The 53,785-nt window shown below is 57.2% G+C and carries 46 protein-coding genes and 1 pseudogene; 24 read left to right on the top strand and 23 right to left on the bottom strand.

What is annotated here, in order from left to right; translation table 11 throughout:
• Positions 1 to 664 precede the first annotated feature (664 nt).
• The 4 genes from ABLV30_RS24090 to yjgA all read right to left on the bottom strand — a co-directional run bounded on the left by ABLV30_RS24090 (position 665) and on the right by yjgA (position 6,237).
• On the bottom strand, positions 665 to 1,873 hold the full coding sequence (locus ABLV30_RS24090; RefSeq protein ID WP_025107443.1) for an aldose 1-epimerase family protein: 1,209 nt from the start codon (positions 1,871 to 1,873) through the stop codon (positions 665 to 667).
• Positions 1,874 to 2,199: 326 nt separating this feature from the next.
• Complete coding sequence (locus tag ABLV30_RS24085; RefSeq protein WP_014837210.1) at positions 2,200 to 3,342, bottom strand: iron-containing alcohol dehydrogenase; 1,143 nt, start codon at positions 3,340 to 3,342, stop codon at positions 2,200 to 2,202.
• Positions 3,343 to 3,536: 194 nt separating this feature from the next.
• Positions 3,537 to 5,048, bottom strand: coding sequence for a CoA-acylating methylmalonate-semialdehyde dehydrogenase (locus tag ABLV30_RS24080; RefSeq protein ID WP_004098061.1), 1,512 nt, complete (start codon positions 5,046 to 5,048; stop codon positions 3,537 to 3,539).
• Between the two features lie 637 nt (positions 5,049 to 5,685).
• Complete coding sequence (gene yjgA / locus ABLV30_RS24075; protein ID WP_004098062.1) at positions 5,686 to 6,237, bottom strand: ribosome biogenesis factor YjgA; 552 nt, start codon at positions 6,235 to 6,237, stop codon at positions 5,686 to 5,688.
• A gap of 94 nt (positions 6,238 to 6,331) precedes the next feature.
• Here yjgA and pmbA point away from each other — a divergent pair, with 94 nt between their 5' ends.
• The 13 genes and pseudogenes from pmbA to ABLV30_RS24010 form a co-directional block, all read left to right on the top strand.
• Positions 6,332 to 7,684: a metalloprotease PmbA gene (gene pmbA, locus ABLV30_RS24070; protein WP_004098067.1), complete on the top strand. Its 1,353-nt coding sequence runs from the start codon at positions 6,332 to 6,334 to the stop codon at positions 7,682 to 7,684.
• 36 nt (positions 7,685 to 7,720) lie between these two features.
• Entirely contained in the window at positions 7,721 to 8,107 is a 387-nt protein-coding gene (gene cybC, locus ABLV30_RS24065) for a cytochrome b562 (protein ID WP_009652340.1), read from the top strand.
• Between the two features lie 291 nt (positions 8,108 to 8,398).
• On the top strand, positions 8,399 to 8,737 hold the full coding sequence (locus ABLV30_RS24060; protein WP_004098070.1) for a PRD domain-containing protein: 339 nt from the start codon (positions 8,399 to 8,401) through the stop codon (positions 8,735 to 8,737).
• An 11-nt stretch (positions 8,738 to 8,748) separates the two neighbouring features.
• Positions 8,749 to 9,111: an SFCGS family glycine-rich protein gene (locus ABLV30_RS24055; RefSeq protein WP_004098072.1), complete on the top strand. Its 363-nt coding sequence runs from the start codon at positions 8,749 to 8,751 to the stop codon at positions 9,109 to 9,111.
• Positions 9,112 to 9,113: 2 nt separating this feature from the next.
• Positions 9,114 to 9,413, top strand: coding sequence for a DUF4312 family protein (locus tag ABLV30_RS24050; protein WP_004098073.1), 300 nt, complete (start codon positions 9,114 to 9,116; stop codon positions 9,411 to 9,413).
• A gap of 21 nt (positions 9,414 to 9,434) precedes the next feature.
• The gene (locus tag ABLV30_RS24045; RefSeq protein ID WP_004098075.1) at positions 9,435 to 10,211 is read left to right on the top strand and encodes a DUF4311 domain-containing protein; all 777 of its coding nucleotides are present in this window, start codon (positions 9,435 to 9,437) and stop codon (positions 10,209 to 10,211) included.
• A 12-nt stretch (positions 10,212 to 10,223) separates the two neighbouring features.
• On the top strand, positions 10,224 to 10,868 hold the full coding sequence (locus tag ABLV30_RS24040) for a DUF4310 family protein (protein WP_004098076.1): 645 nt from the start codon (positions 10,224 to 10,226) through the stop codon (positions 10,866 to 10,868).
• A gap of 42 nt (positions 10,869 to 10,910) precedes the next feature.
• On the top strand, positions 10,911 to 12,044 hold the full coding sequence (locus ABLV30_RS24035) for an amidohydrolase/deacetylase family metallohydrolase (protein ID WP_064375407.1): 1,134 nt from the start codon (positions 10,911 to 10,913) through the stop codon (positions 12,042 to 12,044).
• A complete protein-coding gene (locus ABLV30_RS24030) occupies positions 12,028 to 13,146 on the top strand; it encodes a DgaE family pyridoxal phosphate-dependent ammonia lyase (RefSeq protein ID WP_032695166.1) in 1,119 nt (372 codons plus the stop codon). The genes ABLV30_RS24035 and ABLV30_RS24030 overlap by 17 nt, the downstream gene beginning before the upstream one ends.
• Entirely contained in the window at positions 13,143 to 13,883 is a 741-nt protein-coding gene (locus ABLV30_RS24025) for a KDGP aldolase family protein (protein WP_265800856.1), read from the top strand. The genes ABLV30_RS24030 and ABLV30_RS24025 overlap by 4 nt, the downstream gene beginning before the upstream one ends.
• 86 nt (positions 13,884 to 13,969) lie before the next feature.
• Positions 13,970 to 15,121: a lactonase family protein gene (locus tag ABLV30_RS24020; protein ID WP_148850037.1), complete on the top strand. Its 1,152-nt coding sequence runs from the start codon at positions 13,970 to 13,972 to the stop codon at positions 15,119 to 15,121.
• Positions 15,122 to 15,143: 22 nt separating this feature from the next.
• Complete coding sequence (locus ABLV30_RS24015; RefSeq protein ID WP_265800859.1) at positions 15,144 to 17,054, top strand: PRD domain-containing protein; 1,911 nt, start codon at positions 15,144 to 15,146, stop codon at positions 17,052 to 17,054.
• 11 nt (positions 17,055 to 17,065) lie between these two features.
• Positions 17,066 to 17,200: pseudogene (locus tag ABLV30_RS24010) on the top strand (hypothetical protein); the annotation flags it as partial.
• 7 nt (positions 17,201 to 17,207) lie between these two features.
• Here ABLV30_RS24010 and nrdG read toward each other — a convergent pair.
• The 3 genes from nrdG to ABLV30_RS23995 all read right to left on the bottom strand — a co-directional run bounded on the left by nrdG (position 17,208) and on the right by ABLV30_RS23995 (position 21,245).
• On the bottom strand, positions 17,208 to 17,672 hold the full coding sequence (nrdG, locus tag ABLV30_RS24005; RefSeq protein ID WP_032718943.1) for an anaerobic ribonucleoside-triphosphate reductase-activating protein: 465 nt from the start codon (positions 17,670 to 17,672) through the stop codon (positions 17,208 to 17,210).
• Between the two features lie 320 nt (positions 17,673 to 17,992).
• Positions 17,993 to 20,131 carry an anaerobic ribonucleoside-triphosphate reductase gene (nrdD, locus tag ABLV30_RS24000; RefSeq protein ID WP_122116685.1) on the bottom strand — a complete coding sequence of 713 codons (2,139 nt, stop codon included), beginning with the start codon at positions 20,129 to 20,131 and terminating at the stop codon, positions 17,993 to 17,995.
• A 370-nt stretch (positions 20,132 to 20,501) separates the two neighbouring features.
• Positions 20,502 to 21,245 carry a MurR/RpiR family transcriptional regulator gene (locus ABLV30_RS23995; RefSeq protein WP_128696639.1) on the bottom strand — a complete coding sequence of 248 codons (744 nt, stop codon included), beginning with the start codon at positions 21,243 to 21,245 and terminating at the stop codon, positions 20,502 to 20,504.
• A 259-nt stretch (positions 21,246 to 21,504) separates the two neighbouring features.
• Here ABLV30_RS23995 and ABLV30_RS23990 point away from each other — a divergent pair, with 259 nt between their 5' ends.
• The 3 genes from ABLV30_RS23990 to celB all read left to right on the top strand — a co-directional run bounded on the left by ABLV30_RS23990 (position 21,505) and on the right by celB (position 24,582).
• Positions 21,505 to 21,813, top strand: a complete 309-nt coding sequence (locus ABLV30_RS23990; RefSeq protein ID WP_014227662.1) for a PTS sugar transporter subunit IIB — start codon at positions 21,505 to 21,507, stop codon at positions 21,811 to 21,813.
• A gap of 79 nt (positions 21,814 to 21,892) precedes the next feature.
• The gene (locus tag ABLV30_RS23985; protein WP_014227663.1) at positions 21,893 to 23,200 is read left to right on the top strand and encodes a 6-phospho-beta-glucosidase; all 1,308 of its coding nucleotides are present in this window, start codon (positions 21,893 to 21,895) and stop codon (positions 23,198 to 23,200) included.
• A gap of 26 nt (positions 23,201 to 23,226) precedes the next feature.
• Positions 23,227 to 24,582 carry a PTS cellobiose transporter subunit IIC gene (celB, locus tag ABLV30_RS23980; protein WP_014227664.1) on the top strand — a complete coding sequence of 452 codons (1,356 nt, stop codon included), beginning with the start codon at positions 23,227 to 23,229 and terminating at the stop codon, positions 24,580 to 24,582.
• Positions 24,583 to 24,705: 123 nt separating this feature from the next.
• Here the strand turns inward: celB and treC are convergent, their stop codons facing one another.
• From treC to treR, 3 genes are all read right to left on the bottom strand, one after another.
• The gene (treC, locus tag ABLV30_RS23975) at positions 24,706 to 26,361 is read right to left on the bottom strand and encodes an alpha,alpha-phosphotrehalase (protein WP_265800861.1); all 1,656 of its coding nucleotides are present in this window, start codon (positions 26,359 to 26,361) and stop codon (positions 24,706 to 24,708) included.
• Positions 26,362 to 26,415: 54 nt separating this feature from the next.
• Positions 26,416 to 27,834: a PTS trehalose transporter subunit IIBC gene (gene treB, locus ABLV30_RS23970; RefSeq protein ID WP_014227666.1), complete on the bottom strand. Its 1,419-nt coding sequence runs from the start codon at positions 27,832 to 27,834 to the stop codon at positions 26,416 to 26,418.
• A gap of 128 nt (positions 27,835 to 27,962) precedes the next feature.
• Entirely contained in the window at positions 27,963 to 28,910 is a 948-nt protein-coding gene (gene treR, locus ABLV30_RS23965) for a trehalose operon repressor TreR (protein ID WP_014227667.1), read from the bottom strand.
• 378 nt (positions 28,911 to 29,288) lie between these two features.
• Between treR and mgtA the strand changes: the two genes are divergently transcribed.
• On the top strand, positions 29,289 to 31,997 hold the full coding sequence (mgtA, locus tag ABLV30_RS23960; RefSeq protein WP_265800862.1) for a magnesium-translocating P-type ATPase: 2,709 nt from the start codon (positions 29,289 to 29,291) through the stop codon (positions 31,995 to 31,997).
• Positions 31,998 to 32,064: 67 nt separating this feature from the next.
• Here the strand turns inward: mgtA and ridA are convergent, their stop codons facing one another.
• The 5 genes from ridA to ABLV30_RS23935 all read right to left on the bottom strand — a co-directional run bounded on the left by ridA (position 32,065) and on the right by ABLV30_RS23935 (position 35,878).
• Positions 32,065 to 32,451, bottom strand: coding sequence for a 2-iminobutanoate/2-iminopropanoate deaminase (ridA, locus tag ABLV30_RS23955; protein WP_009652347.1), 387 nt, complete (start codon positions 32,449 to 32,451; stop codon positions 32,065 to 32,067).
• 154 nt (positions 32,452 to 32,605) lie between these two features.
• Positions 32,606 to 34,069: an N-acetylglucosamine-binding protein GbpA gene (gene gbpA, locus ABLV30_RS23950; protein ID WP_163586426.1), complete on the bottom strand. Its 1,464-nt coding sequence runs from the start codon at positions 34,067 to 34,069 to the stop codon at positions 32,606 to 32,608.
• Positions 34,070 to 34,328: 259 nt separating this feature from the next.
• Positions 34,329 to 34,790 carry an aspartate carbamoyltransferase regulatory subunit gene (gene pyrI, locus ABLV30_RS23945; protein WP_004098115.1) on the bottom strand — a complete coding sequence of 154 codons (462 nt, stop codon included), beginning with the start codon at positions 34,788 to 34,790 and terminating at the stop codon, positions 34,329 to 34,331.
• A gap of 11 nt (positions 34,791 to 34,801) precedes the next feature.
• A complete protein-coding gene (gene pyrB / locus ABLV30_RS23940; protein WP_014227670.1) occupies positions 34,802 to 35,737 on the bottom strand; it encodes an aspartate carbamoyltransferase in 936 nt (311 codons plus the stop codon).
• 36 nt (positions 35,738 to 35,773) lie between these two features.
• Complete coding sequence (locus tag ABLV30_RS23935) at positions 35,774 to 35,878, bottom strand: pyrBI operon leader peptide (RefSeq protein WP_072351778.1); 105 nt, start codon at positions 35,876 to 35,878, stop codon at positions 35,774 to 35,776.
• Positions 35,879 to 36,070: 192 nt separating this feature from the next.
• On the opposite strand from ABLV30_RS23935, the gene ABLV30_RS23930 reads away from it, so the two are divergent.
• Positions 36,071 to 36,523 carry a YhcH/YjgK/YiaL family protein gene (locus tag ABLV30_RS23930; RefSeq protein ID WP_014227671.1) on the top strand — a complete coding sequence of 151 codons (453 nt, stop codon included), beginning with the start codon at positions 36,071 to 36,073 and terminating at the stop codon, positions 36,521 to 36,523.
• A 111-nt stretch (positions 36,524 to 36,634) separates the two neighbouring features.
• Here the strand turns inward: ABLV30_RS23930 and argF are convergent, their stop codons facing one another.
• Entirely contained in the window at positions 36,635 to 37,639 is a 1,005-nt protein-coding gene (argF, locus tag ABLV30_RS23925) for an ornithine carbamoyltransferase (protein WP_014227672.1), read from the bottom strand.
• A 164-nt stretch (positions 37,640 to 37,803) separates the two neighbouring features.
• Between argF and rraB the strand changes: the two genes are divergently transcribed.
• Both rraB and miaE read left to right on the top strand, forming a co-directional pair.
• Complete coding sequence (gene rraB, locus ABLV30_RS23920; RefSeq protein ID WP_004098122.1) at positions 37,804 to 38,229, top strand: ribonuclease E inhibitor RraB; 426 nt, start codon at positions 37,804 to 37,806, stop codon at positions 38,227 to 38,229.
• A gap of 52 nt (positions 38,230 to 38,281) precedes the next feature.
• Positions 38,282 to 39,040 carry a tRNA isopentenyl-2-thiomethyl-A-37 hydroxylase MiaE gene (miaE, locus tag ABLV30_RS23915; protein ID WP_014227673.1) on the top strand — a complete coding sequence of 253 codons (759 nt, stop codon included), beginning with the start codon at positions 38,282 to 38,284 and terminating at the stop codon, positions 39,038 to 39,040.
• 40 nt (positions 39,041 to 39,080) lie between these two features.
• Here miaE and ABLV30_RS23910 read toward each other — a convergent pair whose 3' ends face one another.
• The 5 genes from ABLV30_RS23910 to pepA all read right to left on the bottom strand — a co-directional run bounded on the left by ABLV30_RS23910 (position 39,081) and on the right by pepA (position 45,814).
• Positions 39,081 to 40,103: an alpha/beta hydrolase gene (locus tag ABLV30_RS23910; protein ID WP_025107460.1), complete on the bottom strand. Its 1,023-nt coding sequence runs from the start codon at positions 40,101 to 40,103 to the stop codon at positions 39,081 to 39,083.
• 152 nt (positions 40,104 to 40,255) lie between these two features.
• On the bottom strand, positions 40,256 to 40,759 hold the full coding sequence (locus ABLV30_RS23905; RefSeq protein WP_004098126.1) for a GNAT family N-acetyltransferase: 504 nt from the start codon (positions 40,757 to 40,759) through the stop codon (positions 40,256 to 40,258).
• Between the two features lie 122 nt (positions 40,760 to 40,881).
• Positions 40,882 to 43,737, bottom strand: coding sequence for a valine--tRNA ligase (locus tag ABLV30_RS23900; protein ID WP_004098127.1), 2,856 nt, complete (start codon positions 43,735 to 43,737; stop codon positions 40,882 to 40,884).
• Positions 43,737 to 44,180, bottom strand: a complete 444-nt coding sequence (gene holC / locus ABLV30_RS23895) for a DNA polymerase III subunit chi (RefSeq protein WP_004098129.1) — start codon at positions 44,178 to 44,180, stop codon at positions 43,737 to 43,739. Before holC ends, ABLV30_RS23900 begins: the two co-directional genes overlap by 1 nt.
• A gap of 122 nt (positions 44,181 to 44,302) precedes the next feature.
• On the bottom strand, positions 44,303 to 45,814 hold the full coding sequence (pepA, locus tag ABLV30_RS23890; RefSeq protein WP_064405948.1) for a leucyl aminopeptidase: 1,512 nt from the start codon (positions 45,812 to 45,814) through the stop codon (positions 44,303 to 44,305).
• A 393-nt stretch (positions 45,815 to 46,207) separates the two neighbouring features.
• On the opposite strand from pepA, the gene lptF reads away from it, so the two are divergent.
• Positions 46,208 to 47,305: an LPS export ABC transporter permease LptF gene (gene lptF / locus ABLV30_RS23885; protein WP_004098132.1), complete on the top strand. Its 1,098-nt coding sequence runs from the start codon at positions 46,208 to 46,210 to the stop codon at positions 47,303 to 47,305.
• On the top strand, positions 47,305 to 48,387 hold the full coding sequence (lptG, locus tag ABLV30_RS23880) for an LPS export ABC transporter permease LptG (protein ID WP_014227676.1): 1,083 nt from the start codon (positions 47,305 to 47,307) through the stop codon (positions 48,385 to 48,387). Before lptF ends, lptG begins: the two co-directional genes overlap by 1 nt.
• A gap of 42 nt (positions 48,388 to 48,429) precedes the next feature.
• Here the strand turns inward: lptG and ABLV30_RS23875 are convergent, their stop codons facing one another.
• The gene (locus tag ABLV30_RS23875) at positions 48,430 to 49,932 is read right to left on the bottom strand and encodes a helicase HerA-like C-terminal domain-containing protein (protein WP_265800863.1); all 1,503 of its coding nucleotides are present in this window, start codon (positions 49,930 to 49,932) and stop codon (positions 48,430 to 48,432) included.
• 86 nt (positions 49,933 to 50,018) lie between these two features.
• Positions 50,019 to 50,840, bottom strand: a complete 822-nt coding sequence (locus tag ABLV30_RS23870) for a TIM barrel protein (RefSeq protein WP_064377798.1) — start codon at positions 50,838 to 50,840, stop codon at positions 50,019 to 50,021.
• A 361-nt stretch (positions 50,841 to 51,201) separates the two neighbouring features.
• Between ABLV30_RS23870 and ABLV30_RS23865 the strand changes: the two genes are divergently transcribed.
• Positions 51,202 to 52,707: a CoA-acylating methylmalonate-semialdehyde dehydrogenase gene (locus ABLV30_RS23865; RefSeq protein WP_046878196.1), complete on the top strand. Its 1,506-nt coding sequence runs from the start codon at positions 51,202 to 51,204 to the stop codon at positions 52,705 to 52,707.
• A gap of 18 nt (positions 52,708 to 52,725) precedes the next feature.
• Positions 52,726 to 53,535, top strand: coding sequence for a 5-deoxy-glucuronate isomerase (iolB, locus tag ABLV30_RS23860; protein WP_047724750.1), 810 nt, complete (start codon positions 52,726 to 52,728; stop codon positions 53,533 to 53,535).
• Positions 53,536 to 53,785: the final 250 nt, after the last annotated feature.

The raw sequence follows: 53,785 nt of genomic DNA, 5'->3' as shown, positions 1-53,785 counted from the left end.
CGGTAGCCCGGACAAGGCGCGTCAAGCGCCGCCTCCGGGAAGCAGCGCGCAATGTCATCTCCGCTTTTTTCCCGGCTCGCGCTGCGCTTAGCCGGGCTACGGGTTTACCGTCGTCTGCGGGACGGTAGCCCGGACAAGGCGCGTCAAGCGCCGCCTCCGGGAAGCAGCGCGCAATGTCATCTCCGCTTTTTTCCCGGCTCGCGCTGCGCTTAGCCGGGCTACGGGTTCAGCGCCGTCTGCGGGCCGGTAGTCCGGACAAGGCGCGTCAAGCGCCGCCTCCGGGAAGCAGCGCGCAATGTCATCTCCGCTTTTTTCCCGGCTCGCGCTGCGCTTAGCCGGGCTACGGGTTCAGCGCCGTCTGCGGGCCGGTAGTCCGGACAAGGCGCGTCAAGCGCCGCCTCCGGGAAGCAGCGCGCAATGTCATCTCCGCTTTTCTCCCGGCTCGCGCTGTGCTTAGCCGGGCTACGGGTTTACCGCCGTCTGCGGTCCGGTAGCCCGGACAAGGCGCGTCAAGCGCCGCCTCCGGGAAGCAGCGCGCAATGTCATCTCCGCTTTTTTCCCGGCTCGCGCTGCGCTTAGCCGGGCTACGGGTTCAGCGCCGTCTGCGGGCCGGTAGCCCGGGTTAGGCGTTACGCCGCAACCCGGGATGGGCTCAAAGCTTACGCTACTCCTTCGCGATAGGCGTTTCGTTTTCCGCCACTTTGGTATCGCCCTGAATGGCCGCGATTTTCTTCTCCACGTCGGCAACCTGCTCGCTGCTGTGCAGCAGCGTATAGGTCAGATCAAACTGGGTGCTTGCCCCGGGCTGAAGCTGCTTAACGCGTTTTTGCTCGCGCTCGATGGTTACCGGATAGGCGTAGCTGGTACCCGGCTCAATACCGGTCACGTAACCCTGTTTCTCGGTATCGGTGTTTTTCCACAGCGTCAGCACCGGCAGCTGGCGGGTATCAAACTGAATCGATGCCCCTTTGTCGCCGGCTTTGTTGACCACGGCGGCCAGCGTTTGATGATTTTCGTCCGCCAGCGGCTGCATGTTAAACACCATTTCATCGAAATCTTTGGTTGGACCGGCGTAGGTTTGCCAGGTTTTTAAGCCGGCTTTGGCGTAGTCATTGAACGGGCTGATGCTGGCGATCGGCGCCATAAAGCGGGCCCCCTCTTCGAGGATCGGCTTGCCAAAGTTGCTGTGATAGATAATCTGATAGTCATGCGGATAGTCAGCATGGTTGGTTAAGACATCGTGCAGGCTGAAGCTGTTGCTGCCGGGTACATAGCGCAGCTCGGTCATGGTCTGCAGATCCGCTTTCTTAAACGTGCTCTCCTTCACCAGCCCGCGAACGCGAATTTCATACGGCGCGGTGTCCGCGACTTCCACTTCCACCTGTGAAGCCGGCGTGTTGCCGACTTTACCGTGCAGGGTATAAATCTGCCCGTCTGCGGTTACCGGGTGGCCGGTCCATTCATAGCCGCAGCGCACCATCATTTCATTGAAGCCTTCCAGCCAGCCCAGCCCGTTGCGGCTTTCGAGGTTAATAAAGGCCGGGTTGACCACCTCTTTTACCGGTGAGTCCCAGCCCATCCGTGAACCAAAACCTTCGATTTTCAGTAGATTCATGCCGCGAGTCGGGCTCAGGGTAATCGTCAGGCCGTCTTTGCTGTGGATCACGAGGATTTTGCTGCCTTCCTGTTTCCCGCCGTGAAGGACTTTTTGCTCAATGCTGAAGTTATGATCTTTTATCTTCAGCTGGTCGCTGGTTATCTGCCAGTTTCCTTTATCCATACCGCTTTCAGCGCTTGTCAGCACCCATGTTTTCGCGACTACAGGCCCAGAAACAAGCATGGCAATTGCTGTTAAAGCTAATGTTTTTTTCATTTTTTAACCCTTTTGCTGAATCGATTGTGTTGCTGATGCAGGGAATTTAGTTGTAAGTGGATTATGAAAATGTGAAGTGTCTCACCTGGTGAGAAAATGGCCGTTTTTATATTTTTAAATGAGATTTAAATCGCTTTTTTTAAGTAATTATAAAAGTTGTTGCTAAAAAAATGTGAATCAAGATGATTTTAGCTTTAACGATTCAGCTATTACTGGCTACGGCTATGATGAAGCCTTTAGAAACGACAGGGCCGCCGGGCTTTGGTGGCCCAGGCGGCCCTGGTTGAAGCGGTTTTACCGTGTAAAAAAACGCAGCGGGGAGGTTATCAAGCGCCGTAGAACGCTTTGGTATAGAGCCCTTTGACATCCTGAACGGACGGATAGTTAGGATTCGTTAATGTGCAGGGATCGTCAACGGCATGGTGACTCATTCTGTCGAGGACGTTCACAAAGGTGATTTCATTGATTTCAACTTCGCCGCACTGGCTTAGCGTTTTCGGCACGCCCAGACGTTGATTCAGCGCGTTGATCGCTTCAATCAGGTTTTTGATGCCTAACGCCGCTTCCAGCTGACGATATTTTTTGGTGAACTTCGCATTATATTGAATGATATAAGGCAGCATAATCGCGTTTGCCAGACCGTGGGTAATACCAAACTCGCCGCCAATCTTGTGCGCCATTGAATGAACTAACCCCAGCGAGGCGTTGGTGAAGGCGATTCCCGCCAGCGCAGAAGCATTGTGCATATGCATGCGGGCGTTTAAATCATCAGGTGAGCGCCAGGCGATTTCCAGATACGTAAACACCAGCCGAATCGCTTCTACCGCATAGGGGTCAGTAAACGAGTTGGCCGCGGTGGACACATAGGCTTCAATGGCGTGGGTCAGAACGTCCATTCCGGTATGAACGGTAACGTGCGGCGGCATTTTTGCCGGAATGGTGGGGTCGAGAATGGCGATATCCGGTACCAGATCGGCGGCAACAATCGGGTATTTGATATGATTTGCCGTGTCGGTGATCACCGAAAATGCGGTGATCTCAGAGGCGCTGCCGCTGGTGGAAGGGATCGCCACAAATCGGGCTTTATTGCGTAGCGCCGGCATGGAACCGACCGGGAGAATATCCTCGAACTTCAGCTGCGGATGCTCGTAGAAACACCACATTACTTTTGCGGCATCAAGCGCGGAGCCGCCGCCAATCGCCACTATCCAGTCCGGTTCAAAAGCCTGCATCGCTTTTGCGCCGCGCCAGACGGTTTTAATGGACGGATTGGGTTCGACATTATCGATAATAATGCACTCCATACCTGCTTTATTGAGTTCGCTGACGGCTTTATCCAGAAAGCCAAAACGCTTCATGGAACTTCCGCCAGTGACTAACGCGGCTTTTTTGCCGCTCAGGGTGGAAAGATGTTCTAAAGCATTTTCGCCATAAATAATACTGCGAGGAATTGAGAAGGCCTGGGTCATAGGAAACTCCATTTAATATTAAGGATTTTTTTAGTGTGCATTCGTCATTTACGATTCAGCGACACGTGCAGAGTAAAAAAATCGAATTAATGCTCCAGATATTGCTGAAGCAATATCTGGAGGGAGTTGACCGTCATACTTCGAGCGGCTGGTGCGTTGACTGCAACTTGAATTATTTGGGGTATTAGCGGCGTTTAAATCGTACCGTCCCAGGAGTCGACTTTTTCGCGTTTCGCTTCCTCTTCATCAAACCAGCGCGAGGTCACGCATTTTGATTCGGTGTAGAAACGGACGCCGTCTTTGCCCAGGCAGTGCAGGTCGCCGAAGAAGGACTGCTTATGGCCTGAGAACGGGAATACGCCGACCGGCACCGGGATACCGACGTTGATACCGACCATGCCGCCGTGGGTGCGTTTCTGGAATTCGCGGGCGTAGTAGCCGCTTTGGGTGAAAATAACCGAGCCGTTGGCAAACGGGTTATTGTTCATAAGTTGCAGACCTTCTTCGAAGGTTTTGACCCGCTTAAAGCACAGCACCGGCCCGAAAATTTCCTGCGTGCCGACGCTCATCTCTTCGGTTACGCGATCCAGGATGGTTGGCCCGACGTAGAAGCCATTTTCCTGGCCCGGCACCTGAATAGCGCGACCATCGAGCACCAGCTTTGCCCCCTCCTCAATGCCTTTATTAATCCAGTTGATGACCGATTGCTTATGATCTTTAGAAATCACCGGACCCATATCGGTGTCGCGCAGATAGCCGGGGCCGATTTTCAGCTGTTTGGCTTTCTCGACGACGGCGGCAATCAGCTTATCAGCGATCTCTTCCTGCACCACGACAACCGGCAGCGCCATGCAGCGTTCGCCCGCGCAGCCAAACGCGGCGTTGATAATCCCCGCTGCGGTACGGTTAATTGGCGCATCGGCCAGCACCAGGGCATGGTTTTTCGCTTCGCACAGCGCCTGAACGCGCTTGCCGTGAGCGGCGGCTTTGGAGTAAACGTGCAGACCCACGGAGGTTGAGCCGACGAAGGAGACGCCGTTGACGTCCGGGTGGGTCAGCAAGATATCGGCTTCATTGCGTGAGCAGGTCACGACGTTGATCACCCCATCCGGCACTCCTGCTTCCTGATAGAGTTTGGTGATTTCCATACAGGTCATCGGCGTCATACTGGCCGCTTTAATCACCATGGTATTACCGGAGGCGACGCATAATGGCGCCATCCATCCCATCGGGATCATTGCCGGGAAGTTAAACGGCACAATACCGGCGAACACGCCGATTGGCTCACGATAAAGGTTGGTGTCGATCCCGGCAGAGGCGTCCATCAGGTTTTCACCGGCCATGAGAGTGGGAATCGAGCAGGCAAGCTCGGTACCTTCTTTCGCTTTTAATACATCGCCCTGGGCGTCGCCCCAGGCTTTACCGTTTTCTTTTGCCACCAGCTCGGTTAAGCGGTCCTGATGCTGGATTAATAATTCGCGAACGCGGAACATAATTTGCGAGCGTTTAATGGCCGGCGTATCTGACCACGCCGGAAAGGCTTTGCGTGCCGCGGCAACGGCATCCAGCACTTCTTGCTCGGTGCAGCAGGGGGCCTGAGCCATGACTTCCCCGGTACTTGGGTTATAGACGTCCATATAGCGTTCGGTCTGCGATACGCGCCATTGACCATCAACGAAATATTTCAGCCTTGGTACAGTAGTCATATTTTTCTCCATGATGATAGCTGTCGACTCTCTAAAATCTGGCTCCGGTCGGCGGCAAAGAACTGACCGCCGGGTTAGCCCCTCTCGTGAAAAGTGAATTCCTGCTTCTTGCCGGACGATGGCCTCCGCTGGGCGATTCACCTGCGGCGGTGCGGATGATTTTGTCGACTTTCTGTTGAGGAAAGCCTGCAGACGCCAGGTTTTAATGAACAGAACTCACTGGCCAAAAATACGCGCACGCACCGTTTCGGTTCTTGTACTTTAATGAAATTTATTTTTCATTATTATAATGTATGAAATAACAAAACCGTTTTGAGAGGTGGATCAAAGATAAGCAAACTGCTGATAAAGTCAGCGCCCTAAAGGCAGGGTTATATTGTTTTATTTAATAAAGTTAACAGGTTGTGTTGATGGCATTGGCGTTGATGGCGAGGGGAGATTGCCAGCCGGATTGCAATGGAACGGCTTTCTTGTGAAATAAAAGTTAAATATAAGCGCGAAATCGAATGAAAATGAAAAATTAAAACCGATTTAAATGCAGGGAAAATTCGAATTGACCATTGTCCATGGCATTGCGTTCGAGGGAGTGGGTCGCCCGGATCGGGCAACAGCCGTAATCCGGGGGAGTCATACAGAATTAGCCTTCGCTTTCGGCCAGTTCACGCAGGTACTGGAAGATAAGACGCGCGGACTTCGGCGGCTTGTTGCCTTCTTTCTCTTTTTTGGCGTTGCGGATCAACGAACGCAGCTGCTGACGATCGGCATCTGGCCACAGGTTCAGCACTTCAGCCACGGCATCATCACCATTATCAATCAGACGATCGCGGATCTGCTCAAGCTTATGGAACAGCGCAACCTGCTGGTTGTGGCGGTTCTTCAGCTTGTCCAGCGCCTGACGAATCGGCTCGACGTCGCGGCTGCGCAGCATTTTACCAATCAGCTGCATCTGGCGGCGGCGGCCTTCTTTCTTGATACGCTGGGCGAGTTCAATCGCGTCGCGCAGGTCGGTATCCAGCGGGATTTTATCGAGCGCGTTTTTACCCAGCTCGACCATTTCCGCGCCAAGACGCTTCAGTTCTTCGGCGTCACGCTTAATTTCACTTTTACTGACCCAGATAATTTCATCGTCTTCATCTTCGACGTCATCACCAGGGACGTCGTCGAGCCAGTCTTCGGGCTGCTTTGTCATCTCAGGCTCCTTAAAAAAGAGACTAATGTTACCAGTTAAGGCGCGCACTGAAAAACGGTTCTCTGTTAGACTTCAGTTAACTCCTTCTTACATTATGGCATTAGCGATGAAAGTCATCTCTCAAGTTGCACAACAGCGTAAGACGCTGGAAGAGGCCGTGACCACGGCGCTGGAACTGGCGGCAGGCAAATCCGACGGCGCGGAAGTCTCCGTCAGTAAAACTACCGGTATCGGCGTGAGCACCCGCTACGGCGAAGTGGAGAACGTAGAATTCAACAGCGATGGTGCTCTCGGCATCACCGTTTATCACCAGAATCGCAAAGGCAGCGCGTCTTCGACCGATCTCAGCCCGCAGGCTATTGCCCGCACGGTGCAGGCGGCGCTGGATATCGCCCGCTATACCTCGCCGGACCCGTGCGCGGGCGTGGCGGATAAAGAACTGCTGGCTTTTGAAGCCCCGGATCTTGACCTGTTCCACCCGGCGGAAGTTTCCCCGGATGAAGCCATCGAGCTGGCCTCCCGCGCTGAACAGGCGGCGCTAAAAGCCGATAAACGCATTAGCAATACCGAAGGCGGCAGCTTTAACAGCCACTACGGCATTAAAGTGTTCGGCAACAGCCACGGCATGCTGCAGAGCTACTGCTCTACCCGCCACTCGCTCTCCAGCTGCGTGATTGCCGAAGAGAATGGCGATATGGAGCGCGATTACGCTTACACCATCGGACGGGCGATAGACGACCTGCAATCGCCGGAGTGGGTTGGCGAAGAGTGCGCCCGCCGCACCCTGTCGCGCCTGGCCCCGCGTAAGCTATCGACGATGAAAGCGCCGGTGATTTTCGCCAACGAAGTCGCTACCGGTCTGTTTGGCCATCTGGTCGGGGCGATCGCCGGCGGTTCGGTTTACCGTAAATCCACCTTCCTGCTTGATGCGCTGGGTAGCCAGATCCTGCCGGACTGGCTGACCATTGAAGAGCATCCGCACCTGCTGAAAGGTCTGGCTTCGACGCCGTTTGATAGCGAAGGCGTCCGTACGGAACGCCGGGATATCATTAAAGACGGCGTACTGACCCAGTGGCTGCTGACCAACTACTCGGCGCGTAAGCTGGGGCTGAAGAGCACCGGCCACGCCGGTGGTATTCACAACTGGCGGATCAACGGCCGCGGCCTGAGTTTTGCAAAGTTGCTTAAAGAGATGGGAACCGGCCTTGTCGTAACGGAACTGATGGGGCAGGGTGTAAGCGGCGTCACCGGCGACTACTCACGCGGCGCATCCGGCTTCTGGGTAGAAAACGGCGAAATTCAGTATCCGGTCAGTGAGATAACCATTGCAGGAAATCTGAAAGATATGTGGCGTAATATCGTGACCATCGGCGACGATATCGAAACGCGCAGCAACATTCAGTGCGGTTCCGTACTGCTGCCGGAGATGAAGATCGCCGGGCAATAACACTTGTGTGCTTAATAATAAAAAAGGAAGTGAGCAATGCGTAAAAAACTGTTAGCGATGCTGGCCGTATCGGCTTTTGCGCTTGGTTCGGCATCGGCTTTCGCCGATCTGGGCGAAGACATGGATACCCTTGCTGAGAACCTGCAAGTGGTGCAGAAAACTTCAGATGCCGGCGAGCTGAAAGCGGCGCTGAATAAGATGCGCACAGCGGCGGTTGACGCCCAGAAAGAGACGCCGCCGAAGCTGGAAGGTAAAGCGGCGGACAGCGCGGAAATGAAAGACTATCGTCACGGTTTCGATGTGCTGATCGGCCAGATTGACGGCGCGCTGAAGCTGGCTGATGAAGGCAAAGTCAAAGAAGCCCAGGCCGCAGCGGAAGAGTTTAAAACCACCCGCAATACATACCATAAGAAGTACCGTTAATTTCTCTTTGTGGGGAGGCGTCAGCCGATGCCTCCCACATTCTGTTAATTCAAAACTCCATCACCGTCACATTTTTCGCTTTTCCTGCATGCCGGTTTTCGCCACCATGACACCGATGATCTTGTGATGTTCATCACGAGAATTGGTTGGGGCGAATACATCCACAATAACTATGTGAAATAGATCACGCCTGCCTTCTTCCTTTCCACTTCGAAGTGGAAAACAACTCGCTACAAACTCTTTGCCCCCGGCATTAGTGTTATCCCCAGAGACATCAACGGGGTAATTCAAGTGAATAACGGAGCGGTAACACACGTCCCAGAGGAGCAGGCCACGCTAACCGAACAGCTGGCCGACAAGATGCTGCAGCAGGTTTTCGCACTATTAAGCCGCCGCAACATCGTCCCCAACGACGTTCAGGAGCAAATGCTGACTTCCCACGTTCGGGCGATGGCCCATCGGTCAATCAGCGGCGAGCCGCTGCCGGAAGTGGATGCCAGCCTGTTCGAAGAGATCTCAGAAGATTCAATGATGCTGGCCCGCGAAGTGGTCGCGCAGTTCGGCAATCTGCCAGATGAAGAAGCCTGGCTGCTGTCCGTCCACTTCGAAGTCGCGAAAGATAACCTGTAAGGAGCACACAAATGGAACAAATCACCGTTGTTATTGGCGATCGCCTGGGTAAAGGACAAAAAGTTGCCGCAGGTGCGGAAAAAGCCGGCGCTCGCGCCGTGGTCGTGCCGGGCGTTGCCGCGGATATGAAGCTGGGCGACATGATGAAGGCGGAAAACGCCACCTTCGGTATCTCTTTCTGCGGCAGCGGCGGCGCAGGGGCTATCACCGCGCAGAATAAGCACGGCTACAAGGCGAAATATGGCATGCGTTCCGTTGATGAAGGCGTCACCGCGATCAACGAAGGCTACAACGTACTGGGCTTCGGCTTTATGGATAAAGAAGAGCTGGGTGAACGCCTGGTTGAGGCCTGGAAGAAGAAGTACGGCGCGTGAGCATGAAAGAGCAATTCACCACCACGGTGAGCGTAACCGGCAAAGGCGAGAGCAAAACGCGCGCTTTTGCCGATGCTCTGAACCATGTCCAGGCGGCGGTGATGAAAACGTCGCCGCACATCTTACTGCGTATTGAACCACAGGACGTGGAGGTTGTTCATGCGCGTGAAGCGGTACGGAAAGAGGCCTTTTTATTCTTCTTTTTGCGCCGTGAGCGACGAACCTACAGCGTGGAGCTGAAGGTCACCGTCACCGTGACCGCCATTAATCTCGATAAAGTGGATTTCGTCACGCAAACCTGATTTTCACCAAAGGGTCAGACTATGTTCCTGATAATTTTAATAAAATCGCTCATCATCGGCGGCCTGGTTGGCGTCGGCGTAGGCGCCGGAGCGGCACGCATGTTTCATGCGCCCACCACGCAGGGGATGGGGGCGTTTCGTACCTTGGGCGAGCTGAATTCATGTGAAGGCGATCCGGCTTCCCACTTCTCATTTGGCCTGGGCTTCTTCTTCAACGCCTGGGCCTCTTCCGTCGCGGCAGGCTCCTTCACTCAGGACGTTGACCACCGCATTATCCCCAACTGGGGGGCGGCAGCGCTGATGATTAAAAACCGCAACGTCGGCGAGACGCTGCACGATCCGAAAAAGATGGCCATCGCCTGCGGCATTATCGGCATGATCGTGGTCGCTTTCCTCAACCTCACCGCCTCTTCTGTACCGGAAGCGCTGCAGGTGACGGCGGTTAAAGTGCTGGTTCCGGCGGCAAACCTGCTGGTGAATACGGTGATGCCGGTCATCTTCTGGCTGGCGGCGATTGATGCCGGTAAAAAATCGGGCTTCTGGGCGACGATTTTCGGCGGCGCGGCGCAGCTGATTATGGGTAACGCCGTTCCGGGCCTGGTGCTGGGCATCCTGATCGGGAAAGGCGTTGAAGAGAGCGGCTGGCACCGCGTCACCAAGGTGATGATGGTGGCGATCGTCGCGCTGTTCGTTCTGAGCGGCTTCTTCCGCGGTTTCGACATGAAGATGATTGAATCCTTCCATCTGACCGTGCCGAACTGGCTGGAACTGATCCACAACTCGCTCAGCGGTAAATAACAGGAGCCTCTCATGGAACAAAATAAAGGTTTTTGGTATGCCGACTGGTCGTTCCCGATCTTTGTTGGCCTGCTCTCCGCCGGCGTCTTTGCCGGGACGCATATGTACTACCTCTACGGCATCGGCGCGTTTAACGAAGTCGCCTTCGTGGCGATGCTGAAAGCGGGAATTGATACCGGGGCCTACGGCGCGGTAGCGGCGTTCGGCGCCAGCTTCCTGTTCGCGCGTATTATCGAAGGCTCGCTGGTGGGGATTCTGGATATCGGCGGGGCGATTCAGACCGGCGTCGGCTTAGGCGTTCCGGCGCTGCTGCTCGGCGCGGGCTTTGTTTTCCCGGTCGCCAACTTTGCCGCCTCGCTGGTCACCGGCCTGGTGCTGGGCCTCGCGATTGGCTACATCATCATCCTGGCGCGTAAATTTACCATCAACCAGAGCGATTCCACCTACGGTGCGGACGTCATGATGGGGGCCGGTAACGCCTCAGGCCGTTTCCTCGGACCGTTGATTATCCTCAGCGCCATGACCGCTTCTATTCCTATCGGCATCGGTTCCCTGGCGGGCGCGCTGCTGTTCTACATCTGGCAGAAGCCTATCACCGGCGGCGCGATCCTTGGCGCCATGCTTCTTGGGTCAATCTTCCCGGTGGCGATTAGTTAAGTCCTGCGGGCGCCTCGGCGCCCGCGTTAACAGGAGAGAGATATGTTTGATTTACTCCTGCGCCGTGCGCGCCTCGTCGACGATACCCTGACTGATATCGCCATCCGGGACGGTAAAATCGCGGCGCTTGGCGAGATTAGCGCGCCTGCGCGCAAAACCCTTGAGCTGGACGGTCGCTATTACGTCAGCGCAGGCTGGATTGACTCTCACGTTCACTGCTATCCGAACTCGCCGATTTACCATGATGAGCCGGACAGCGTGGGGGTTGCTACCGGCGTGACCACCGTGATTGACGCGGGCAGCACCGGCGCGGACGACGTGGATGATTTCTACCAGCTGACCCGCAAAGCCGCGACCGAAGTTTACGCCCTGCTTAACATCTCCCGCGTCGGGCTGATTGCCCAGAATGAACTGGCCAATATGGCGAATATCGACGCAGAGGCGGTGAAGCAGGTGGTCAATCGCTACCCGAACTTTATCGTCGGCCTGAAGGCGCGGATGAGCAGCAGCGTGGTGGGGGAAAACGGCATTACGCCGCTGGCGCGCGCAAAGGCGATTCAGCAGGAAAACGGCGGCCTGCCGCTGATGGTGCATATCGGCAACAATCCGCCCGACCTGGATGAGATCGCCGACCTGCTGACCTCCGGCGACATCATTACCCACTGCTACAACGGTAAACCCAATCGTATCCTGACGCCGTCCGGCGAGCTGAAAAGCTCGATTTCCCGTGCGCTACAGCGCGGCGTGCGCCTTGATATCGGCCACGGCACCGCCAGCTTCAGCTTCGAGGTGGCGCGGCGGGCGATTGCTATGGGCATTCTGCCGCACACCATCAGCTCCGATATTTACTGCCGCAACCGTATCGACGGCCCGGTGCGATCGCTGGCGCTGGTGATGTCGAAATTCCTCGCCATTGGCATGTCGCTGCCGCAGGTCATTGACTGCGTGACCGCCAACGCCGCTGAAGGCCTGCGTCTTAGCCACAAAGGGCGGCTGGAAGTGGGTTACGACGCCGACCTAACGCTGTTTACCCTCGCGCAGACGCCAACGGTGCTGGTGGATGCGGAAAAAGAGAGCCTTCAGACCGACAAGATTCTGCTGCCGCTTGCCGCCGTTCGCGCGGGCAAGGGCTATCTGACCGAACAAGGGAGCGCGGAAAATGCCTTCGATTTTTGAGAAATATGATTTAAAACAGGTGATTAATACCTCCGGTCGTATGACCATTCTCGGCGTCTCCACGCCGCGGCCGGAAGTGGTGGATGCCGCGATGGCGGGGATGAACCAGTACTTCGAGATGAAAGATCTGGTCAATAAAACCGGCGCGTATATTGCGAAGCTGCTGGAGGTGGAAGGGGCGACCGTCGTCTCCTGCGCCTCGGCGGGCATCGCCCAGTCGGTGGCGGCGGTGCTGGTAAAAGACAGCGACTGGCTGCTGGAAAACCTGCACGTGACGCCGATTGAAAACAACGAAATCGTGCTGCCTAAGGGTCATAACGTCAATTTTGGCGCGCCGGTGGGCACCATGGTGGCGCTGGGCGGCGGCAGGCTGGTGGAAGCGGGCTACGCCAATGAATGTTCCGCCGGGCAGCTGGCGGCGGCCATTACCCCGCGCACCGCGGCCATTCTGTATATCAAATCCCACCACTGCGTGCAGAAAAGCATGCTCAACGTGGCGCAGGCGGCAGCGGTGGCGCAGAGCCATAATCTGCCGCTGATTGTCGACGCGGCGGCGGAGGAAGACCTCCAGGCCTACTATCGCGCCGGCGCGGATCTGGTGATTTATAGCGGCGCGAAGGCGATCGAAGGGCCGACCAGCGGGCTGGTGATTGGCAAAACCCAATACGTTGAGTGGGTTAAACGTCAGTCGAACGGCATTGGCCGGGCGATGAAGGTGGGCAAAGAGGGGATCCTCGGCCTGACCTGCGCCATTGAGCACTATCTGACGGCGCGCAAAGAGAGCGGTGAAGAGATGGTGGCGAAGATGACGCCGTTTATTCAGCAGCTCAATACGCTCGATGGCGTCACCGCGCGCGTGGTCTGGGACAGCGCCGGCCGCGATATCGCGCGGGCGGAGATCAAGTTTGATGAAGCGGTGACCGGCGTCGATACCGGCGATCTGGTCAATGCGCTGAAGCAGGGCGAATACGCCATCTACTTCCGTGGCTATAAAGCAAATGAAGGCATTATTGAAGCCGATGTCCGCAGCGTGAACGCGCAGCAGCTGGAGATTGTCTCCCGTCGCATCGCAGAAGTTTTGAACAAGGAGAAAAACGCATGAAACTGACCCCTAATTTTTATCGTGACCGCGTCTGCCTGAACGTGCTGGCGGGGAGCAAAGAGAACGCCAGCGAGATTTATGAGGCGGCGGAAGGTCATGTACTGGTGGGCGTGCTCTCCAAAAATTACCCGGACGTCGCCAGCGCGGTTGCCGATATGCGTGAATACGCGCAGCGGATTGATAACGCGCTCTCCGTGGGACTGGGCGCGGGCGACCCGAACCAGTCGGCGATGGTCAGCGAAATTTCGCGTCAGGTGCAGCCGCAGCACGTCAACCAGGTATTTACCGGCGTGGCGACCAGCCGCGCGCTGCTGGGGCAGAACGAAACCGTGGTTAACGGCCTGGTGTCGCCAACCGGTACGCCGGGAATGGTGAAGATCTCCACCGGTCCGCTCAGCAGCGGCGCGCCGGACGGCATCGTACCGCTGGAAACCGCGATTGCGCTGCTGAAAGATATGGGCGGCAGTTCGATTAAATATTTCCCGATGGGCGGGCTGAAGCATCGCGACGAGTTTATGGCGGTGGCCGAGGCCTGCGCCCATCATGATTTCTGGCTGGAGCCCACCGGCGGGATCGATCTGGAAAACTACGGTGAGATCCTGCAGATCGCGCTGGACGCAGGGGTGAGTAAAATTATCCCGCATATCTACAGTTCGATTATTGATAAAGCCAGCGGTCACACCCGCCCGGCGGACGTGCGTCAGCTGCTTTCGATCACCAAACAGTTAGTAAAATAGCGCCGATTGCCCCTCCCCCGGCCTCTCCCCAACGGGGAGAGGGTTAGGGCGAAGGGAAACCGCCACCGAACCATCAAGGAGTCACCATGCCAACCGCTCGTCACCTGCTTGTTGCTTCACTCTCTCTGCTCGCCGCCGGCGCCGCTGCGCAAACCCAGTACGCCTGGGTCGGCACCTACAACCCCAATGGCGAAGGGCTGTATCGCTTTACCGTCGATAGCCAGACCGGGGCGCTGCGTGATAAAACGCTGGTCGGGACGCTGCCTGACCTGGCCCAGCTTACCGTCTCGGCGGATGGCAAAACCCTGTACGGCGCCAGCGAAGTGGAAAAGGGGGTGGTGCAGGCGTGGCGCATCGGCAGCAACGGTGAACTGAGCGAGCTGAATCAGGTCGCTTCCGGCGGCGCCGGGCCGGTTTATCTCTCCCTGACCCCCGATGGACGTCATCTGCTGGTGGCAAACTACGTCAGCGGCAGTATCGCCGTGCTGCCGGTGAAAGAAGATGGTAACCTGGGCGAGGCGGTGGATGTGCGTCAGGATCAAGGACCTGCGGGCGCGGAACGCCCGGCGGCAGCCGTCGAAGGTAGTTTTGCCATTAGCGATCATAACGGCCCCCACGCCCATATGATCGCCGCCGATCCCAGCGGTAAATTCGTTTACTCCACCGATCTCGGCCTGGACCGGATCTATCAGTACCGGCTGGATAGCGCCACAGGGAAGCTGACGCCGAACGATCCGCCGTTTATCGCGGCCTCATCTCCCGGCGCCGGACCGCGCCACTTTGTGTTTACGCCGCAGGGCGACGGACTATGGTTGATTAACGAAGAGGCGTCGACGCTCACTTTTTATCATCTCAATAAGCAAAGCGGCCTGCTGCGCGAGGGGAAAACGGTCTCGGCGCTGCCTGCAGAGTATAAGGGCACCAGCTTTGCCGCCGGCCTGGTCCTGAGCCGCGACGGCAAGCAGCTGTACGTCGCCAACCGACTGCATAACAGTATCGCCCACTTTACGGTGCTGGCTGACGGCAGCCTGAGCCACCAGGACGATATCTGGACCCGCGGCGACTATCCGCGCACGCTGACGCTGGACAGTCAGGGGCAGTGGCTGTACGTCATGAACCAGCGTAGCGACAACATCACCCGCTTTCGCGTCGCGCCGAAGGATGGCAGGCTGACGTTCTCTCCGGACTACACCCCGGTTGGCAGCCCGTCGCAGATGGTGATATCCGCTCAACCCTGAGCCGTAAGAAAAAGGAACTGACATGCGATTTCCCCATCAACGTTTAGCGCAGCTGTTTACTCTGTTGCAAAACGAAACGCTGCCGCAGGAGGAGCTGGCGCAGCGGCTGTCGGTTTCTACTCGCACGGTACGCGCGGACATCACCGCGCTGAACGCGCTGCTGCTGCACTACGGCGCGCAGTTTATCCTCACCCGCGGCAGCGGCTATCAGCTGGTGATTCACGATCCGACGCGCTATCAGACGCTGGAAGAGAGCGCGCCGAAAGCGCAGCATATCCCGCGAACCGCGGCGGATCGCATCCACTTTTTGCTGGTGCGCTTTTTAACTTCCGCGTTTTCTATCAAGCTGGAGGATCTGGCCGATGCGTGGTTCGTCAGCCGCGCCACCTTACAGGGCGATATGGTTGACGTACGCGAGCGTTTTCAGCGTTATCAGCTCACCCTCGAGACCCGGCCGCGCCACGGCATGAAGCTGTTCGGCAGCGAGGTCTCCATTCGCGCCTGCCTGACCGATCTGCTGTGGGAGCTGAGCCAGCAGGGGCCGCTGAACCCGCTTATTGGCGAAGAGGCGTTTGACGCCAGCGTACCGACGCTGCTGGCCGGCGTGCTGCAGGAGACGTTAACCCGCCATCACGTGCGGCTGACGGACGCCGGAGAGCGCTTTATCTGCCTGTACGGCGCGGTTGCCGTGCGCCGCGTGAGCGAAGGGTATCCGCTGGCCGATTTTAGCGCCGAAGATGTGGCGCAAAACGTACGCGACGCCGCACGCGAGCTGGCAAACACGATGCAGCAGCTGGCGGGCAAACTGCTTGCTCCGGCGGAAGAGGAGTGGCTGTGCGTCCACCTTGCCGCCCGCCAGGTGCAGGACGTCGATCCGGGCACCATCAGCGCCGACGACGACGAAGCGCTGGTGAACTACATCCTGCGCTATATCAATCAGCAATATAACTACAATCTGCTGGACGATGCCCAGCTGCGTGCGGATTTACTGACCCATATTAAGACCATGATCACCCGCGTGCGCTACCAGATAATGATCCCCAACCCGCTTCTGGAAAATATCAAACAGCACTACCCCATGGCGTGGGACATGACCCTGGCGGCGGTATCGAGCTGGGGGAAATATACTCCCTACGCCATCAGCGAAAACGAGATCGGCTTTCTGGTGCTGCATATCGGCGTCGGGCTGGAGCGCCATTACAATATCGGCTATCAGCGTCAGCCGCAGGTGCTGCTGGTCTGCGATACCAGCAACGCGATGGTGCGGATGATTGAAGCCATCCTGCAGCGTAAGTATCCGCAGCTGGAAATTGCCGCCACCCTTTCGCAACGCGAATATGAACAGCGGGAAGAGATCGCGGAAGATTTTGTCATTTCCACCGTGCGTATCAGCGAGAAAGAGAAGCCGGTGGTCACCATTGCGCCGTTTCCTACCGACTACCAGCTCGACCAAATCGGCAAGCTGGTGCTGGTGGACCGCACGCGTCCCTGGATGCTGAATAAGTATTTTGATGAGGCCCACTTCCAGGTGATAGATACCCCGATGGATCAGCAGGCGCTGTTTGCCGCGCTGTGCCAGCAGCTGCAGCAGGAGGGGTTTGTCGGAGCGGAGTTTCATGGGTCGGTGGTGGAGCGTGAGGCTATCGTCAGCACCATGCTCGGCGACGGGATCGCGCTGCCTCACGCCCTCGGCCTGCTGGCGAAAAAGACCGTGGTCTATACGGTCATCGCCCCGCACGGTATCGCATGGGGCGATGAAACCGCGCATATCATCTTCCTGCTCGCCATCAGCAAAAGCGAGTATGAAGAGGCGATGGCGATCTACGATATTTTCGTCACCTTCCTGCGTGAACGGGCAATGGCCCGCCTTGCCGCCACCCGCAGTTTTGCTGAGTTTAAAGCGGTGGCCATGGAGTGCGTCAGCCGGTTTTGAGATGCGCAGCCAGAGTTCGAGCCGCGCGCGCTTCGGGATACCGACGGGTATATCAGGTTCGGGATGAGGTGGTGAGGGTTTATGTTATTGCTGTGGGAAAACGAGAGAAATTAGCCGTCTATCGGAACGTCCATAAACGGCTGTAGCGGGAGGCTATCTCAGGTGATGTACAACCTGGTTGCTGCTGCCGCGCCAGATCAGCGCCGGGTCTTTTAAGTCCTGCACAAATTTGCCATCAACCAGCACGTTGATGAGATCCACCACCTGCATCTGCGCGGCGTTAAGTTCGTCCAGCTTGTAGCCGGTCCACACCCAGATATCTTTGCCGGGGCACTCGGCGCGAACGCGCTGCACCAGCTTAAGGATCTCCGGGACGTTCTGCGGGTGCAGCGGGTCGCCGCCGGAAAGCGTGATCCCCTGGCGCTTAACGCGGGTATCGTTGAGGTCAGCAATAATGCGGTCGGCTATCTCGGCGGTGAACGGCATGCCGGAGTTTAGCCGCCAGGTGCTCTTGTTATAGCAGCCGGGGCACTCGTGAACGCAGCCGGAAACGAACAGGGTGCAGCGAGTGCCCGGACCGTTAACGATATCTACCGGGTAGTACTGATGGTAATTCATTTTTCGCTTCTCAATTAACGCCATAGCCGCGTTGGCTGCGCTCGCTCACCCCAGTCACGTACTTAATGTACGCTCCCGGGGATTCCCTCGTTTGCCGCCTTGCTCTGACGCGAATTGCTTTGCGAAAACGGAGGGGCTTTGCATTTGTAAAGGGAACGACTCCCGGCGTTGCTGCGCTCGGCCGGGCTACGAAGAGCCGCATACGCGGTTGTAGCCCGGATAAGGCGCTTTGCGCCGCGATCCGGGAACGGCTCGAGTGGCCGGCCGGTCCCCTCTCCCGGCAGGGGAGAGGATTAGGGGAGGGGCAAAACCACCTGGAATTAACCGATCTGCCCGTTGCCCAGGTGCTTAACCCGGCGCTTCACTTCTTCCTGCTTGCCGGCGTTGAACGGACGGGCGTCCGGGCTCCCGAGATAGCCGCACACGCGGCGGGTTACCGACACGCGGGAGGCATCGTGGTTGCCGCATTTCGGGCAGGTGAAGCCTTTGCTGGTGCATTCGAACTCACCGGTAAAGCCGCACTCGTAGCATTCGTCGATCGGCGTATTGGTCCCGTAATAGGGCACGTGCTGATAGCTGTAATCCCACACGTCTTCCAGCGCTCTCAGGTTGTGCTGAATATTCGGGTACTCGCCGTAGCAAATAAAGCCCCCGTTAGCCAGCGGCGGATAAGGCGCTTCAAAATCGATTTTATCGTACGGGTTTACCTTCTTCTCTACGTCAAGGTGGAAGCTGTTGGTGTAATACCCTTTATCGGTTACGCCTTCGATCACGCCGAACTCAGCGGTATCCAGACGGCAGAAGCGGTCGCAGAGGTTTTCGCTCGGCGTGCTGTACAGGCTAAAGCCGTAGCCCGTCTCGTCTTTCCACTGGTCTACCGCTTCGCGCAGGCGCTGAACGATGGCGACGCCTTTCTCACGCAGCGCTGCGCTATCGTACATATGCTTGCTGCCGAACAGCGCGTTGATGGTTTCATGAATGCCGATATAGCCCAGCGAAATCGACGCGCGGCCGTTTTTGAAAATCTCAGAGACGTCGTCGTCCGCTTTCAGACGCACGCCGCAGGCGCCTTCCATATACAGAATCGGCGCCACGCGAGCCTTCACCCCTTCCAGACGGGCGATGCGGGTCATCAGCGCTTTACGCGCCAGCTGCAGGCGTTCGTCGAGAAGTTTCCAGAACTCAGTCTCGTCGCCACGGGCTTCCAGCGCGATGCGCGGCAGGTTGAGGCTGATAACGCCGAGGTTGTTGCGGCCATCGTGCACCTGTTCGCCGTCCTCGTTTTCCCACACGCCGAGGAAGCTGCGGCAGCCCATCGGGGTTTTGAACGAGCCGGTCACCTTCACGACCTGATCGTAGTTGAGGATATCCGGATACATGCGCTTGCTCGCGCACTCCAGCGCCAGCTGCTTAATATCGTAGTTCGCATCGCCAAACTTGTGGTTCAGGCCGTCGCGAATGGCGAAGACCAGCTTCGGGAATACCGCCGTTTTACGGTTTTTACCGAGTCCCGCAATGCGGTTGCGCAGAATGGACTGCTGAATCAGACGCGATTCCCAACTGGTGCCGAGGCCGAAACCGAAGGTCACGAACGGCGTTTGACCGTTAGCGGTATGCAGGGTGTTCACTTCATATTCCAGCGACTGGAAGGCGTCGTAGCACTCTTTCTCGGTGCGGGAACGGGCGTAGCCTTCGGCGTCGGGGATGTGCCACTCTTCGGCAATTTTACGGTGCTTATTGAAGCTTTCGGTAACAAACGGCGCCAGCACTTCGTCGATGCGGTTGATGGTCGTACCGCCATAAATATGGCTGGCGACCTGAGCGATAATCTGCGCCGTCACCGCGGTAGCGGTAGAGATCGACTTCGGCGGCTCAATCTCGGCGTTGCCCATTTTAAATCCCTGGGTCAGCATGCCTTTAAGATCGATCAGCATACAGTTGAACATCGGGAAGAACGGGGAGTAGTCGAGATCGTGATAGTGGATCACGCCGCGCTCGTGGGCCATGACCACGTCATGCGGCAGCAGGTGCTGGCGCGCGTAGTGCTTGGCGACGATGCCCGCTAGCAGATCGCGCTGGGTAGGGATGACTTTACTGTCTTTGTTGGCGTTCTCGTTGAGTAACGCCGAGTTGGTCTGCTCAACCAGGCCGCGAATTTCCTGGTTCAGACGACCGCGCTTTTCACGTTGGCTATCGCGGTCGTGGCGATATTCAATGTAGGCGCGCGCCAGCTGCTTGTAGGGACCGGACATCAGCTGGTTCTCAACGGCGGTCTGGATCTCGCTGATATCCACCTGGGCGCGGCCCTGCATTTGCTGGCTAACGACTTCTGCGACGGTGGCGCAATAGTCTGCGTCATCGACTCCCGCTGCTTTAGCTGCACGTAGAATTGCTTCATTAATGCGCTCTGACTTGAACGGCACTTTACAGCCATCGCGTTTCATCACATGCGGTGTCATGATCACTCCATAATTTTTTACAGAACAGGTTATCCACAGAGGCGGAAGGTCAACCGAAGTCCCGGGGCGCTGTAGCTGCCGCCGTTTCCCTCCGATCCCGGCCCTTTTTATCCACATCCCATCACCGCCTGAGTACGATGGGTGTGGTGACATAATAGACTATTAATACAATATGTGGGGCCGGGACGCATTTTAAGTTCTATATGTAGTGCTTTGCATCAAAGATGTTTGCAATTTTATTGATGCAGAACAAAGTAAAAAGAGGAGAGCAGGAATGATGGGCGCTTGCGCTTAATGTAAATTTATCCGCTTATAAAATAAGCAAAAATGGGGCCTGAACGCAGGAAATTCAGGCCCGAAAGGAATAACGTCAGGCGAGCAGCGCGTCGTTAAGCAGGTCAACCAGCAGCAGCAGGGCGTAACGCGCGGCCTGCGCATTCTCAGGCAGGGGCAGCAGCGCGGAGGCCATATTGCTCAACGCGTGGTTGACGGGGGTGAGGGCGAAAATTGTCGCTTCCTGTACCCGGGCCAGCAGGGTCGCGCCCTGCAAAATCGCGTCGGCCTCGCCGGTTGCCAGCACCAGCAGGAGATGATCGTCGCTGAGGGTACTGGCGATCATCCGCATCAGGGCGCTGTCCTGGCAGAGATTCATCACGATCCCGATGGAAAGCAGCTGGTGCTGAAGCAGGGTCGCCAGCGCGATGTCCTGTGCGCCGAGGGCGAAACAGTGTACGGCGCGGGCATTTTGCAGGCGCGTGCGCAGCTTTTGCAGCGTTGATTCGGGCGTGCTCACCAGCTGCTGCTCAAGATGTGTGCTAATCAGGCTTAATTTGTCGCGCCACGCGGCGGGCAGCGCGGCGCTCTCCTCGTTAAGCCAGCTGGTACGACGTTCGCAAGCCTGCGCCAGCTGCTTTCGCAAATCACGAATATCCTCGCAGCCGACGGAGCGGGCAAAGCGGGTAATTGTGGCTGCGCTCACGCCAGCGCGCACCGCCAGTTCATCAATCGAAGCGCTGGCGGTAAAACTTAAATTCTGCAGAATAAATGCCGCGACTCTTGATTCCTGAGCGCTAAAGCGAGTCATGCCTTCCTGTAACTGTCCTACGATATCCATGCTTTCAGCCTCTTTCTCCGCCACCGCCTGATTGAAAATATTTTTCAAGTATGAGGGCTTTTTATACCACGCAATCACGCACGATGCCTGAGATTATTGCCGCTTTCGCTTTTATGCCGGAGTAAAGAGGTGAAAAATAACGCTCCGATCACGTACGTGAAAAAAATTTTCATATAGCCTTCACCCATACCGGCACCTCGTCTTATAGTCGATGGTGTCTGTTTAGCGCTCGCTTACGCCAAATCCATTGGGAGGAATTATGCCACGTATCGTCCTGTGCTGCGCCGCCGGAATGTCCACCAGCATGCTGGTTAACAAAATGAAGGCCGAGGCGCAGCAGCGCGCTCTGGGGCTGGAGATTTACGCCGTACCCGTCGCCGAGTTTGAGCGCGAGTTGCCCAATGCCGACGTGATCTTACTGGGGCCTCAGGTGAAGTATGAAGCGGCCCGATTGACGGAGCTTGCTGCACCGCACGGGAAAGCCGTGGCGGTGATCGACATGGCGGATTACGGCATGATGCGCGGGGCCGCCGTCCTCGATAAAGCGCTCGCTCTGCTGAACTCCTAACCCTTTCCCATCAACGCGTTCATTTCGCAACGCCGCTGCGGCCTTGCGCGGGGATCTGTACGCCAAAAATGAGGCCACTATGCAAACATTGAAAATTGCCGTCATCGGCGGCGGCAGCAGCTATACGCCGGAACTTATCGAAGGCATTATCCTTCGCCATCAGCAGATTCCGGTCACGGAACTGGCGCTGGTGGATGTCGAAGCCGGGCGCGAGAAAGTGGCGATTATCGCCGCGCTGACCCAGCGTATGCTAAAGCGCCATGGCCTTGAACAGGTGAAGGTCAGCGTGCATTTCGGCCTCGATGAGGCCATTCGCGGCGCTCAATTCGTGCTGACCCAGCTGCGGGTTGGGCAGTTGGCGGCGCGGGCGGCGGATGAGCGGTTGGGGCTGAAGTACCATCTGCTGGGTCAGGAAACCACCGGCGTCGGCGGCTTTGCCAAAGCGCTGCGCACGATTCCGGTGATTTTACAGGTTGCCCGCAAGGTGGAAGCGCTGGCGCCCGACGCCTTTATCCTTAATTTTACCAATCCGGCAGGGATCGTGACGGAGGCGGTGAGCCGCTACAGCAGCGCGAAAATCATCGGCCTGTGCAACGTGCCCATCAATATGCAGCACATGATTGCCGGAATGCTGGACGCAAAAGAAGAGGAGGTCCGGCTGAGCTTCGCCGGGCTGAATCATATGGTCTGGGTACACAAGGTGATGCAGGGGCGGGAAGAGGTGACCAGTAAGGTCATCGACATGCTGTGTGACGGTCAATCGCTCTCGATGAACAATATTCAATCGCTGCCGTGGCCGGCGGAGTTTCTGCGGGCCCTGAAGGCCATCCCCTGTCCCTATCATCGCTATTTCTGGCTGACGCCGGCGATGCTGGCGGAAGAGATTGAGGCGGCCAAAACCAAAGGCACCCGCGCGGAACAGGTGATGAAGGTGGAACAGGAGCTGTTTGATATCTATGCCCGGCCCGAGCTGGATGAAAAGCCCGAACAGCTGAGCTTCCGCGGCGGGGCGTACTACTCCGAAGTGGCGGTGGAGCTGATTAACGCCATCTACAACAATCTTGGCAAAGAGATGGTCGTCAACACCCGCAACAACGGCGCGATTCAAGGCTTCGATGATGATGCGGTGGTGGAAATTAACAGCATTATTGACGCGCAGGGCGCACGACCGCTGGCCTTTGGCGCGCTGCCGCCGATCATGAACGGTCTGACGCAACAGGTGAAAGCCTTCGAGCGCTTGACGATTGAGGCCGCGGTCCACGGCTGCCGGGATAGCGCGCTGCTGGCGCTGGTGAGTAACCCGCTGGTCGGGAATGTGACCGATGCCCGGGCGCTGCTTGATGAGGTGTTAACCATCAACCGCCCCTGGTTAACGCAGTTTAACTAAACTTTTCCGCCTTCGGGGATACCACTATGTCTCGTACTTCATTTATTGAACGCTATGTCATGCCCGCCGCGCTGAAAATCGGCGGTCAGAAGCATGTCCTTTCGGTACGCGACGGCATTATTCTCAATATGCCGTTTATGCTGATTGGCTCGTTTTTCCTGATATTCGCCTACCTGCCGATTCCCGGCTACGGTGAGATGATGACCAGCGTGTTTGGCGATGCCTGGCGCGATAAGATGCTGTACCCGGTCAAAGCGACCTATGACATCATGGCGCTGCTCTCCGCGTTCGGCATTGCCTACCGGCTGGCGGAAAAATATCGCACCCTGGACCCGCTCAGCGCCGGGGCGATGTCGCTGGTGGCGTTTGTGATGACGATCCCCCAGGTGACGCTCTTTACGCCGGCAGACGGTTCGGCGGCGCAGCTTGTCAAAGGCGTGCTGCCGGTGGGGATGATTGGCAGCCAGGGGCTGTTTGTGGCGATTGTGATTTCGCTGCTTTCCACGGAGATCTACCGCCTGGTGGCCAGCCGTAATCTGGTGATCCGCATGCCGGAGGGCGTACCGCCCGCGGTGGCGAAATCTTTTCTCGCCCTGATCCCCGGCTTCTGCGTGCTGGCCGTGGTGCTGGCGCTGCGCCTGATCGTTGAAGCTTCGCCGTTCGGCGATATCAATAGCATGATTACCACCCTTATCGGTATTCCCATGTCGCACGTCGGCGGTTCGCTGCCGGGGATGATTATCTCGGTGATCCTGATTGGTATCCTGTGGACCCTGGGGCTGCACGGCGACACCATTGTGCTGGTGTTTATTCGCCCGGTCTGGCTGTCGAATATGTCGGAAAACCTGGAAGCGTTTCAGAATGGGCTGCCGATCCCGCATATCATCACCCAGCAGTTTTATGACCTGTGGATTGCGCCCGGCGGTACCGGGGCGCTGTTAGGGCTGGTGATTTTTATGCTGCTGCGCAGCCGTAGCCAGCAGATGAAACAGCTGGGGAAAATTGCCGCGCCGGGAGCGCTGTTCAATATCAGCGAGCCGATGGTATTCGGCATTCCGCTGGTGATGAACCCGTACTTCTTCCTGCCGTTTATTTTGACGCCGGTCCTGCTGGTGATTGTCTCGTATACCGCGATGGCCACCGGGCTGGTGATGAAGCCGGCGGGGATTGCGCTGCCGTTTACCACGCCTATTTTTATGAGCGGCTATCTGGCGACGGGAGGGCACATTTCCGGCGCGGTGCTGCAGGTGGTGAACCTGGCGATCTCGCTGGTGATCTACTATCCGTTCTTCCGGGCATGGGATCGCCTGAAGGCGAAAGAAGAGCAGGCGTCCGCGCAGCCGGAAGCCAGCGCGACGCTGTCTGCGGCCGATCGTATTTAAAGCATATTCCCGGAGGCGGCGCTTGACGCGCCTGTCCGGGCTACCGGCTCGCAGAAGAGGGTGAACCTGTAGCCCGGGTCAGCGCAGCGCGACCCGGGACTCTCAGCGCAAGTCGGGTAGGGGTTACTCCTGCAGCCACCATACCGCTTCAAACGGACGCAGGGTCATATCGGCAGGGCGGTTCGCCGCCTCCGCGTAGTTGCTCATCAGCATCCGCCAGTCGCCGCTCATCGCTTCCGGCTGCCAGCGCTGGAACTCGCGGCTCAGGTTCGCCACGACCACCAGGGTTTGCCCCTGCCACTGACGGCGATAGCACCACAGCGACGGATGTTCCGGCAGCAGATCCTGATAGTCGCCCCAGGTCAGCACCGGCGTGCTCTTGCGCAGCGCAATCAGCTGCTGATAGGCATAAAACACCGACTCCGGGTCCGCCAGCGCCGCCTCGGCGTTAATCTCGCGATAGTTGTCGCACAGCGCAATCCACGGCTCGCCTGCGGTGAATCCGCCATTTTCACCGCGGTTCCACTGCATGGGCGTGCGGCTGTTATCGCGCGATTTACTGGCCAGAATCGCCAACAGTTCATCCGCGTCCCGGCCCTGAGCCGCGCGTTCGATATACATGTTGTGGCTCTCAACGTCGCGATAATCGGTGATGCGCGTAAAGTGCGGATTAGTCATGCCAATCTCTTCGCCCTGATAAATATAGGGCGTGCCCTGCATGCCGTGCAGCACCATCGCCAGCATTTTCGCCGCCGGGACGCGGTACTCCCCCTCGTCGCCGAAGCGGGAGACGATGCGCGGCTGGTCGTGATTACACCAGAACAGCGCGTTCCACGCGCGATTGTGCATCCCCTGCTGCCAGTGCCTGAACAGCGATTTCAAGGCCACAAAATCCGGGCGCGCCAGCGTCCACTTCTCGCCGCCGGGATAGTCCACCTTCAGATGGTGGAAGTTAAAGGTCATCGATAGCTCGCTGCCGTCGAGCGCCGCGTACTTCTGGCAATGCTCAAGCGTGGTGGAGGACATTTCGCCCACCGTCATCAGGTTGCGCGGGGTAAAGACATCGCGGCTCATCTCCTGCAAAAATTCGTGCGCTCGCGGACCATCGGTATAGAAGCGCCGGCCGTCGCCCGCGGTATCGGACGGGAAGGTCTGGTCTTTGGAGATAACATTGATCACGTCGAGGCGCAGGCCGTCGACGCCGCGATCGGCCCAGAATTCGCAGACTTTTTTCAGCTCCGCGCACACCGCCGGATTTTCCCAGTTCAGATCCGCCTGCTCGACGGCGTACAGATGCAGATAGTACTGCTCGCTTTCGGCGTGCCACTGCCAGGCGTTGCCGCCAAACTTAGATTGCCAGTTGTTCGGCGGTGTGGTCGGTTCGCCGTCGCGCCAGATATAGAACTGACGATACGGGCTCTCTTTGTTGAGCGCTTCGCGGAACCAGGCGTGCTCGGTCGACGTGTGGTTCAGCACCATATCCAGCACGATACGAATTCCTCGCGCCTTCGCCTGGGCCACCAGCTCGTCGAAATCGTCGAGCGTGCCGTAGGCGGGATCGATAGCGGTATAGTTGGCCACATCGTAGCCGTTATCCACCTGCGGCGAGACGTAAAACGGCGTCAGCCAGATAGCGTCAACGCCGAGCTTTTGCAGATAGTCGAGGCGGGAGGTCACGCCGCGCAAATCGCCGGTGCCGGTCCCGGTGGTGTCCTGGAAACTCTTTGGATAGATTTGATAAATAACGCCGTTTTGCCACCAGAGGGGAAGGGTATTCATATTGCGTTCCTGCTACAAAAAAGGGGGGCGGCAGCGCGCCCCGAAAATAAGACGTCAGACAATCTGTAAGGTGCCCTGGCGGAATTTGCGCTGGTAAACAACCGTTGTCAGGACAATCGGCACGACCACGGCGATAGCCATCGCCAGCGCGTAAACCTGCCAGTAGGTTGGCTGAATGGAGAGGATACCCGGCAGGCCGCCGACGCCGATGCCGTTGGCCATCACGCCGTTCAGTCCGCACAGCAGCCCGGCAAGACCGGAGCCGACCATCGCGCAGAGCATCGGGAAGCGGTATTTCAGGTTGATGCCGTACATGGCCGGTTCCGTCACGCCGAGGTAGGCGGAAATGGCCGCCGGAACGGAGATTTCGCGTTCGTTCTGCTTGCGGCTGGCGATGATGATTCCCACCACCGCCGATGCCTGGGCGATGTTGGACAGCGCGATCAGCGGCCAGACCGGCGTACCGCCCATGCTTTGAATCATCTGCATATCGATGGCGAGCGTGGTCTGATGGACCCCGGTAATCACCAGCGGCGCGTACAGGAAGCCGAACAGCGCGGCGCCAATCGGCGCGAAGCTGCCGGTTAACAGATGACGCACGGCCCAGGCCACGCCGTCGCCAATCATGCGGCCAACCGGGCCGATAAAGGCGTGAGCGAGAAAGACCGCCAGGATCAGCGAACAGACCGGCACGATCACCAGATAGAGGTAGTCAGGCACGATGCGTTTCAGCCGCGTTTCGATAAAGCCGAGCGCCAGCCCCGCCATCAAGGCCGGGATCACCTGCGCCTGGTAGCCGACTTTCTCAATGGTGAACAGGCCGAAGTTCCATACTTCCGGCACCTGCTGGCCCAGCAGGTAGGCATTCATCAGCTGCGGAGAAACTAACGTAACGCCCAGCACGATACCGAGGATTGGCGTGCCGCCCATTTTCTTTACCGCGGACCAGCAGATACCCACCGGCAGGTAGAAGAAGATCGCCTCGCCAATCAGCCACAGGAAGTCATAAAGAGTTTTCAGCGACGGGTGCATCTGCGCCAGCGTCTGGCCGTTGCTCATCGGCAGATCGCCGATCACGTTGCGGAAGCCTAAGATCAGACCGCCGCTGATCAGCGCAGGCAGCAGCGGGAAGAAGATCTCCGCGAAGTGTGAAATGAGCTGTTCATGCCACTTCATATTCTGCCGCGCGGCTTTCTTGGCTTGTTCTTTATCGGCGCTGGCCTGGCCGGTGGTCGCCAGCAGCGCTTTATAGTAGTCGCCAACCTCGGTACCGATCACCACCTGGAACTGACCGGCGTTGGTAAAGCAGCCCTTCACCATGCGGAGCTGTTCAATTTCTTTCGGTTTGGCAATGGCTGGATTATTCAGCACAAAGCGCAGACGGGTAATACAGTGGCTGACGGTGGCGATATTGTCGCGCCCGCCCACCAGTTCGATAAGTTTATCGATGTCCTGCTGATTCACTTTACTCATGATGAGGCCTCATGACCGAGGGGAGAGGTTGCATTTAACTTGCATTGGATCCTACTCGCTCCGCTTGAATTGCAAAATGGGAACGTTCCCGAAACCCGGCGAAGATCACATAAATCGTTAAGACAGGCTTAATTCAGTACGGCGGGAATCACGATTTGACGGGGTTCACGGTTTCCGGCGATCTGCTCGATCAGCTGCTGCGCCGCCTGGCGTCCGGACTCGGCGTAGCCGGGATCGACCGTCAGGATCTCCGGGTGGAGAAACTTCATCAGCGGCGTGCTGCCGACGCTGGCGAGCTGGAGACGATCGATTCCCTGCTGCTGGAGATATTTGCTGGCTCCCAGCGCGAGGGTATCGGTGGCGCAGACCAGCGCGCTGGTTTCAGCCGACAGCACGCCGGCGACGTTTTCGTAGCCCTGCTTCATGCCCAGGCCCGGCAGCGCGGCGAGGGGCGTGAGGTGTTTTTTCTGGCAGAAATCGAGGTAGGCCTGGTGGCGGCGCTGCCCGGTGGTGATGTCGCTGTGCGGCACGCCGAGGAAACTGATGTGGCGATGCCCGCGATCGTACAGGCGCTGCATCAACATCCTGATCGATCCTTCATCGTCATAGCAGACGGAGGCGATGCCCGGCGCGTCGCGGGCCAGCAGCACCAGCGTCTCTCGCCACGGGGTGAGCATCTCTTCATGGATGCCGGTGAAACCAAACAGCACCACGCCGTCGATATTGCGCCGGGCGAGCATGCCGAGATGCTCCTCGACCAGCGCCGGGGAGAACTGGCTCTCCATCATAATCGGATCGTAGCCCTGAGCGTAAAAGGCGGGAAGCATGGTCTGTACGGCGAGGTTTTCCGACAGCGAATCCAGACGGGTGACGATGATTGCCACCACTTTATCGCTCTGGCCGCGCATCGCCCTGGCGGAACGTGAGGGCGAAAACCCGTGCTGCTGCATCACCGCTTCAACGCGCTCACGCGTGCGTTCGCTGACGCCGCTTTCGTTGTTAAGCACGCGCGATACCGTCGATTTCCCGACGCCGCTTAAGCGTGCGATATCTTTGATGGTCAGCCGGTTTTGCATGCAGAGTTCTCGTTGTGGTCCGCTTAAAGTGAGCCTAATGCTACTCAACGAAACCACAATGAGCAAAGTCTGGTTTACGTCTGGTTTAGTTGCCCGGGGGTATTATCGCCATAATAGCCACAAATAGATTATCGGCGACGGTATAATTCGCGCCGTTTGTATTCATTTACCGGAGATTTTATGGACCCCGATCCCACTCCTCATCCTCGATGGAGCCCCCTTTTTTTCCGGTAAATCTGCGTAGCGCTGCTTTACCGGAAGCGTAAAGCAGCGATGTCTTTGACGTCCCTGCCATAAAAATAACATGCCTGACAGGTAAGGTTGACTCGCGCCTGTCGGTAGCCTGCGTTCGCTCGCGCGAGCGCGGAGGGACTGTTTATGTTTAAAAATTTTACCCGCCAGCTGTTTGCCCAGCTTGGTCGTCATTTACCGCGTCGTTTAGTACAACGCGGTCCGCTACCCGATGCCCGCAATCTGGCGAGCGCGCCGATCCCGGACTCCCTCGGCAAGCAGTGCCTGGACGTGGCGGCAATGGATGGGAATGAAATCTGGCGCGCCTTCGCCAGCCATCCGGAAGGGCTCAATGCGGGCGAAGTGGCGCAGAAAATCGCGCAGTATGGCGAAAATCAGATCCCGGCGCAGAAGCCGTCGCCGTGGTGGGTGCATCTTTGGAGCTGCTACCGCAACCCCTTCAACCTGCTGCTGACCGTTCTGGGTATCGTCTCCTACTCAACGGAAGATCTGTTTGCCGCCGCGGTTATCGCCCTGATGGTGGGGATCTCCACGCTGCTGAACTTTATTCAGGAAGCCCGTTCAACTAAAGCGGCGGACGCCCTGAAGGCGATGGTCAGCAACACCGCGACGGTCCTGCGGGTGGTGAACGAACAGGGCGAGAGCCGCTGGTGCGAGCTGCCCATCGACCAGCTGGTGCCGGGGGATATCGTCAAGCTATCGGCGGGAGACATGATCCCGGCAGACCTGCGCGTCATTCAGGCGCGCGACCTGTTTGTCGCTCAGGCCTCGCTGACCGGTGAATCGCTGCCGGTGGAAAAAGTGGCCCGCACCCGCGACCCGCTGCAGGCAAACCCGCTGGAGTGCGACACCCTGTGCTTTATGGGCACCAACGTGGTCAGCGGTTCGGCGCAGGCGATTGTTTTCGCTACCGGCGGCGGCACCTGGTTTGGCCAGCTGGCTGGCCGCGTCAGCGAGCAGGAAAGCGAGCCGAACGCCTTTCAGAAAGGCATCAGCCGGGTCAGCATGCTGCTGATCCGCTTTATGCTGGTGATGACCCCGATCGTGCTGCTGATTAACGGCTACACCAAAGGCGACTGGTGGGAGGCGGCGCTGTTCGCGCTCTCCGTCGCGGTGGGCCTGACCCCGGAAATGCTGCCGATGATCGTCACCTCGACCCTGGCGCGCGGGGCGGTGAAGCTGTCGAAACAGAAAGTGATCGTCAAGCACCTCGACGCGATACAGAACTTTGGCGCGATGGACATCCTGTGCACCGATAAAACCGGCACCCTGACGCAGGATAAAATCGTGCTGGAGAACCACACCGATGTCTCCGGCAAGGTGAGCGAACGCGTGCTGCATACGGCCTGGCTGAACAGCCACTATCAGACCGGGCTAAAGAATCTGCTCGATACCGCGGTGCTGGAGGGCGTCGAGCTGGAGTCAGCGCGCGGGCTGGCGGAACGCTGGCAGAAAGTCGATGAGATCCCGTTCGATTTCGAGCGTCGCCGTATGTCGGTGGTGGTGCAGGAGCAGGACAATGTTCACCAGCTGATCTGCAAAGGCGCTTTGCAGGAGATCCTCAACGTCTCGACCCAAGTGCGCTATAACGGCGACATCGTACCGCTGGACGACACCATGCTGCGGCGCATCCGTCGCGTAACCGACACCCTCAACCGTCAGGGACTGCGCGTGGTGGCGGTGGCGACGAAGTACCTGCCCGCCCGCGAAGGCGACTATCAGCGCGCGGATGAGTCAGACCTGATCCTCGAAGGCTATATCGCCTTCCTCGATCCGCCGAAAGAGACCACCGCCCCGGCGCTGAAGGCGCTGAAGGCCAGCGGTATTACGGTCAAAATCCTGACCGGCGACAGCGAGCTGGTGGCGGCGAAAGTCTGCCATGAAGTGGGGCTGGACGCGGGTGACGTGGTTATCGGCAGCCAGGTTGAAGCGCTGAATGATGATGAGCTGGGCGAGCTGGCAAAACGTACCACCCTGTTTGCTCGCCTGGCGCCGCTGCACAAAGAGCGTATCGTGACCCTGCTGAAACGCGAAGGACACGTGGTGGGTTTTATGGGCGACGGCATTAACGACGCTCCGGCGCTGCGCGCGGCGGATATCGGTATTTCCGTCGACGGCGCGGTGGATATCGCCCGCGAGGCGGCGGATATCATCCTGCTGGAGAAGAGCCTGATGGTGCTGGAAGAGGGGGTTATTGAAGGCCGCCGGACCTTCGCCAATATGCTCAAGTACATCAAAATGACCGCCAGCTCCAACTTCGGTAACGTCTTCAGCGTGCTGGTCGCCAGCGCCTTCCTGCCGTTCCTGCCGATGCTGCCGCTGCATCTGCTGATCCAGAACCTGCTGTACGATGTCTCCCAGGTCGCCATTCCGTTTGATAACGTGGACGATGAGCAGATCCGTAAACCGCAGCGCTGGAACCCGGCGGATCTCGGCCGCTTTATGGTCTTCTTTGGGCCGATCAGCTCCATATTCGATATTCTGACGTTCTGCCTGATGTGGGGGGTGTTCCACGCCAACACGCCGGAACATCAGACCCTGTTCCAGTCCGGCTGGTTCGTGGTTGGCCTGCTGTCGCAGACGCTGATTGTGCATATGATCCGTACGCGGCGGATCCCGTTTATCCAGAGCCGCGCGGCCTGGCCGCTGATCGTGATGACGCTGCTGGTGATGGTGGTGGGGATTGCGCTGCCGTTCTCGCCGCTGGCGGGCTACCTGCAGCTTCAGGCGCTGCCGCTCAGCTACTTCCCATGGCTGATAGCGATCCTTGCGGGCTATATGACGCTAACCCAGATGGTCAAAGGCTTCTACAGCCGCCGCTACGGCTGGCAGTGAGCGAGGCGCTTTACCTGCAGAAACAACAAAGGCAGCCACGGGCTGCCTTTGTTCATACTGTCTACGATTAGCGACGAATGGCGATCGCTTCGATCTCAATTTTTACGTCTTTCGGCAGACGCGCCACTTCCACGCAGGAGCGCGCCGGGAAGGTAGCGTTGTGCTCGGTGAAGAAGGCTTCATAGGTGGCGTTAACGGTGGCGAAATCGTTGAGGTCTTTGACGAAAACGGTGGTTTTAACGATATCGCCCACTTTCAGGCCCGCGGCTTCGACGATAGCTTTCACGTTCTCCAGAGACTGACGCGCCTGAGCGGCGACATCTTCCGGCACGCTACCGGTTTTCGGGTCTACCGGGATCTGGCCGGAAGTGATGATCATGTTACCCAGATCAACGCCCTGAACGTACGGGCCGATGGCTGCTGGCGCATTTTCCGTCGCGATAGTTTTAGACATGAGTTCTCCTGAAATATGTGAATGTAATCTGACTGGCGTGGGTCATTATAAAGAGTGCTGGCTGCTTTATCATTAAGCAGGCCGCATTTTGCGAAGGAGAAAAGCGGATAACGCAGCGCGCTATCCGCATAAGGCGTGAGCCTGAAGGATGAAGTTAGTGGGTGACTTCCGTCCATGCCATGGTCCAGTCAGAACCTGTACCCGGTTCGAACTGAGTGGCGTACTGGCTCCACTGCACGCAGTAGCCGCTGTAGGGGAACGGGCGACATTGGTACACTTTGCCGTTTTTAGGCTGCATGACTTTCGTTCCCGCCTTATAGCTTTTCAGGTTATCCGGGAAGGTATAGTCGTAGTTCCCCGCAGGCGCAGGCGTCGGATCCGGCTGAACCGTACTCTCTTCCAGCATCAGGTCAATGACCCCCTGGCTGAGGGTGGCGCCCTGCGCATTGCTGGCTGAGTAGCGCAGCATATGATGACCTGCCTGAACGTTGGTCAGCGGAATAGATACCGTCAGGGAGCGATTATCTATCGTCTGCTGAATGCTCCCTTTCTGCGTGCCCGCATGGTCGTTGACGGTGGCGGTGAGATGCATTTTGCCGCTGGCCGTGGCGTTGAACGTCACCGTCGCTTTCCCGTTGGCGATTTTGGTTGCGTTAACGTTGGCGACGCTCAGGGATTCTTCCACGATATCGTCTGACTGCGACTCGGCGTAGGTCAGCGTAACGCTTTGAACGGTGCTGTCTTTTGGCACATACACCTGGTTAACGCCGTGGAGGGGGGTAATGTTGCCATCACTCCCTTTTACCCCGGCGCGCAGCTTGCCCTGGTGCGCGGTATTAATAGCTTCAGCCAGATCGTAAGACCACTGGCTGCTTTTTCCTTGCGCTTCGCTGGCGATGGTCAATTCCGTTTGTAGCGAATGAACTTCACCGCTCGCGTTAAAGAAATGGGCAATGACTTTATCTCCCGCATGGAGATCTTTCCCGCTAAGCTGGCCGGCGAGCTGCGTTGTCCAGAGGGATTCATTCTCCGTTTCATCGCTGGCGCCGCCGAAATCAACGTCAATGGCCTGATAAAAACTATTTGCCGTATCGGCAATTTCCCAGACGGCATAAATAACCTGATAGCCGGTGCGATCGGGTACATTACAGGAGTGCGTGACCTGTACAGCCGGCGTCGCGCCATTACCGTCGATTTGACAAAATGGCCTAGTTTCAAAATCGCTGCGCGTCAGCGGCTTATTTTGATCCCAGTTCTGTTTGGTAATGTAATAACGCCAGTTAGTCGTTCTATGCGGCGCAGAATGGTGCCAGACGAAATTATTTTTACCGCTCTTTATCGTGGTTTTCGCCCAGCGAGTCGGGCTCTGGCTATCTAGCTGCGAGAAGTTGCTTTTACCCGCGCTGGCCAGTTTACCATCAGGCGGCATTGCCCCTTCAGGAAAACCGCTCGCTTGCTCGACGCTTTGCGGTTCCCACTGCACCGAACCGCAGTCGGTGTTTTTCCCTAAATGACATTGGTACGCCCGACTTGGCGGCGATTCCACATAGCCGTGCGCCAATGCTGAGGAGGTAAATAATAATGTTGCTGTATATAACGATATTTTTTTCACTTTCATAATTCATCCTGTGAACATTGATTAAATAATGGAAAACGCACTGGAGTGTATGAAGGGGAAAATTCAGGTTCAATAGCAGTGATATTTAATGATTAATCTCATTGTTTGTTATTTTTAATTATGAGGCGTGTTGATGAGAAATTGATGAATGTTGATTATCTGACCCGTGGTCAGTGAGTTGACGGCCGTGCGGATGATTTAAATTATCGTTCAGGAGCAGTCCCGTTTATCGGGCTGCTCCTGATAAAACCTGGCGAATTTAATTTGCCAGCACGACATGATGTGAAAATTCTTTTTCACAATATTTGCACTTCAGCGCGATATCGTTTTCGCGTTTCTTCACCGCAAAGCTGGAGGACACCGGCTCGGCGTGGCTAATACAGTTGCTGTTCGGGCATACCAGCACGTTGTTAATACGGTCTGGCAGATTCGGTCGGGATTTACCGACGACTTCATACTCATCAATGCGGTTTACCGTGGCCTGCGGCGCGTACAGGGAGAGCTGGTTGACCTGCTCGTCGGTCAGGAAGGTGTTCTCAATTTTGATCAAATCTTTGCGGCCCATTTCGCCTGACGGCAGGTTCAGGCCGATGGTGATGCGCTGATCCGTTTCGGTCAGTTTGAACAGGGTCAGCAGCTTAAAGCCGACCTGCGCCGGGATATGGTCGATAACGGTGCCACGTTTGATGGCTTCTACCTGTAATTTATTGTCGTGTGTCATCTCTTTTCCCCTTACAGTGCCAGATCGCTATTCAGTACCAGCGCCAGTAACGCCTGGCGCGCGAAGATGCCGTTACCCGCCTGCTGGAAGTACCAGGCGTGCGGCGTTTTATCGACATCGGTGGTGATTTCATCAATGCGCGGCAGCGGATGCAGCACCTTCATGTTCGCGCGCGCGCCTTCCAGGTCGGCGGCGCGCAGGACGAACTGCGCCTTCACGTTGGCATATTCCGACGGGTCGAGGCGCTCTTTCTGCACGCGGGTCATATACAGAATGTCCACCTCTTCCATCACCTCTTCAATGGCGCTATGCAGGCTCCAGGCAATGCCTTTTTCGTCGAGCATGTCGAGGATGTACTGCGGCATGGCCAGCGCGTCCGGGGCGATAAAGTAGAAGCGGTTGCCGTTAAATTTCGCCAGCGCCTGGGTCAGGGAGTGAACGGTGCGGCCATATTTCAGGTCACCCACCATCGCCACGTTAAGATTTTCCAGACGGCCCTGGGTCTCCTGAATGGTGAACAGATCCAGCAGGGTCTGCGTCGGATGCTGGTTCGCGCCGTCGCCGGCGTTGAGTACCGGAATACCGCCGGAGAACTCGGTCGCCAGACGCGCCGCGCCCTCCTGCGGGTGGCGCATGACGATGGCATCGACATAGGTGCTGATGACCGAGATGGTATCGGCCAGGGTTTCGCCTTTTTTGCCCAGCGAGGTGTTGCTGCTGTCTGAGAAACCGACCACGCTGGCGCCCAGGCGGTGCATGGAGGTCTCAAACGACAGGCGGGTGCGGGTCGACGCTTCAAAAAAGCAGCTGGCGATCACTTTATGCTTGAGCAGCTCCGGCTGCGGATTGGCTTTGAGTTTTGCTGCGGTTGCCAGTACCAGTTCAAGGTCTTCGCGGCTGAGATCGTTTATGGAAATGATATGTTTTTGATATAGCGGGTTAGCCATGTTTATCTCCTGACGCCTGGGCAAAAAAAAAGCCCCTTAAATAAGGGGCTTTACGAATACGGATGCAACGGAAAGAAAAAACGGCAGGCCAGCGTCTGTTTTCAGACGCGGTAAGACGCGATGTCGTACACACTGAACCATAATTCCTCCCGGCAAAACGGGTGGCATTATACGCAGCTCATATTTCGGATCAAGCGATTAATCCACAAACAGGTAAACGTTTGCCTGGGGAATCATGCGTTAACGCAAAAAACCCGCAAAAAGAAGTGGTATGGCAGTCGGATGGGGGGTATAAACTCGAAATGAAAAGCTGTTTTATATTTGAGGGCTATTATGATCGTTGGAAATATTCACCATCTGCAAAGCGGGTTGCCGGCGTCTCTGCGTGAGGCGATCGAACATGTTAAAGCGCATGTCACCGACGCGACGCCGCTGGGTAAACATGATATTGACGGCAACAACCTGTTCTATCTCATTTCCGAAGATACCACCGAGCCGATGGCCGACCGCCGCGCCGAGTATCACGCCCGCTACCTGGACATCCAGATTGTACTGAAAGGCCAGGAAGGAATGACCTTTAGCGTTCTCCCTGCCGGCGCGCCGGATATCGACTGGCTGGCGGAGAAAGACATCGCTTTCCTGGCGGAGGGGGCGCAGGAAAAAACCGTCATCCTCAGCGAAGGCGACTTTGTGGTGTTCTATCCCGGTGAAGTGCATAAGCCGCTGTGCGCCGTGGGCACGCCGGCGAAGGTGCGCAAAGCGGTAGTGAAGATGCTGATGGCGTAAAAAATACCCCGGGCTGCGGCTGGCGCCTTGCCCGGGCTACAGATCCGCGCGGTTTGGGGGCGAGTAGCCCGGATAAGCGCAGCGCAATCCGGGGAAATATCGCGGGAACGCTTACTTACCCAGCGTCGCCACCATCACCGCTTTGATGGTATGCATGCGGTTTTCCGCCTGGTCGAAAACGATGCTCGCCGCGGATTCAAATACCTCGTCGGTCACTTCCATACCGCCATGCAGGCCGTACTCCGCCGCCATCTGTTTGCCGAGCGTGGTCTGGTCGTCGTGGAACGCGGGCAGGCAGTGGAGGAATTTCACCTGCGGATTGCCGGTCAGCGCCATCATCTCGCTATTTACCTGATACCCGCGCAGCAGAGCGATACGCTCCGCCCACTTCTCTTTGGCTTCGCCCATCGATACCCAGACGTCGGTATAGATAAAGTCCGCGCCCTTCACGCCCGCCGCAATATCTTCGGTCAGCGTAATATTGCCGCCGTTTTTCTGCGCCAGCGCCCGGCACTGCTCGACCAGCTTCTCTTCCGGCCAGCAGGCGGTTGGCGCGACCAGACGCAGATCCAGCCCGGTCAACGCGGCGGCTTCGAGCATAGAGTTGCCCATATTATTCCGCGCATCGCCGGCGTAGACCAGGGTCATCTGATTAAAGGCTTTGCCCGGCAGATGCTCCTGCATGGTCAGTAAGTCCGCCAGCAGCTGGGTGGGGTGGAATTCGTTGGTCAGGCCGTTCCATACCGGAACGCCGGCATACTCGGCCAGGGTTTCAACCACTTCCTGGCCGTGGCCGCGATATTGAATACCGTCGTACATGCGCCCCAGCACGCGGGCGGTGTCTTTAATCGACTCTTTATGGCCAATCTGGCTGCCGCTGGGGCCGAGCCAGGTGACGCGAGCGCCCTGGTCAAATGCGGCAACTTCGAAAGAGCATCGGGTGCGGGTAGAGTCTTTTTCGAAGATGAGCGCGATGTTTTTGCCGGTGAGATGCTGAATTTCAATATTGTTTTTCTTATCAGCTTTAAGCCTGGCCGCCAGCTCAAGCAGAGCGGTGATTTCGGCGGGGGTAAAATCGAGCAACTTTAAAAAATGCTTCTGATAAAACGCGGACATGGTTCCCTCACATGGCTCAAGCCATTTGTTGAATTAAAATTCACTTTATATGTATGAATATTCATTTGCAACCCCGTGTCATAAATCTTTCGCTCAGAAGGTGGAGGCAATCACGGCGGTATGTGACAATAGAAGCATCCGCGACACATTATGAGGAACGAGCCATGGCAAACCCGGAATTACTGGAAGAACAGCGTGAAGAAACGCGCCTGATTATTGAAGAGCTGCTCGAAGACGGCAGCGATCCTGACGCGCTGTACACCATTGAGCATCATCTCTCTGCCGATGATTTCGAAACGCTGGAGAAAGTGGCGGTCGAGGCCTTCAAGCTGGGCTACGAAGTGACTGAGCCGGAAGAGCTGGAAGTCGAAGAGGGCGATACCGTGATTTGCTGCGATATTCTCAGCGAATCCGCGCTGAATGCCGAGCTGATTGACGCCCAGGTTGAGCAGCTGATGACCCTGGCGGAAAAATACGACGTTGAATACGACGGCTGGGGCACCTACTACGAAGATCCGAACGGGGAAGACGAAGAAGGTGACGACGACGAAGATCTGGTTGATGAAGACGATGACGGCGTTCGCCACTAAGTAGCAGAGGTATACGGCGGTGCGGTATGCCGCCGTATAGCAAGGAATTTTAATGGATTACCCGCAAATACTCGCCCCGATTTTAAGCTTTCTGCATTGCCCAACTCCTCAGGCGTGGATTGATGAAGCCCGTAAACCGGAAAACCTCCCGCTGCTGTTGACCGACCATATGGTGTGCGAGCTGAAAGCGGCGCAAAACGCTATGCTGCTGGTGCGTCGATACGTCGCGGATAAAGCGGACGCGGATGAGCTGCTGGCCTGCCTGAAGCCGTATGAGGACTTCACCTACCGCTGGGGGCCGGAGCCGGATTTCGTCGCGCTGCATAAGCAGATAAATAAAAGCGCCATGCCGCAGACCGACGATCCCTGGGGACGTCAGCTACTCGACAGCATGATTCTGCTGATCAAAGAGGAGCTGCATCACTTCTGGCAGGTGAGGGAAATCATGCTTTCCCGCGAAATCCCGTACGTCAAAATCACCGCCAGCAACTATGCCCGCGGGCTGCGCCGGGAAGTGCGTTCTCACGAACCGGTCATGCTGATCGATAAACTCATCTGCGGAGCCTATATTGAAGCCCGCTCCTGCGAGCGTTTTGCCGCGCTGGCGCCATGGCTGGATGACGATCTGCAGAAGTTTTATCTGTCGCTGCTGCGTTCCGAAGCGCGCCACTATCAGGACTATCTGGACCTGGCGCAGAGAATCGCCCAGGACGATATCAGCGAACGCGTGCGCCAGCTTGGCGAAGCGGAAGCGGCGCTTATTAACGCGCCTGAAGCGGAGTTTCGTTTTCACAGCGGCGTGCCCGCCTGAGCGTCAGGCCGCCGCTTCACCGCCGCGGCCTGACGATCCATTACAGATTGGCGTTTTTGTCTTTCTCTGCCGTCGCGGCGGCTTTGGGCGCGCCGAGGGTCGCTTTAAACCAGTTCACCACCCGTTCAATAACCGGCTTCTGATACCAGCTGTCATCGCCGTGCTCCGCGCCCGCCAGCAACACGTAATCGGCCGGGTTGCCCTCCTTTTTCAGCGCGCGATAGAGCTGTTGACTTTGTACCGGTGAAACCAGGGTGTCGGCGCTGCCGTGCATAATTAAAAACGGCGGCTTTTTACCGCTGATATGGCCCATCGGGCTGGCCGCCAGGGCTTTTTGCGGATCGCTGTCAATCGTCGCTCCCGGCCAGTCGCGAAAGGCGCTACCGTGTACCAGCAGTGCTTCAGTGACCGCCGGCGACTGGTGCACTTTTTGAATCGCCTGCGGAAAACCTTCGCCGATATTCAACAGGTTCGAAATACCGTACAGCGTGGCGGCGGCCTGCACGTCCGAGGATTGCGCCAGGTTATCGCCACGATCGAACGTTTTGTCACCGTTGGTGAGCGCCAGCATCTGCGCCATATAGCCGCCTGCGGAATCCCCCAGCACGCCAATACGCGACGGGTCTATACCGTATTCCGCGGCATGTTCGCGCAGATAGCGAACGGCGGCTTTACCATCGATAACCGGGGCCGGAAAGGTGTCGGGAACCGTACGGTATTCCGCCGCCGCGACGACGAATCCCGCCGCCGCCAGCGCCATACGCATCTCGATAAACTTATTCCAGGCCGCGCTGGTGAAACCGCCGCCGGGGAAATAGATGATTGCCGGTTTCAGATCGCCATTACGCGGTACCAGTAAAGACATATGCAGCTGACGAACGGCGACGGTGCTTTTTACCTGGCTATAAACGATATCGTTGAGCGCATCGATACGGCCCCGGGTTTTTTCCACGCGAATGACCTGAGCGCCTTCGGTATTGCCAGCAAGTTCGCCGGCGTTAACGCAGGAAGCCATGCCGGCAAGCAGCAGGCCGCCGGTGAGCAGGAGGGGGAGTTTTTTCATGATGTTCTATCCTGAGCAAAGCCTGCCGCGGCGGCAGGCGAAAAGATCAAATGCTCGAAGAGTGTATTAGCGAAAACGGGCGGTGAATAACGCTCTTTTTGCATGAAAACCATGCATTTTTTCGATTAATCAACGTCGCCGTTTTGCGGGCGCTACAGCACTTTCAACATCCTGACTTCGCAGTCAACGTGGCCGGTGCAGCCCAGCGGCTCAGCAATATGCTCGAAGCCGAGGTGCTCATATAAACCGACCGCTTCTTTCAGGAAGGCGGTGGTTTCCAGATAGCAGCGTTTGAATCCCTGCTCGCGGGCGTAATCAAGGGCCATCAGCGCCAGCTTTTTCGCCAGCCCCTGGCCGCGCGCGGAGGTCATAAAATACATTTTTTGTAGTTCGCAGATATCGGGCTCGCTGCAGGAGAGCGGTGCCACTCCGCCGCCGCCCACCACTTCACCATTCTGCTCAACGACCCAATAGGCGGAACCCGGCTGGCTATAAAGCTCATAGAGTTCATCCAGATTCGGATCGGCTACCGTATAGCCTTTGTCGGCGGTCAGACCATATTCAGCGGAGACCTGGCGGATAACAGCGGCAATCGCCGGATTATCATTAGCCGTGATGCGGCGCAGGGTTAGCGGTAGGGTTGCGCTCGTATTCATGTGAAGACTCATTGCAAAATAATGACGGATAATGTTGTTAATAACACTGCGGGAGGGGAGAGTGCAAGCGAGGATCTTTCACAGAAAACGCCCCTTATCCGAATGGATAAGGGGCGAGTGAATTACAGCGCGGCGATAATCGCCTGCTGCTCAATCAGCTTCGCTTTTGCTTCCGCGTAACCTTCCAGCTTCTCACGCTCTTTGGCGATCACCGCTTCCGGCGCGCGCGCCACAAAGCCTTCGTTGGAGAGTTTGCTTTCGATGCGGCCAATCTCGCCTTCGATTTTGGTCACCTCTTTAGCGAGGCGCGCCAGCTCATCTTCTTTATTGATAAGGCCAGCCATCGGGATCAGCAGCTCGGCGCCGTCGATAATTTTGGTCACGGAAACCGGACCTTTATCATCGGCAGGCAGCACGGTGATGCTTTCCAGACGCGCCAGGTTCAGCAGGAAGCTGCGGTTGTCGTTCACGCGACGAATTGCGGCTTCGCTGCAGCCGCGCAGCAGCAGCTCCAGCGGCTTACCTGGGGCGATGTTCATTTCCGCACGGATGTTACGCACGGCGACGATCGCCTGCTTCAGCCATTCGGTATCGGCCAGCGCCGCTTCGTCAACCTGAGACGCATCGTACTGCGGGAACGGCTGCAGCATGATGGTATCGGCAGTGATACCGCAAATGACCTTCACGCGCTGCCAGATGGTCTCGGTGATGAACGGAATAATTGGGTGCGCCAGGCGCAGCAGACCTTCCAGAACGGTCACCAGCGTGTGACGGGTGCCGCGCAGCTCAGACTCGGAACCGCCGTTCATTACCGGCTTGGTCAGCTCCAGATACCAGTCGCAGAACTGGTTCCAGGTGAACTCGTACAGAATGCCTGCGGCAATATCGAAGCGGAAGCCGTCCAGCGCCTCGCGGTAGGCTTTGATGGTCTGGTTGAATTCCGCCAGGATCCAGCGGTCCGCCAGCGACAGGGTCATCTCGCCGCCGTTAAAGCCGCAATCCTGATCTTCGGTATTCATCAGCACAAAGCGGCTGGCGTTCCACAGCTTGTTGCAGAAGTTACGGTAACCTTCCAGACGCTTCATATCCCAGTTGATATCGCGGCCGGTAGAGGCCAGCGCCGCCAGGGTAAAGCGCAGGGCGTCGGTACCGTGCGGCTCAATACCGTTCGGGAACTGCTTCTCGGTGCGTTTGGCGATTTTTTCCGCCAGCTGCGGCTGCATCATGTTACCGGTGCGTTTTTCCAGCAGCTCCGGCAGGGAAATGCCGTCGACCATATCCAGCGGGTCGATAACGTTGCCCTTCGATTTGGACATCTTCTGGCCTTCGTCATCGCGGATCAAACCGGTCATATAGACGGTTTTAAACGGCACCTGCGGCTTGCCGTTTTCATCTTTGATGAAGTGCATGGTCATCATGATCATGCGGGCAATCCAGAAGAAGATGATGTCGAAGCCGGAAACCATCACGCTGGTCGGGTGGAACTGACGCAGGGCATCGGTGTTTTCCGGCCAGCCGAGGGTGGAGAAGGTCCACAGCGCGGAGGAGAACCAGGTATCGAGAACGTCTTCGTCCTGGCGCAGCGCCACGTCGGCACCCAGGTTATTTTCCTGACGCACTTCGTCTTCGGTGCGGCCAACGTAGACGTTGCCGTCGTTGTCGTACCATGCCGGGATGCGGTGACCCCACCACAGCTGGCGGGAGATACACCAGTCCTGAATATCGCGCATCCAGGAGAAGTACATGTTTTCGTACTGCTTCGGCACGAACTGGATGTCGCCGTTCTCCACCGCTTCAACCGCCGGTTTAGCCAGCACGTCGGCGCGGACGTACCACTGGTCGGTCAGCATCGGCTCAATTACCACGCCGCCGCGGTCGCCGTACGGAACGGTCAGATCGTGCGGTTTAATCTCGTCCAGCAGGCCCAGGGCGTCGATAGCGGCAACCACCGCTTTACGCGCGGCAAAGCGCTCCAGCTTCTGGAACTCCGCCGGGATGGCGTTTGAGTAGACATCGGACTCGTTGCCTTTGGTGTCGTAAACTTCCGCGGTTTCGCGGATGTCGCCGTCAAAGGTCAGGATGTTGATCATCGGCAGCGCATGACGCTTGCCCACTTCATAGTCGTTAAAGTCGTGCGCCGGGGTGATCTTCACGCAGCCGGTGCCCTTTTCCATATCGGCGTGTTCATCGCCCACAATCGGAATGCGGCGGTCAACCAGCGGCAGGATCACGAATTTGCCGATAAGGTCTTTATAGCGCGGATCTTCCGGGTTAACGGCCACGCCGGTATCGCCCAGCACGGTCTCCGGACGGGTGGTGGCGACGACCAGATAATCTTTACCGTCAGCGGTTTTCGCGCCGTCGGCCAGCGGATAGCGGATATGCCACATCGAGCCTTTAGACTCGCGGTTTTCCACTTCCAGATCGGAGATGGCGGTGCGCAGTTTCGGGTCCCAGTTGACCAGGCGCTTACCGCGGTAGATCAGATCTTCTTTGTACAGGCGGACAAAGACTTCTTTTACGGCGTTGGACAGGCCTTCGTCCATGGTGAAGCGCTCGCGCTCCCAGTCCACGGAGTTGCCCAGGCGGCGCATCTGACGGGTAATGGTGCCGCCGGATTCCGCTTTCCACTGCCAGATTTTATCGATAAAGGCGTCGCGACCGTAGTCGTGGCGGGTTTTACCTTCTTCGGCGGCAATCTTACGCTCAACCACCATCTGGGTAGCGATACCCGCGTGGTCGGTACCGGCCTGCCACAGGGTGTTTTTACCCTGCATGCGCTGGTAGCGAATCATGGTATCCATGATGGTTTGCTGGAAGGCATGACCCATATGCAAACTGCCGGTGACGTTCGGCGGCGGGATCATGATGCAGAAACTTTCCTGGCTTTCGTCGCCATTGGGTTTGAAATAGCCCTGCTTTTCCCAGTGCTCGTAAAGCGGCTGTTCGATATCTTGGGGGTTGTATGTCTTTTCCATTATTTCCAGGTTGCCGTGTTCAGGTTGAAACCAGCCATGCGGTACGCTTTATAGCGTTCGCGCGCCAGTTGTTTCAAAGAATCTTCATAAGGGACGAAGTCTATCACTTCTGTGAAAGCGGTGGCAAAATCTGCAAAGTTTAGCCGCAGGCTAATCAGAATATCCCGCGGGCTGCTGTTGCGCTTTTGCGGCCAGGCAATCTCCACCGGCGCGCCGCCGCGCGGACCTTCTCCCGCCAGATTATGCGGAACGAAACTTTCCGCGGGTCGAGCCCAGAGCGCTTCGTCCAGACGAATGGCCTGCTGCTCATCTTCACAGGCGATGAGTACCCGCTTGCCGCTGCGCCAACGTTCTGCGGCAATGTCACACACCAGTTGTTCAACGGCGCTCAGGCCGTCTTGTTGCGTATCATTGTCCAGAAGATAGAACGTTGCGTTTTTCATATATGGGGCTTCTTGTGGTGACTTTAAATGCTTAAGCCGGGCGGCGCTACGCTGACCCGGCCTATAAACGGCATCTTTTCGTTGGCCCGGCAAGCGTAACGCCACCGGGCATCAGACGGCAATTACTCTTCGCCGGTAAATCCGGCGCGATTAAGCAGGAACTGCGACAGCATCGCCACCGGACGACCGGTCGCGCCTTTGGCTTTCCCGGAACGCCACGCGGTACCGGCGATATCCAGGTGCGCCCAGTTGTACTTGCGGGTAAAGCGCGCCAGGAAGCAGCCCGCGGTAATCGCCCCGCCGGGACGGCCGCCGATATTGGCCATATCCGCAAAGTTAGACTCCAGCTGCTCCTGGAACTCGTCGCCAAGCGGCAGACGCCATGCGCGATCGCCCGCCAGTTCGGACGCGCCGATCAGCTCGTGGGCCAGCGGGTTGTGGTTCGACATCAGGCCGGTGATGTGGTGGCCCAGCGCAATCACGCAGGCGCCGGTCAGCGTGGCCACGTCGATAACGGTTTCCGGCTCGAAGCGCTCAACGTAGGTCAGCACATCGCACAGCACCAGACGCCCTTCGGCATCGGTGTTCAGCACTTCCACCGTTTGCCCGGACATCGTGGTCAACACGTCGCCTGGACGATAGGCGCGGCCGCCCGGCATGTTTTCACATCCGGCCAGCACGCCGACAACGTTCAGCGGTAGCTGAAGTTCGGCAACCATACGCATCACGCCGTACACCGCCGCCGCGCCGCACATGTCGTATTTCATCTCGTCCATGCCATCGGAAGGCTTGATGGAGATGCCGCCGGAGTCAAAGGTCAGACCTTTACCCACCAGCACGATAGGGCGCGCGTCTTCCGCCGGGTTGCCTTTATATTCGATAACCGACATCAGCGATTCATTTTGCGAACCGTTGCCGACCGCCAGATAAGAGTTCATTCCCAGCTCTTTCATCTGCTGTTCGCCGATAACGCGGGTAATGACGTTCTTACTGTAGGTATCTGCCAGCTGGCGCGCCTGAGAAGCCAGATAGGCGGCATTACAGATATTTGGCGGCATATTGCCGAGATCTTTCGCCGCTTTGATGCCGGCAGCAATCGCCAGACCGTGCTGAATAGCGCGTTCGCCGCTGGTCAGCTCGCGACGGGTTGGGACGTTGAAGACCATTTTACGCAGCGGGCGACGCGGCTCGCTTTTGTTGGTTTTCAACTGGTCAAAGCTGTACAGCGTCTCTTTGGCGGTCTCGACCGCCTGACGCACTTTCCAGTAGTTATTGCGGCCTTTGACGTGCAGCTCGGTCAGGAAGCAGACGGCTTCCATTGAGCCGGTATCATTCAGCGTATTGATTGTTTTCTGAATGACCTGCTTGTACTGACGTTCATCCAGCTCGCGCTCTTTGCCGCAGCCAATAAGCAGAATGCGCTCTGACAGAATGTTCGGCACATGGTGCAGCAATAAAGTCTGGCCAGGTTTGCCTTCCAGCTCGCCGCGACGCAGCAGGGCGCTGATATAACCGTCGCTAATTTTATCAAGCTGTTCGGCGATGGGGGAGAGGCGACGTGGTTCAAAGACGCCGACCACGATACAGGCGCTCCGCTGCTTCTCCGGGCTACCGCTTTTTACACTGAACTCCATGCACTATGCTCCTGAATCTTAAAGACAACAGTGGTGGCTACAGATATACTCGTCGTCTTTCAAGTTGCAGATGCGTTGGCTGCGCCTGCTCACCCCTGTCACTTACCTGATGTAAGCTCCGGGGCTTCACAGTCTTGCCGCCTGCCTGCAACTCGAAATCCATAGAGTATAGAAATTGAAAGCTTTCGTAACTCATGTCCGCTGTTGTGGTGACTTCGTGTTAATCTTAACGTTATTACGGCCTTGGTTCGTCAGAAAAGATCCTGATACGCAGAACCAGCGAGTCATTTAATCTTAGCGATGTTTTCGACGACCAAAGAGAATAAATGACGTTTAAGCCATGAAACAAGCAATTTTCCTGCAATAAAACGGGTTTTTACGGGCGTATTTATAGTGATAATCATAAGATATCTGGTTCGTGAGACGCTGAAAAGCCAGTTGGCGATCCTATTCATCCTGCTGCTCATTTTCTTTTGTCAGAAACTGGTCAGGATCCTCGGCGCCGCTGTTGATGGCGATATCCCGACAAATCTGGTTCTCTCGCTGTTAGGGCTGGGCGTACCTGAAATGGCGCAGCTTATTCTGCCCCTGAGTTTATTCCTCGGGCTGCTGATGACGCTGGGCAAACTGTATACCGAAAGCGAAATTACGGTGATGCACGCCTGCGGCCTGAGTAAAGCCGTGCTGGTGAAAGCCGCCATGATCCTGGCACTCTTTACGGGCGTCGTCGCGGCGGTCAACGTGATGTGGGCCGGCCCCTGGTCTTCTCGTCACCAGGATGAAGTGCTGGCGGAGGCGAAAGCGAACCCCGGCATGGCGGCGCTGGCTCAGGGCCAGTTCCAGCAGGCCAGCGACGGCAGCGCGGTGTTGTTTATTGAGAACGTCAACGGCAACCGCTTCAGCGACGTTTTCCTTGCTCAGCTGCGGCCGCGAGGCAACGCGCGCCCGTCGGTGGTGGTCGCGGATACCGGCGAGCTCTCGCTGCGTAAAGACGGCTCGCAGGTGGTGACCATGAATCAGGGCACCCGCTTTGAAGGCACCGCGATGCTGCGCGACTTCCGCATTACCGACTTCAAAAACTATCAGGCGATAGTCGGCCATCAGGCGGTGGCCTCCGACCCGAACGATACCGAGCAGATGGATATGCGCACCCTGTGGCATACCGATACCGATCGCGCCCGGGCGGAGCTGCACTGGCGCTTCACGCTGGTGGCAACGGTGTTCATCATGGCCCTGATGGTGGTGCCGCTCAGCGTGGTGAACCCGCGCCAGGGCCGCGTGCTGTCGATGCTGCCGGCGATGCTGCTCTATCTGGTGTTCTTCCTGCTGCAAACGTCGATTAAATCGAGCGGCGGTAAAGGCAAAATGGATCCGATGGTCTGGATGTGGGCGGTAAACCTGCTCTATTTCGCGTTGGCCGTGCTGTTGAACCTGTGGGATACGGTGCCGATGCGCCGCTTCCGTGCCCGTTTTAACAAAGGAGCGGCGTGATGCAGGCGTTTGGGGTACTTGACCGTTATATCGGTAAGACGATTTTCAATACCATCATGATGACCCTGTTCATGCTGGTTTCCCTCTCGGGCATCATCAAGTTTGTCGACCAGCTGAAAAAGGCCGGGCAGGGTAACTATGATGCGCTGGGGGCCGGAATCTACACGATTCTCAGCGTGCCGAAAGATATCCAAATCTTCTTCCCGATGGCGGCGTTGCTCGGCGCGCTGCTGGGGCTGGGGATGCTGGCGCAGCGCAGCGAACTGGTGGTGATGCAGGCTTCCGGCTTTACCCGTTTGCAGGTGGCGCTGTCGGTGATGAAAACCGCGATTCCGCTGGTGCTGCTGACCATGGCGATGGGCGAGTGGGTTGCCCCGCAGGGCGAGCAGATGGCGCGTAACTATCGTGCTCAGCAGATGTACGGCGGTTCGCTGCTTTCCACTCAGCAGGGGCTATGGGCGAAAGACGGCCATAACTTTGTGTATATCGAGCGGGTAAAAGGCAATGATGAGCTGGGCGGGGTGAGCATTTACGCCTTTAACGACCAGCGCCGCTTACAGTCCGTTCGCTATGCCGCTTCGGCAAAGTTCGACACTGAGAATAAGCTCTGGCGGCTGTCGCAGGTGGATGAATCCAACCTGACTGACCCGAAACAGGTCACCGGAACGCAGACGGTTAGCGGGACCTGGAAGACCAACCTGACGCCGGACAAGCTCGGCGTGGTGGCGCTGGACCCGGACGCGCTGTCCATCAGCGGCCTGCACAACTATGTTACCTATCTGAAGTCCAGCGGTCAGGATCCGGGCCGCTATCAGCTCAATATGTGGAGCAAAATCTTCCAGCCGCTGTCGGTGGCGGTGATGATGCTGATGGCGCTGTCGTTTATCTTCGGCCCGCTGCGTAGCGTACCGATGGGCGTCAGAGTGGTGACCGGGATCAGCTTCGGCTTTATCTTCTACGTGCTGGACCAGATTTTCGGCCCGCTCACCCTGGTGTACGGCATTCCGCCGATTATCGGCGCGCTGTTGCCGAGCGCCAGCTTCTTCTTGCTGAGCCTCTGGCTGATGATGCGTAAAACCTGACGTCACGCGCCCACTTCCTGAATTCAGAAAGGGGGCGTTTTTTTAGCGTTTCCGCCCGCCAAGTAAGCTTCCCAGCATTCCTCTGACTATCTGGTTGGTGACCTGACGCACCGCGCTCTTCGCTGCCGTTTGCACAATGCCGTCGCGTTTGCCGCCGCGCGGCCCGGTGGTGCCGAACAGAATGTCTTTGAGCCCGCCGAGCAGGCCGTCGTCATCGCCGTTTTGCTGGCCTTTTGCGGGCGGTGATTGCTGCTGCTCCGTTGTGCTCTGAACGCCCTGTTGCAGCATTTCAAAGGCCGATTCACGGTCGATCTCTTCTTCATATTTTCCGTACAGCGCCGAGTGGTTAAGCAGCCCGTTACGTTCGTCATCGGTGACCGGCCCCATACGCGAGCAGGGGGCGATAACCATCGCGCGTTCCACTATCGAAGGGCTACCTTTCTCATCAAGAAAGGAGATCAGCGCCTCGCCGGTGCCCAGCTCCTGGATCGCCTGTTCGGTACTGAACGCGGGATTCGCGCGCATGGTCTGCGCGGCGGTTTTTACCGTTTTTTGGTCTTTCGGCGTGAAGGCGCGCAGGGCGTGCTGCACGCGATTACCCAGCTGACCGAGAACCGCATCGGGAATGTCCGCCGGGTTTTGTGAAACAAAATAGACCCCGACGGCTTTAGAACGAATCAGGCGGATGACCTGCTCGATTTTATCCAGCAGCACCTGCGGCGCATCGTTAAACAGCAGATGCGCTTCATCAAAGAAAAAGACCAGCTTTGGCTTCTCCTGGTCACCGGCCTCCGGCAGGCGTTCGTAAAGCTCGGAGAGCATCCACAGCAGGCTGGCGGCGTACAGCTTCGGCATCTGGTAAAGCTTTTCGGCGCTCAGGATATTAATCACCCCTTTACCCTCAGCGTCGACGCGCATCCAGTCCTGGATATCGAGCATAGGTTCGCCGAAAAAGTGCTCCGCGCCCTGCTGCTCCAGGGTTAATAATCCGCGCTGAATAGCCCCAACAGAGGCGCTGCTGATGTTGCCGTACTGGTTCTGAAACGCTTTGGCGTTGTCGCCAATGTATTGGGTTATGGCGCGCAGGTCTTTAAAGTCGAGCAGCAGCAGCCCGCGATCGTCGGCGATACGGAAGATGATATTCAGCACCCCGGACTGAACCTCATTGAGGTTAAGCAGGCGAGCCAGCAGCAGCGGCCCGAGATCGGAAACCGTGGCGCGAACCGGGTGGCCTTTTTCGCCAAAAATATCCCATAGCACCACCGGATTGGCGTGCGGCTGCCAGTCCGTTGCGCCGATTTTTTCCAGACGCGCCTGCAGCTTTTCCGAACTTTGGCCCGACTCGGCGATACCGGTGAGGTCGCCTTTCACATCGGCCATAAATACCGGAACGCCGATTTCCGAGAAAGACTCCGCCAGCTTTTGCAGAGTGACGGTTTTACCGGTCCCCGTGGCGCCGGTAATCAAGCCGTGGCGGTTGGCCATAGCGGGCAGTAAATGCAGCTGTTTATCCAGCGTGCGTGCAATCAGCAGAGGTGAGCTCATGAGCGATTTCTCCATTTATCCTGCTGCGAGTATAGGCAACCTGATAGCAAAAGGAGGGAAATCACGCGCACCTTCGCTTATTCACGTCAGGCGCAGTGGCGCTGAATTAACGCGATGCTCTGTTCGATTTCGCGGCGGATATCGTCTTCGCTCCAGTTTGCCAATTCCGGCGCGAAGGGTTCGAACGCATACACGCCCTGATAGCCGCGCGCCTCCAGGTTTTTGACCTGCTCGCAGCTTTGCAGCTGATCTGTTGCGGTCAGCATGATGCGCTCATTGTCGGTAAGGGCTTCGCGCGGGCGGGTATCCTCTACGCCGGAAAGATGGACCAGACCGATTTCGCCGATATCCACCTGGTTAAACTCCTGCTCCGCCTGCGGATAAAGATGATGATGGAAGGTATCTATCAGCAGCTTAAACGGCACCCGCGCGTCGTGGATCAGCGTTTGCGCCTGCGCCGAGGAGCGGAGCGAGCTCTGCGGGAAACCGAGCGGTTCCACCAGCCCCTGAATACCGTAGAAGGCGAATAGCGGCGCCAGGTCACGCAGGGCGTTAAGGGTTTCGCTCGCCGGAACCTCGGTACCATCGTTCAGCGGGCACAGCACCAGCGATTTGGCACCAACGGCTTTGGCTTCTTTCAGCAATGACTCCGTCAGGCTACGAACCTCTGCGGTGCGGCAGTTGAAGGGGTAGACCGCATTGATAGTGAGGATCTCAATATGGTAGCGGTCAGCCAGCTCTCGCACCTGCTGGTGGCTCAGGTCGTCGGTTACTTTTCCGCTGGGGAGGTCGTTACGTAGCTCGACTTTGTTCAGCCCCAGGCTGTTCACCAGCCGGAAAAAGGCCTCAATGCTGAGTGACGGGGCGATCTTGCGGTTGATGCAGAAACGTTGCGATGCAATAGCCATTTTGACTCTCCAGAAACGTAGGGATCGAATTCGTTCGAATGCCTCATAGTCAAAACATTTATTCCAAAATTAGCAATGTATGAAATGGTGATTTTTTGAGCCGACTCGCAAAATATTTTTCTGCTGCATTTAAAAGAGCACGGGTTGCAGGTGGCGCTAAATCTCAACTCTTTTTATCGTGCTTTAGTCCGCAAGCCGGCAATTTCTTACACGAAATTGCGACCATCATCACCAAAATAGAATTTCACTAGTCATCAATATTGAAATATTAATTTCATTTTACTACGGTTACAGCACAGCAGATCCAGTAATGGGCCGTACTGCGTTGGCCCCCGATACCCCATACAGATGAGGCGAGAGCATGACTATCACAGGAAACTTTATTGGCGGGAAAACCGTTACCAGCGGCAGCAGCAAAACAATGCCGGTTTTCGACCCCGCGACGGGCAAAGTGGTCCGCGAAGTCACGCTATCGACCGCGCAGGAAGTCTCTGACGCCATTCAGGTGGCGCGTGATGCTTTTGAAAGCTGGTCGCGCACCACGCCGCTGCGCCGCGCCCGCGTGATGTTCAATTTTAAAATGTTACTGGAACAGCACGCTGAAGAGCTGGCGGGGATTATCGTCAGCGAGCACGGTAAAGTGTTTTCCGACGCGATGGGGGAGCTGACGCGCGGCATGGAAGTCGTTGAGTTTGCCTGCGGTATTCCGCACCTGATCAAAGGGGAGTTCTCATCGGATGTCGGCACCGGCGTTGATAGCTATTCTCTGATGCAGCCGCTGGGCGTGGTAGCGGGCATTACGCCGTTCAACTTCCCGGCGATGGTACCGATGTGGATGTTCCCGCTGGCGCTGGCCTGCGGCAACAGCTTTGTCCTGAAGCCGCCAGCGCTGGCGCCTACTGCCGCGGTGCGTCTGGCGGAATTGCTGAAAGAAGCGGGTCTGCCGGATGGCGTCTTTAACGTCGTGCACTGCAGCAACGAAGATGCCGAGCAGCTATACCGGGACCCGCGGATCGCGGCGGTAAGCTTTGTCGGATCTTCCGGCGTGGCGGAGCATATTTATAAAACCGCCAGCGCTTATGGCAAGCGGGTACAGGCGTTTGGTGCGGCGAAAAACCACGCGATTGTGATGCCGGATGCCGATCTTGATGCCACCGTGAATGCCATTATGGGCGGCGCGTTCGGCTCGGCGGGCGAGCGCTGCATGGCGCTGCCGGTGGTGGTCGCCGTGGGTGATGAAACGGCGGATAAACTGATTGCGCGCCTGAAGCCGCTGGTGGAATCCCTGAAGGTTGGGCCGGGCTGTATGCGCGGAAAAGAAGAGAACGAAATGGGGCCGGTCGTCTCCGATACCCATCAGAAAAAAGTGCTGGGATATATTGATAAAGGGGTCAGCGAGGGGGCGACGCTGGTGGTTGACGGACGCAAGCCGCAGGTGCCCGGGTTTGAAGAGGGATACTACGTCGGCGGAACGCTGTTCGACAACGTCACGCCGGAGATGACTATCTGGCGCGAAGAGATTTTTGGCCCGGTGCTGGGGATTGTTCGCGTGGCGGATTACCACAGCGCGCTGGAGCTGGTGAACAGCCATGAGTTCGGCAACGGTAGCGCCGTCTTTACCAGCAACGGCCACACCGCGCGTGAATTTGTCCATGATGTCCAGGCCGGAATGGTTGGGGTCAACGTACCGGTACCCGTTCCAATGGCCTTCCATAGCTTTGGCGGCTGGAAACGCTCCGTATTCGGCGCACTGAACGTCCATGGCCCGGACGGCGTGCGCTTCTATACGCGTATGAAAACCGCCACCGTCCGCTGGCCGCAGGGTCAGCAAACCGTATCTGAATTCAGTATGCCGACGTTAGGCTAATCGGCGAAGGAGAGCGCCATGTCTTTACTGGCTAAAGCAAAAAAAGAAGGGCAGATTCAGCACATCACCCCGCAGAGCGCGGGGTGGAAGTACATTGGTTTTGATGTCTGGATGTTAAAGAAAGGGCAAACCGTCACCCTGGAAAGCGGCGATCGCGAACTGTGCCTGGTGCTGGTTGCCGGTCTGGGTTCGGTAAAAACCACGCGGGCGGATTTCCCGAACCTCGGCCAGCGTATGTCGCCGTTTGAGCGGACGCCGCCCTGGTCAGTCTACGTGCCGCCGCAGGATAAAGTCGAAGTGACGGCAGATTCTGACCTCGAGCTGGCCGTATGCAGCGCCCCGGGTAAAGGAACCTTCCCTGCACGGGTTATCTCCCCGCAGGACGTGGGCGTAGAGCATCGCGGTAAAGGGCGTAACCAGCGGCTGGTGCACAATATTCTGCCGGATAGCGCGCAGGCGGACTGCCTGCTGGTGGTGGAGGTTTACACCGAGGAAGGGGCGACCAGCTCATGGCCGTCGCACAAGCATGATACGGCACTGCCGGGCCAGGAAACCCAGCTGGAAGAGACCTACTACCACCGTTTCGATCCGCCGCAGGGTTTTGCCTTCCAGCGCGTCTATACCGATGACCGCAGCCTTGATGCCTGCATGGCCCCCTACAACCACGATGTGGTCATGGTGCCGCGCGGCTACCATCCGGTGGCGGCGATTGCCGGATATGACAGCTACTATCTGAACGTGATGGCCGGTCCGGATCGCAAATGGATGTTTACCTGGGAAGAGGATCACGCGTGGATCAATAGCCCTGATTATCCCCGCCACGATTAGCATCGGTTGAGGATAAAAAGGCCGGTTAGCCATGCTAGCCGGCCTTTTTGATCCTGTTACCCGAATAAGATCGTCGTCGCAATTCTGCCATACCCCCGGCTCGCGCTGCGCTTAGCCGGGCTACGGGTTTACCATCGTCTGCGGACAAGTAGCCCGGATAAGACGTTTACGTCGCCATCCGGGAATAATGAAAAGCTTAAGCCAGCTGCACCCCGGCTCGCGCTGCGCTTAGCCGGGCTACGGGTTTACC

Source organism: Klebsiella sp. CN_Kp113, from assembly GCF_040064585.1.
GTDB classification, from domain to species: Bacteria; Pseudomonadota; Gammaproteobacteria; order Enterobacterales; family Enterobacteriaceae; genus Klebsiella; species Klebsiella michiganensis.
Note: the sequence above shows the minus strand (reverse complement) of the source record. Positions and strands in the feature narration are given on the sequence as shown.

Bases quoted from the DNA above. Each gene is read 5' to 3' on its own strand.
- ABLV30_RS24090 (WP_025107443.1), bottom strand. From the start codon at position 1,873: ATGAAAAAAACATTAGCTTTAACAGCAATTGCCATGCTTGTTTCTGGG.
- ABLV30_RS24085 (WP_014837210.1), bottom strand. From the start codon at position 3,342: ATGACCCAGGCCTTCTCAATTCCTCGCAGTATTATTTATGGCGAAAAT.
- ABLV30_RS24080 (WP_004098061.1), bottom strand. From the start codon at position 5,048: ATGACTACTGTACCAAGGCTGAAATATTTCGTTGATGGTCAATGGCGC.
- yjgA (WP_004098062.1), bottom strand. From the start codon at position 6,237: ATGACAAAGCAGCCCGAAGACTGGCTCGACGACGTCCCTGGTGATGAC.
- pmbA (WP_004098067.1), top strand. From the start codon at position 6,332: ATGGCATTAGCGATGAAAGTCATCTCTCAAGTTGCACAACAGCGTAAG.
- cybC (WP_009652340.1), top strand. From the start codon at position 7,721: ATGCGTAAAAAACTGTTAGCGATGCTGGCCGTATCGGCTTTTGCGCTT.
- ABLV30_RS24055 (WP_004098072.1), top strand. From the start codon at position 8,749: ATGGAACAAATCACCGTTGTTATTGGCGATCGCCTGGGTAAAGGACAA.
- ABLV30_RS24050 (WP_004098073.1), top strand. From the start codon at position 9,114: ATGAAAGAGCAATTCACCACCACGGTGAGCGTAACCGGCAAAGGCGAG.
- ABLV30_RS24045 (WP_004098075.1), top strand. From the start codon at position 9,435: ATGTTCCTGATAATTTTAATAAAATCGCTCATCATCGGCGGCCTGGTT.
- ABLV30_RS24040 (WP_004098076.1), top strand. From the start codon at position 10,224: ATGGAACAAAATAAAGGTTTTTGGTATGCCGACTGGTCGTTCCCGATC.
- ABLV30_RS24035 (WP_064375407.1), top strand. From the start codon at position 10,911: ATGTTTGATTTACTCCTGCGCCGTGCGCGCCTCGTCGACGATACCCTG.
- ABLV30_RS24030 (WP_032695166.1), top strand. From the start codon at position 12,028: ATGCCTTCGATTTTTGAGAAATATGATTTAAAACAGGTGATTAATACC.
- ABLV30_RS24025 (WP_265800856.1), top strand. From the start codon at position 13,143: ATGAAACTGACCCCTAATTTTTATCGTGACCGCGTCTGCCTGAACGTG.
- ABLV30_RS24020 (WP_148850037.1), top strand. From the start codon at position 13,970: ATGCCAACCGCTCGTCACCTGCTTGTTGCTTCACTCTCTCTGCTCGCC.
- ABLV30_RS24015 (WP_265800859.1), top strand. From the start codon at position 15,144: ATGCGATTTCCCCATCAACGTTTAGCGCAGCTGTTTACTCTGTTGCAA.
- nrdG (WP_032718943.1), bottom strand. From the start codon at position 17,672: ATGAATTACCATCAGTACTACCCGGTAGATATCGTTAACGGTCCGGGC.
- nrdD (WP_122116685.1), bottom strand. From the start codon at position 20,131: ATGACACCGCATGTGATGAAACGCGATGGCTGTAAAGTGCCGTTCAAG.
- ABLV30_RS23995 (WP_128696639.1), bottom strand. From the start codon at position 21,245: ATGGATATCGTAGGACAGTTACAGGAAGGCATGACTCGCTTTAGCGCT.
- ABLV30_RS23990 (WP_014227662.1), top strand. From the start codon at position 21,505: ATGCCACGTATCGTCCTGTGCTGCGCCGCCGGAATGTCCACCAGCATG.
- ABLV30_RS23985 (WP_014227663.1), top strand. From the start codon at position 21,893: ATGCAAACATTGAAAATTGCCGTCATCGGCGGCGGCAGCAGCTATACG.
- celB (WP_014227664.1), top strand. From the start codon at position 23,227: ATGTCTCGTACTTCATTTATTGAACGCTATGTCATGCCCGCCGCGCTG.
- treC (WP_265800861.1), bottom strand. From the start codon at position 26,361: ATGAATACCCTTCCCCTCTGGTGGCAAAACGGCGTTATTTATCAAATC.
- treB (WP_014227666.1), bottom strand. From the start codon at position 27,834: ATGAGTAAAGTGAATCAGCAGGACATCGATAAACTTATCGAACTGGTG.
- treR (WP_014227667.1), bottom strand. From the start codon at position 28,910: ATGCAAAACCGGCTGACCATCAAAGATATCGCACGCTTAAGCGGCGTC.
- mgtA (WP_265800862.1), top strand. From the start codon at position 29,289: ATGTTTAAAAATTTTACCCGCCAGCTGTTTGCCCAGCTTGGTCGTCAT.
- ridA (WP_009652347.1), bottom strand. From the start codon at position 32,451: ATGTCTAAAACTATCGCGACGGAAAATGCGCCAGCAGCCATCGGCCCG.
- gbpA (WP_163586426.1), bottom strand. From the start codon at position 34,069: ATGAAAGTGAAAAAAATATCGTTATATACAGCAACATTATTATTTACC.
- pyrI (WP_004098115.1), bottom strand. From the start codon at position 34,790: ATGACACACGACAATAAATTACAGGTAGAAGCCATCAAACGTGGCACC.
- pyrB (WP_014227670.1), bottom strand. From the start codon at position 35,737: ATGGCTAACCCGCTATATCAAAAACATATCATTTCCATAAACGATCTC.
- ABLV30_RS23935 (WP_072351778.1), bottom strand. From the start codon at position 35,878: ATGGTTCAGTGTGTACGACATCGCGTCTTACCGCGTCTGAAAACAGAC.
- ABLV30_RS23930 (WP_014227671.1), top strand. From the start codon at position 36,071: ATGATCGTTGGAAATATTCACCATCTGCAAAGCGGGTTGCCGGCGTCT.
- argF (WP_014227672.1), bottom strand. From the start codon at position 37,639: ATGTCCGCGTTTTATCAGAAGCATTTTTTAAAGTTGCTCGATTTTACC.
- rraB (WP_004098122.1), top strand. From the start codon at position 37,804: ATGGCAAACCCGGAATTACTGGAAGAACAGCGTGAAGAAACGCGCCTG.
- miaE (WP_014227673.1), top strand. From the start codon at position 38,282: ATGGATTACCCGCAAATACTCGCCCCGATTTTAAGCTTTCTGCATTGC.
- ABLV30_RS23910 (WP_025107460.1), bottom strand. From the start codon at position 40,103: ATGAAAAAACTCCCCCTCCTGCTCACCGGCGGCCTGCTGCTTGCCGGC.
- ABLV30_RS23905 (WP_004098126.1), bottom strand. From the start codon at position 40,759: ATGAATACGAGCGCAACCCTACCGCTAACCCTGCGCCGCATCACGGCT.
- ABLV30_RS23900 (WP_004098127.1), bottom strand. From the start codon at position 43,737: ATGGAAAAGACATACAACCCCCAAGATATCGAACAGCCGCTTTACGAG.
- holC (WP_004098129.1), bottom strand. From the start codon at position 44,180: ATGAAAAACGCAACGTTCTATCTTCTGGACAATGATACGCAACAAGAC.
- pepA (WP_064405948.1), bottom strand. From the start codon at position 45,814: ATGGAGTTCAGTGTAAAAAGCGGTAGCCCGGAGAAGCAGCGGAGCGCC.
- lptG (WP_014227676.1), top strand. From the start codon at position 47,305: ATGCAGGCGTTTGGGGTACTTGACCGTTATATCGGTAAGACGATTTTC.
- ABLV30_RS23875 (WP_265800863.1), bottom strand. From the start codon at position 49,932: ATGAGCTCACCTCTGCTGATTGCACGCACGCTGGATAAACAGCTGCAT.
- ABLV30_RS23870 (WP_064377798.1), bottom strand. From the start codon at position 50,840: ATGGCTATTGCATCGCAACGTTTCTGCATCAACCGCAAGATCGCCCCG.
- ABLV30_RS23865 (WP_046878196.1), top strand. From the start codon at position 51,202: ATGACTATCACAGGAAACTTTATTGGCGGGAAAACCGTTACCAGCGGC.
- iolB (WP_047724750.1), top strand. From the start codon at position 52,726: ATGTCTTTACTGGCTAAAGCAAAAAAAGAAGGGCAGATTCAGCACATC.